At 73.4% G+C, this 56752-nt stretch carries 48 protein-coding genes (1 of these 48 running past the window's edge); 19 read left to right on the top strand and 29 right to left on the bottom strand.

Features of this window, described 5'->3' with window-relative positions; genetic code table 11:
* From AC068A_RS23725 to AC068A_RS23685, 9 genes are all read right to left on the bottom strand, one after another.
* On the bottom strand, positions 1–795 hold the 5' portion of the coding sequence (locus AC068A_RS23725; RefSeq protein ID WP_478587919.1) for an FAD-dependent oxidoreductase. It extends 447 nt beyond the left edge of the window; 795 of the gene's 1242 nt are visible here — the first part of the coding sequence; its start codon is at positions 793–795; its stop codon lies off the left edge, out of view.
* Positions 792–2315 (bottom strand): FAD-dependent oxidoreductase, encoded by a 1524-nt coding sequence (locus tag AC068A_RS23720; protein ID WP_478587918.1) that lies wholly within the window; start codon positions 2313–2315, stop codon positions 792–794. Before AC068A_RS23720 ends, AC068A_RS23725 begins: the two co-directional genes overlap by 4 nt.
* Entirely contained in the window at positions 2312–4459 is a 2148-nt protein-coding gene (locus tag AC068A_RS23715) for a molybdopterin oxidoreductase family protein (RefSeq protein ID WP_478587916.1), read from the bottom strand. The genes AC068A_RS23720 and AC068A_RS23715 overlap by 4 nt, the downstream gene beginning before the upstream one ends.
* A complete protein-coding gene (locus AC068A_RS23710) occupies positions 4452–5897 on the bottom strand; it encodes an MFS transporter (protein ID WP_478587914.1) in 1446 nt (481 codons plus the stop codon). Before AC068A_RS23710 ends, AC068A_RS23715 begins: the two co-directional genes overlap by 8 nt.
* An 84-nt stretch (positions 5898–5981) precedes the next feature.
* Positions 5982–7451: a nitrosuccinate lyase gene (locus AC068A_RS23705; RefSeq protein WP_478587912.1), complete on the bottom strand. Its 1470-nt coding sequence runs from the start codon at positions 7449–7451 to the stop codon at positions 5982–5984.
* Between the two features lie 11 nt (positions 7452–7462).
* Complete coding sequence (locus AC068A_RS23700; protein WP_478587911.1) at positions 7463–9448, bottom strand: FAD/NAD(P)-binding protein; 1986 nt, start codon at positions 9446–9448, stop codon at positions 7463–7465.
* Positions 9448–10710 carry an FAD-dependent oxidoreductase gene (locus tag AC068A_RS23695; RefSeq protein WP_478587909.1) on the bottom strand — a complete coding sequence of 421 codons (1263 nt, stop codon included), beginning with the start codon at positions 10708–10710 and terminating at the stop codon, positions 9448–9450. Before AC068A_RS23695 ends, AC068A_RS23700 begins: the two co-directional genes overlap by 1 nt.
* Positions 10710–12299, bottom strand: a complete 1590-nt coding sequence (locus AC068A_RS23690; RefSeq protein WP_478587907.1) for a class I adenylate-forming enzyme family protein — start codon at positions 12297–12299, stop codon at positions 10710–10712. The genes AC068A_RS23695 and AC068A_RS23690 overlap by 1 nt, the downstream gene beginning before the upstream one ends.
* 105 nt (positions 12300–12404) lie before the next feature.
* Positions 12405–12962, bottom strand: a complete 558-nt coding sequence (locus AC068A_RS23685) for an SRPBCC family protein (RefSeq protein WP_478587905.1) — start codon at positions 12960–12962, stop codon at positions 12405–12407.
* A gap of 171 nt (positions 12963–13133) precedes the next feature.
* Between AC068A_RS23685 and AC068A_RS23680 the strand changes: the two genes are divergently transcribed.
* The 3 genes from AC068A_RS23680 to AC068A_RS23670 all read left to right on the top strand — a co-directional run bounded on the left by AC068A_RS23680 (position 13134) and on the right by AC068A_RS23670 (position 14967).
* Positions 13134–13787: a TetR/AcrR family transcriptional regulator gene (locus AC068A_RS23680; RefSeq protein WP_478587903.1), complete on the top strand. Its 654-nt coding sequence runs from the start codon at positions 13134–13136 to the stop codon at positions 13785–13787.
* A gap of 149 nt (positions 13788–13936) precedes the next feature.
* Complete coding sequence (locus AC068A_RS23675; RefSeq protein WP_478587901.1) at positions 13937–14611, top strand: DUF6232 family protein; 675 nt, start codon at positions 13937–13939, stop codon at positions 14609–14611.
* Positions 14608–14967 (top strand): hypothetical protein, encoded by a 360-nt coding sequence (locus tag AC068A_RS23670; protein ID WP_478587899.1) that lies wholly within the window; start codon positions 14608–14610, stop codon positions 14965–14967. The genes AC068A_RS23675 and AC068A_RS23670 overlap by 4 nt, the downstream gene beginning before the upstream one ends.
* A gap of 409 nt (positions 14968–15376) precedes the next feature.
* Here AC068A_RS23670 and AC068A_RS23665 read toward each other — a convergent pair whose 3' ends face one another.
* Positions 15377–16282 (bottom strand): pirin family protein, encoded by a 906-nt coding sequence (locus AC068A_RS23665; RefSeq protein WP_478587897.1) that lies wholly within the window; start codon positions 16280–16282, stop codon positions 15377–15379.
* 255 nt (positions 16283–16537) lie between these two features.
* Between AC068A_RS23665 and AC068A_RS23660 the strand changes: the two genes are divergently transcribed.
* The 5 genes from AC068A_RS23660 (at position 16538) to AC068A_RS23640 (ending at position 22551) form a co-directional block, all read left to right on the top strand.
* On the top strand, positions 16538–17116 hold the full coding sequence (locus AC068A_RS23660; RefSeq protein WP_478587896.1) for an NADPH-dependent FMN reductase: 579 nt from the start codon (positions 16538–16540) through the stop codon (positions 17114–17116).
* A 273-nt stretch (positions 17117–17389) separates the two neighbouring features.
* Positions 17390–18379, top strand: coding sequence for an NADPH:quinone reductase (locus AC068A_RS23655; protein ID WP_478587894.1), 990 nt, complete (start codon positions 17390–17392; stop codon positions 18377–18379).
* Positions 18380–18607: 228 nt separating this feature from the next.
* Positions 18608–20119 (top strand): MFS transporter, encoded by a 1512-nt coding sequence (locus tag AC068A_RS23650; protein ID WP_478587892.1) that lies wholly within the window; start codon positions 18608–18610, stop codon positions 20117–20119.
* Positions 20120–20284: 165 nt separating this feature from the next.
* The gene (locus AC068A_RS23645) at positions 20285–22201 is read left to right on the top strand and encodes a C1 family peptidase (protein ID WP_478587891.1); all 1917 of its coding nucleotides are present in this window, start codon (positions 20285–20287) and stop codon (positions 22199–22201) included.
* A gap of 29 nt (positions 22202–22230) precedes the next feature.
* Positions 22231–22551, top strand: coding sequence for a protease inhibitor I42 family protein (locus AC068A_RS23640; protein WP_478587889.1), 321 nt, complete (start codon positions 22231–22233; stop codon positions 22549–22551).
* Here the strand turns inward: AC068A_RS23640 and AC068A_RS23635 are convergent.
* Positions 22523–23803: a DUF418 domain-containing protein gene (locus AC068A_RS23635; protein WP_478587887.1), complete on the bottom strand. Its 1281-nt coding sequence runs from the start codon at positions 23801–23803 to the stop codon at positions 22523–22525. The genes AC068A_RS23640 and AC068A_RS23635 overlap by 29 nt on opposite strands.
* A gap of 147 nt (positions 23804–23950) precedes the next feature.
* Between AC068A_RS23635 and AC068A_RS23630 the strand changes: the two genes are divergently transcribed.
* Positions 23951–24106, top strand: a complete 156-nt coding sequence (locus AC068A_RS23630) for a hypothetical protein (protein ID WP_478587885.1) — start codon at positions 23951–23953, stop codon at positions 24104–24106.
* Positions 24103–25500 carry an MFS transporter gene (locus AC068A_RS23625; RefSeq protein WP_478587883.1) on the top strand — a complete coding sequence of 466 codons (1398 nt, stop codon included), beginning with the start codon at positions 24103–24105 and terminating at the stop codon, positions 25498–25500. The genes AC068A_RS23630 and AC068A_RS23625 overlap by 4 nt, the downstream gene beginning before the upstream one ends.
* Before the next feature lie 151 nt (positions 25501–25651).
* Here the strand turns inward: AC068A_RS23625 and AC068A_RS23620 are convergent, their stop codons facing one another.
* Both AC068A_RS23620 and AC068A_RS23615 read right to left on the bottom strand, forming a co-directional pair.
* Positions 25652–26686, bottom strand: coding sequence for a helix-turn-helix domain-containing protein (locus AC068A_RS23620; RefSeq protein WP_478587881.1), 1035 nt, complete (start codon positions 26684–26686; stop codon positions 25652–25654).
* 110 nt (positions 26687–26796) lie between these two features.
* The gene (locus tag AC068A_RS23615) at positions 26797–27627 is read right to left on the bottom strand and encodes a maleylpyruvate isomerase family mycothiol-dependent enzyme (RefSeq protein ID WP_478587879.1); all 831 of its coding nucleotides are present in this window, start codon (positions 27625–27627) and stop codon (positions 26797–26799) included.
* Between the two features lie 148 nt (positions 27628–27775).
* Here AC068A_RS23615 and AC068A_RS23610 point away from each other — a divergent pair, with 148 nt between their 5' ends.
* Together AC068A_RS23610 and AC068A_RS23605 are read left to right on the top strand one after the other, a co-directional pair.
* Positions 27776–28570, top strand: coding sequence for a carbon-nitrogen family hydrolase (locus AC068A_RS23610; protein ID WP_478587877.1), 795 nt, complete (start codon positions 27776–27778; stop codon positions 28568–28570).
* 64 nt (positions 28571–28634) lie between these two features.
* Complete coding sequence (locus AC068A_RS23605) at positions 28635–29156, top strand: DUF4240 domain-containing protein (RefSeq protein ID WP_478587875.1); 522 nt, start codon at positions 28635–28637, stop codon at positions 29154–29156.
* A 19-nt stretch (positions 29157–29175) separates the two neighbouring features.
* Here the strand turns inward: AC068A_RS23605 and AC068A_RS23600 are convergent, their stop codons facing one another.
* Positions 29176–29739 (bottom strand): Uma2 family endonuclease, encoded by a 564-nt coding sequence (locus AC068A_RS23600; RefSeq protein ID WP_478587873.1) that lies wholly within the window; start codon positions 29737–29739, stop codon positions 29176–29178.
* A gap of 132 nt (positions 29740–29871) precedes the next feature.
* On the opposite strand from AC068A_RS23600, the gene AC068A_RS23595 reads away from it, so the two are divergent.
* On the top strand, positions 29872–31716 hold the full coding sequence (locus tag AC068A_RS23595; protein WP_478587871.1) for an NHL domain-containing thioredoxin family protein: 1845 nt from the start codon (positions 29872–29874) through the stop codon (positions 31714–31716).
* Positions 31717–31830: 114 nt separating this feature from the next.
* Here the strand turns inward: AC068A_RS23595 and AC068A_RS23590 are convergent, their stop codons facing one another.
* The 5 genes from AC068A_RS23590 to AC068A_RS23570 all read right to left on the bottom strand — a co-directional run bounded on the left by AC068A_RS23590 (position 31831) and on the right by AC068A_RS23570 (position 36680).
* Complete coding sequence (locus AC068A_RS23590) at positions 31831–33126, bottom strand: M18 family aminopeptidase (RefSeq protein ID WP_478587869.1); 1296 nt, start codon at positions 33124–33126, stop codon at positions 31831–31833.
* A gap of 103 nt (positions 33127–33229) precedes the next feature.
* A complete protein-coding gene (locus tag AC068A_RS23585; RefSeq protein WP_478587867.1) occupies positions 33230–33988 on the bottom strand; it encodes a hypothetical protein in 759 nt (252 codons plus the stop codon).
* 179 nt (positions 33989–34167) lie between these two features.
* Positions 34168–35997 (bottom strand): acyl-CoA dehydrogenase, encoded by a 1830-nt coding sequence (locus tag AC068A_RS23580; RefSeq protein WP_478587866.1) that lies wholly within the window; start codon positions 35995–35997, stop codon positions 34168–34170.
* Positions 35998–36114: 117 nt separating this feature from the next.
* Positions 36115–36471: an ATP-binding protein gene (locus AC068A_RS23575; protein ID WP_478587864.1), complete on the bottom strand. Its 357-nt coding sequence runs from the start codon at positions 36469–36471 to the stop codon at positions 36115–36117.
* Positions 36468–36680 (bottom strand): hypothetical protein, encoded by a 213-nt coding sequence (locus AC068A_RS23570; protein ID WP_478587862.1) that lies wholly within the window; start codon positions 36678–36680, stop codon positions 36468–36470. The genes AC068A_RS23575 and AC068A_RS23570 overlap by 4 nt, the downstream gene beginning before the upstream one ends.
* 111 nt (positions 36681–36791) lie before the next feature.
* Between AC068A_RS23570 and AC068A_RS23565 the strand changes: the two genes are divergently transcribed.
* From AC068A_RS23565 to AC068A_RS23555, 3 genes are read left to right on the top strand one after another with little or no spacing between them, the layout of a single operon-like run.
* Positions 36792–37643 carry a helix-turn-helix domain-containing protein gene (locus AC068A_RS23565; protein WP_478587860.1) on the top strand — a complete coding sequence of 284 codons (852 nt, stop codon included), beginning with the start codon at positions 36792–36794 and terminating at the stop codon, positions 37641–37643.
* Positions 37624–37830, top strand: coding sequence for a DUF397 domain-containing protein (locus AC068A_RS23560; RefSeq protein ID WP_478587859.1), 207 nt, complete (start codon positions 37624–37626; stop codon positions 37828–37830). Before AC068A_RS23565 ends, AC068A_RS23560 begins: the two co-directional genes overlap by 20 nt.
* A gap of 48 nt (positions 37831–37878) precedes the next feature.
* Positions 37879–38343, top strand: coding sequence for an SseB family protein (locus AC068A_RS23555; RefSeq protein WP_478587857.1), 465 nt, complete (start codon positions 37879–37881; stop codon positions 38341–38343).
* A 151-nt stretch (positions 38344–38494) separates the two neighbouring features.
* Here the strand turns inward: AC068A_RS23555 and AC068A_RS23550 are convergent, their stop codons facing one another.
* A complete protein-coding gene (locus AC068A_RS23550) occupies positions 38495–39223 on the bottom strand; it encodes a hypothetical protein (protein ID WP_478587855.1) in 729 nt (242 codons plus the stop codon).
* A 648-nt stretch (positions 39224–39871) separates the two neighbouring features.
* On the opposite strand from AC068A_RS23550, the gene AC068A_RS23545 reads away from it, so the two are divergent.
* Positions 39872–40858, top strand: a complete 987-nt coding sequence (locus AC068A_RS23545; protein ID WP_478587853.1) for a pirin family protein — start codon at positions 39872–39874, stop codon at positions 40856–40858.
* A gap of 54 nt (positions 40859–40912) precedes the next feature.
* On the opposite strand, the gene AC068A_RS23540 is transcribed toward AC068A_RS23545, so the two are convergent.
* From AC068A_RS23540 to AC068A_RS23505, 8 genes are all read right to left on the bottom strand, one after another.
* The gene (locus AC068A_RS23540; protein ID WP_478587851.1) at positions 40913–42184 is read right to left on the bottom strand and encodes an ABC transporter permease; all 1272 of its coding nucleotides are present in this window, start codon (positions 42182–42184) and stop codon (positions 40913–40915) included.
* Complete coding sequence (locus tag AC068A_RS23535; protein ID WP_478587849.1) at positions 42181–42990, bottom strand: ABC transporter ATP-binding protein; 810 nt, start codon at positions 42988–42990, stop codon at positions 42181–42183. Before AC068A_RS23535 ends, AC068A_RS23540 begins: the two co-directional genes overlap by 4 nt.
* Complete coding sequence (locus tag AC068A_RS23530) at positions 42987–44504, bottom strand: efflux RND transporter periplasmic adaptor subunit (RefSeq protein WP_478587847.1); 1518 nt, start codon at positions 44502–44504, stop codon at positions 42987–42989. Before AC068A_RS23530 ends, AC068A_RS23535 begins: the two co-directional genes overlap by 4 nt.
* 19 nt (positions 44505–44523) lie before the next feature.
* Entirely contained in the window at positions 44524–45069 is a 546-nt protein-coding gene (locus AC068A_RS23525; RefSeq protein ID WP_478587845.1) for a hypothetical protein, read from the bottom strand.
* On the bottom strand, positions 45066–46001 hold the full coding sequence (locus AC068A_RS23520; protein WP_478587843.1) for a hypothetical protein: 936 nt from the start codon (positions 45999–46001) through the stop codon (positions 45066–45068). The genes AC068A_RS23525 and AC068A_RS23520 overlap by 4 nt, the downstream gene beginning before the upstream one ends.
* 103 nt (positions 46002–46104) lie before the next feature.
* Positions 46105–46410 carry a hypothetical protein gene (locus AC068A_RS23515; protein WP_478587841.1) on the bottom strand — a complete coding sequence of 102 codons (306 nt, stop codon included), beginning with the start codon at positions 46408–46410 and terminating at the stop codon, positions 46105–46107.
* A 321-nt stretch (positions 46411–46731) separates the two neighbouring features.
* Complete coding sequence (locus AC068A_RS23510; protein ID WP_478587839.1) at positions 46732–47802, bottom strand: AI-2E family transporter; 1071 nt, start codon at positions 47800–47802, stop codon at positions 46732–46734.
* Between the two features lie 90 nt (positions 47803–47892).
* Positions 47893–50091, bottom strand: a complete 2199-nt coding sequence (locus tag AC068A_RS23505; RefSeq protein WP_478587838.1) for a SpoIIE family protein phosphatase — start codon at positions 50089–50091, stop codon at positions 47893–47895.
* A 136-nt stretch (positions 50092–50227) separates the two neighbouring features.
* Between AC068A_RS23505 and aspS the strand changes: the two genes are divergently transcribed.
* Entirely contained in the window at positions 50228–52045 is a 1818-nt protein-coding gene (gene aspS, locus AC068A_RS23500) for an aspartate--tRNA ligase (RefSeq protein ID WP_478587836.1), read from the top strand.
* A gap of 91 nt (positions 52046–52136) precedes the next feature.
* Here aspS and AC068A_RS23495 read toward each other — a convergent pair whose 3' ends face one another.
* Complete coding sequence (locus AC068A_RS23495; protein WP_478587834.1) at positions 52137–54005, bottom strand: VWA domain-containing protein; 1869 nt, start codon at positions 54003–54005, stop codon at positions 52137–52139.
* Positions 54006–54523: 518 nt separating this feature from the next.
* On the opposite strand from AC068A_RS23495, the gene AC068A_RS23490 reads away from it, so the two are divergent.
* On the top strand, positions 54524–56608 hold the full coding sequence (locus AC068A_RS23490; protein ID WP_478587832.1) for a PhoX family protein: 2085 nt from the start codon (positions 54524–54526) through the stop codon (positions 56606–56608).
* Positions 56609–56752 lie beyond the last annotated feature (144 nt).

Genomic DNA, 56752 nt, shown 5'->3' with positions numbered 1-56752 from the left:
CTCCAGGCCGGCCGGGGTGGCCAGTTCGTCGCGGGGGCGCACGCCCGCCGAGAAGATCACCACGGACGCTTCCAGGGCGGTGCCGTCCGCCAGGGCCACCGCCGCGGCCCGGCCGTCCGGGCCGGCCTGCACCGACGCGGTCGCGACCCCGCAGTGGGCGTGCAGTCCGCGCTCCGCCACCCGCTGCCCGAGGACGCCGCCGCCGGCCGCGTCCACCTGCAGCGGCATCAGCCGTGGGGCGAGCTCCACCACGTGCGGCTCCATGCCGAGCAGCCGGAGCGCGTTCGCCGCCTCCAGGCCGAGCAGGCCGCCGCCGATGACCACGCCGGGGCGGCCCGGCACGGCCGCCTCGCGGATCGCGTCGAGGTCGGTGAGGGTGCGGTAGGCGAAGCAGCCGGGCAGGTCATGGCCCGGTACGGGAGGGATGAAGGGCTTGGAGCCGGTGGCCAGGACCAGGGCGTCGTAGCCGATGGTGTCGCCCGCGGTGGTGGTCACCGTACGGGCCGTGCGGTCGATCGAGGCGACGGCCGTGGAGAGCCGCAGCTCCACCCGCGGGTCCGACGCGAGGCCGGGCGCGGGCAGGCTGAGGTCGGCGGCGGTGCGGCCGTCCAGGTAGGAGGAGAGCGCCACCCGGTCGTACGCGGGGTGCGGCTCCTCGGCCAGGACCACCACCCGCCAGGATCCGGCCGGGTCCAGGGCGCGCAGCTCCTCCACGAGGCGGTGGCCGGCCATGCCGTGTCCGGCCAGGACGAGGGTGCGGGGGGTGCGCGGGGTGCGGGCGGCGTGCGTCGTCATGAGGGGGTGCTCCCGGTTCGGACCAGGCCGCACAGCGAGCGCACGGCGCTCGTGCAGCCGCCGCAGCCGGTGGTGGCGCGGGTCGCCGCGGCGACCTCCTCCACACCGTCGGCGCCGGCCCGGCAGGCCTCGGTGATGGCGTGCTTGGTGACGTTGTTGCAGCGGCAGACGACGGCGTCGTCGGGAAGCTCGTCCGCGCCGGGCTCGGCCGGCGGGATGCCGAGCAGGAACTCCAGCCGCCCGGCGGACGGCACGGGCAGGCCGCGCTCGTAGAGCCGGGTCACGGCGGCGATGGCCCGCGGCAGGCCGAGCAGGACCGCCCCGGTGATGCGCCGGTCGTGCAGGGTGAGGCGGGCGTAGCGGCCGCGCGCCGGATCGGCGAGCGTGATCACTTCGGGTCCGCTGCCCGCGGGCACCGCGCCGCCCGTGGCGGGGGCCGGGCCGGCTGCCGGACTCGCGGCGTCGACCACGGGGTCCGCACCGGCTGACGGGGCCGCGCCGTCGGCCCGGTCCGTGCCGGCCGCCGGGGCCGGGGCTCCGCCCAGCCGGACCAGGTCGATGCCGGGCACCCGCAGCCGGGTGACCTGGCGGGTGCCGCGGTGCTCCGGGCCGCTGTCGGCTCCGGTCAGCTGCCGGGCCAGCGACTCCGCCTGCTCCCAGGCGGGTTCGAGGTGTCCCGCGGTGTCCCCCGGGTGTTCCGCGCAGTCCCCGATGGCGTGGATGTGCGGGTCGTCGGTGCGCAGCCGCCCGTCGACGGTGATCCCGGAGCGGACCGCGAGGCCGGCCCGGCGGGCGAGTTCCGTCTCGGGCACGGCCCCGGTGCACAGCAGCAGGGTGTCCGCGGCCAGCACGCTGCCGTCGTCCAGGGTGAGCTTGCCGGAGCAGTACCCGGTGGCGCGGCGGCCGGTGTGGAGCTCCACGCCCAGTTCGGCCAGGCGCCGGCCGAGGAGTGCGCCGGCGGTGGCGTCGACGTGCCGGTGCAGGGGGTGCGGCCCGCGGTGGACGAGGGCCACTTCGTGGCCGGCCCGGCGCAGGGCGGCGGCCGCCTCGACGCCGAGCAGCCCGGCGCCCAGGACGACGGTGCGGCGCGCGTCGGGCGCGGCCCGCAGCACCTGTCCGGCGTCGGCGAGGGTGCGCAGGGCCACGACCCCTTCGGCTCCGCCGGGCCGGGGCAGCCCCGGGATGCGGGGGACGCGGGGGCGGGAGCCGGTGGCCAGGACCAGCGTGTCGTAGCGGTGCACCGAGCCGTCGTCGGCGTACGCGAGGCGCCGGCGGCGGTCGATGCGGGTCACGGTGGTCCCGGTGCGCACCCGGACGCCCTCGGGGAGTTCGGGCAGGGCGAGGGCGGCGGCGGGCAGCGTGCCATCCAGGACGGAGGTCAGCAGCACCCGGTGGTAGGGGGCCCGCGGTTCGGCGCCGAGCACCGTCACCCCGCCGCGGTGGCCGTGGTGGTGCAGCCGTTCCGCGAAGCGGTGGGCGGCGCTGCCGCCGCCGACGACCAGCACCTCGCCCGCGCTCACAGCCCGGCTCCGGCTTCGTCGCCGGCGTCACGGACGTCGTCGGCGGCCTCGGCGGCGGGCCCGACCCGGACCGCGCACACCTTGAACTCGGGCATCCGGCTGCGCGGGTCGAGGGCCGCCGAGGTGATCAGGTTGGCCCGCCCGGCCCCGGCGAAGTGGAACGGCAGGAACACCGTGTCCGTGCGCAGCGAGGGGACGAGCCGGACCCGGGCGGTGGTGCTGCCGCGGGCCGAGGCGACCTCGGCGGCGGCGCCCTCGTCCAGCCCGAGCCGGGCGGCGGTGTCGGGGTGGATCTCGACGAAGGCCTCGGGGGCGGCGGCCGCGAGTTCGGGGACCCGGCGGGTCTGGGCGCCCGACTGGTACTGGGCGAGGACCCGGCCGGTGGTGGCGTACAGCGGGTAGTCGGGGTCGGGGGTCTCTGCGGCGTCGCGGTGCTCGACCTCGGCGAACCGGGCGAGCCCGTCGGGGTGGGCGAAGGAGTCGAGGAACAGCCGCGGTGTCCCGGGGTGCGGGGCGGCGCCGTCGGGGGTCTCGGGGCAGGGCCAGTGCAGGGCCTCGCCGGCGTCGAGCCGCTCGTAGCTGATGCCGGAGTAGTCGGCGCGCCCGCCGCGCGAGGCCCGGCGCAGCTCGTCGAAGACCTCCCGCGGTACGGCGGGGAAGCGGGCGGGGTCCTGGCCGAGCCGGACGGCGAGGCCGCGGAGCACCTCCAGGTCGCTGCGGGCCTCGCCGGGCGGGGTGAGCAGCCGGCGGCGGCGCAGGACGCGGCCTTCGAGGCTGGTCATGGTGCCCTCCTCCTCCGCCCACTGGGTGACGGGGAGGACGACGTCGGCCATCTCGGCGGTCTCGGACGGCACGAAGTCGGCGACGACGAGCAGGTCGAGCGAGGCCAGCCGGTCGGCGATGCGGGCCGCGCGGGGCGCGGAGACCACCGGGTTGGAGCCGAAGACGAGCAGGGCGCGCGGCCCGCCGTCCGTGCCGAGGGCGTCGAGGAGCTCGTAGGCGCTGCGGCCGGGGCCGGGCAGGCTGTCCGGGTCCACGCCCCACACGGCGGCGACGTGGGCGCGGGCGGCGGGGTCGGTGAGCATCCGGTAGCCGGGCAGCTGGTCGGCCTTCTGGCCGTGTTCGCGGCCGCCCTGGCCGTTGCCCTGGCCGGTGAGGCAGCCGTAGCCGCTGCCCTCGCGGCCGGGCAGGCCGAGGGTGAGGGCGAGGTTGATGAACGCGGCGACGGTGTCGGTGCCCTTGCTGTGCTGTTCGGCGCCGCGGCCGGTCAGGACGTACGCCCGCTCGGCGCCGGCCAGCAGGGCGACGGCCTCGCGCATCTCGGCGACGGGGACGCCGGTGACGCGTTCCACCCGCTCGGGCCACCAGGCGGCGGCCCGCCGCCACGCGGCCTCGAAGCCGGTGGTGCGCTTGTCGAGGTACTCCCGGTCGGTGTGGCCCTCGGTGACGGCGAGGTGCAGCAGGCCGAGGGCGAGTGCGAGGTCGGTGCCGGGGGCGGGCTGGAGGTGCAGGGCGGCGGCCTCGGCGGTGGGGGTGCGGCGCGGGTCGATGACGATGAGCTGCGCCGCGTTCAGGTGGCGCATCAGCGGCGGCATCGTCTCGGCCGGGTTGGCGCCGGCGAGGAGGATGACGTCGGCGGAGGCGAGGTCGGTGACGGGGAAGGGCAGGCCGCGGTCGAGGCCGAAGGCGGCCGAGCCGGCGGCGGCCGCGGAGGACATGCAGAAGCGGCCGTTGTAGTCGATCTGGCTGGTGCCGAGGGCGACGCGGGCGAACTTGCCGAGCTGGTAGGCCTTTTCGTTGGTGAGGCCGCCGCCGCCGAACACGCCGACCGCGTCGGGGCCGTGCTCGTCGCGGATGGCCCGCAGCCGGCCGGCGATCAGGTCGAGGGCGGTGTCCCAGTCGGCGGGGGCGAGTGCGCCGTCCGCGCCGCGGACCAGGGGCCGGGTGATGCGGCCGGGGGTGTCGAGGAGGGCGGGGGCGGTCCAGCCCTTCTGGCAGAGGCCGCCCTGGTTGACGGGGAAGGAGGGATCGGGGCGGACGGTGGTGCGGCCGGTGGTGCGGCCGGTGGTGCGGTCGGCGTCGTGGGCGAGCCGGGTGCCGCACTGGAGGGCGCAGTAGGGGCAGTGGGTGGCGGTCTCAGACACGGGTGGCCTCCGCTCGGGCCGGCTCGGCGGCCGCGGGGGCCGCGGCGGCCCGGTCCGCGGCGGTGGCGGGGGTCCGGTCCGCGGCGGCGGTCCCGGCCGCGGGGCCGCGGCGCAGGTAGACCGCCCAGGTGATCAGGACGCAGACCACGTAGAAGCCGAGGAAGGCGAGGAAGGCCGGCTCGCCGGAGGGTTCGGGCCCGCCGTAGGCGCTGCGGAAGACCAGGTTGACGCCGACTCCGCCGAGGGCGCCGACCGCGCCGGCGATGCCGATGACCGCGCCGGAGAGCCGGCGGGCGCGGGCGAAGGCGGCCTCGGCGTCGTGGCCGGAGGTGACCTGGTCCTGGGCCTGCCGGGCGAAGACGGCCGGGATGAGCTTGTAGGTGGAGCCGTTGCCGATGCCGGTCAGGACGAACAGGGCGGTGAAGCCGGCGATGAACAGCCCGTACGAGCCCTGCGCGGAGGCCAGCAGCAGGACGCCGGTGCCGGCGGCCATCGCCAGGAAGGTCACCAGCGTGACCCGGGCTCCGCCCCACCGGTCGGAGAGCAGCCCGCCGACGGGCCGGAAGAGGGAGCCGAGCAGCGGGCCGAGGAAGGTGTAGGAGGCGGACTGGAGCGGGGTGGCGCCGAACTGGCTCTGGAGGACCAGCCCGAAGGCGAAGCCGTAGCCGATGAAGGAGCCGAAGGTGCCGATGTAGAGGAGGGATATCCACCAGGTGTGCGGGTTGCGGGCGGCCTCGCGCTGGGCGCCGGGGGCACTGCGGACGGCCGTGAAGTTGTCCATCTTCCAGGCGGCGAGGAGCGCGGCCAGCACGATCAGCGGGAGGTAGACGGCGATGACGTACGCGGGGTGGGTGCTGCCGGCGGTGGCGATGACGAGGAGGCCGATCAGCTGGATGGCGGCGACGCCGAGGTTGCCGCCGCCCGCGTTGATGCCGAGGGCCCAGCCCTGGTGGCGCTGCGGGAAGAGGGCGGTGATGTTGGTCATCGAGGAGGCGAAGTTGCCGCCGCCGACTCCGCCGGCCGCGCCGATCAGCAGGAACACCCACAGCGGGGTGCCGGGCTGCTGGATAAACCACAGGGCTGCCAGGGCGGGTACGAGCAGGATCCCGGAGGCGAAGACGGTCCAGTTGCGGCCGCCGAAGCGGGTCACCGCGTGGCTGTAGGGCAGCCGCAGGGCGGCGCCCACGAGGGTGGGGACGACGACGAGGAGGAACTTCTCGGCGGGGGTGAAGCCCAGGCCGATCGCGGGCGACATGAAGAGCACGAGGACGGACCACATGCTCCACACCGAGAAGCCGATGTGCTCGGAGAGGACCGAGAGGGCCAGGTTGCGGCGTGCGATCCGCTTTCCGGTCCGCTGCCAGAACTCTTCGTTCTCGGGGTCCCAGTCCTCGATCCAGCGTCCGGTTGCGGGACGTGCGGGCGCGGGCGACGTCATGGCTCCTCGGCTTTCTGTTCGGTGGCTGACACCTTGAACTATACAGTTCAGTTCAGTTCGAACTCAAGCCTCGGCGCCCAAGCGTCAGTTCGGCCGCTTCAGCGCCTTGTCCACCAGCGCACCCGCACCCCCGGTGTACGCCGCCGGGTCGCAGAGCGCGGCCAACTCCGCACCGCTCCACCGGCCTTCGAGCACCGGCTCCCCGGCGAGCAGCTCGTGCAGCGGCCGGCCGCTCTCCTCCGCCGCGGCCGAGACCCGGGTCAGCAGCTGCTTGGCCGCCGCCTTTCCCAGCTCCGGCGCCAGCACCGCCGCGATCCGCTCCGACACCACCTGGCTGCCCGTCAGCATCAGGTTGGCGCGCATCCGTTCGGGCCGTGCGGACAGCCCCTGCGCGAGCTCGACCGCGGTGTGGGCCGCGCCGCCGACCAGCCGCAGGGCCTCGCGCAGCAGCTGCCACTCGGCGTGCCAGGCGCCGGCGGAGCGCTCGTCCTCCGCGACCAGGCACTGCACCAGCCCCGTGGCCAGCACCGGCACCTGGAGGGCGGCGCTGCGCAGCAGCGTGCTCAGCACCGGATTGCGCTTGTGCGGCATGGCCGAGGAGCTGCCCCGGCCGGCCACGGCCGGCTCGGCGACCTCGCCGACCTCCGTACGGGACAGGTTCTGCACGTCGACGGCGATCTTCCCGAGGGCGCCCGCGGTGAAGGCGAGCGCGGCGGCGAGGTCCGCGACCGGGGTCCGCAGCACGTGCCAGGGAAGGGCGGGGCGGGCCAGCCCCGTCTCGGCGGCGTACGCCCCGACGAGCCGGTCCAGGTACGCGCCGGGGTCCTGCCGCCCCGCGCCGTCGATCCCCGCGCCGTCGACCTCGGCGCCGTCGATCCGGGCGTACTCCAGGTATCCGGCGAGGGTTCCGGCGGCCCCGCCCAGGGACACCGGCAGTCCGCCGTCGGCGATCCGGGCCAGGCGCTCGTCCGCGTCCAGGACCAACTGCCGCCAGCCGGCCGCCTTCAGCCCGAAGGTGGTGGGCACGGCCTGGAGGGCCAGGGTGCGGCCCGCCATCGCCGTGTCCCGGTGCTCGCCGGCCAGCCGGGCCAGGGCGGCGGCGGTACGGCCCAGGTCGGCGCGGATCAGGCGCAGGGTCCGGGCGGCCACCAGCATGGCGCCGGTGTCGAGGATGTCCTGGCTGGTGGAGCCGCGGTGCACGTACTCGGCGGCCTGCGCGTCCTCGGCGGCGACCACCCGGGTCAGCGCCTGCACCAGTCCGACCACCGGGTTCGCGGTCTCCCGGGCGGCCAGGGCGAGTTCCCGCAGGTCGAGGTTGCCGGCCCGGGCCGCGCGGGTGATGGTGTCCGCGGCCGCCTCCGGGAGGGTGCCGAGCCCGGCCTGGGCGCGGGCCAGGGCGGCCTCGGCGTCGAGCATGGCCTGGAGCCAGGCGAGGTCGGAGACGGCCTCCTCGGCGGGGGTGCCGGCCCGCACCGGCGACAGCAGCCCCGCGTCGGTGAGCGCGTCCTGCGCCCAGCCGGCGCTCGCCGCGGTGCTCATGGCTGCGGTGCTCATGGCCGTGGTGCTCATACCAGCACGCCGGTCAGGTCGGTCTCGGCGGGCAGGGCGACCCCGGCCGGGACGACGGAGGCGGGCGGCAGGGCCAGGACCGAGCGGGCGATGGAGTCGGAGTCGCCGAGGGTGACCGAGTCGACGCCCGGGCGGATGCCGGCCGCGGTGACCCAGTGCACGGACTCGGTGGGCACCCCGTACGCGAACCGGCGCGGGTGGGCGCGGCCGCGGGCGTCGAGGAGCCGGTACGGGCGCTCGGTGACCGCGAGGCCGCCGGACTCGTAGCCGGTGCCGTCGGGGCCGGAGATCCGGTACGTGGTGCACTGCTCGGTGTCGAGGAGGTGGCGCAGCAGCGGGTCGTCGGTGCGGCGCAGGTCGGGCTCGGGCAGCCGGGCCTCGATCAGCACGGTGGAGCGGACCGCGGGGCCGGGGACGCTGCGGGACCGGGCGATGAAGGTGGCGTCGTCGCCGGCGGCCGTGTCGACGCGGATCTCGGTCCCGGGACCGGTCAGGACGAGCACCCCGGCGTCGATCAGGGCGATCATCTCCTCGATGCGGGAGGCCGGCGGGCCGATGGAGAGGAAGGCGTTGAGCGGGGTGTACCAGCCCTCGAGGTCGTCGCGGTGCGAGTCGCCGGTCAGGCCGCCGTGGTCGACGGCGAGGCGGATCTCGTTGCGCAGGTCGCGCAGGACGTCCAGGGCCGCCTTGAGGGGGCCGCTGAGGTTGCCGGCCCGGGCCTCGCGGACGTCCTCGGCCAGGTAGTCGACGAGCCAGGCCCGGAAGTCCTCGCGGCTGGTGAACTCGCGGTCGCCGTAGGGGCGGGAGAGCTTCTCCCAGCTCCAGCGCTCGTCCGCGCCGATGCCGTACACGTCGAGGAGGGAGGACCGGTCCTCTTCCTCCTCCAGGGACAGGAAGCGGGTGGTGAAGCCCTCGCGCTCGTCCCCGCGGCCGCGGGCCCGGAGCAGGGCGCCGTAGTAGACGCTCTCCGCCTCGCGGGAGATCAGCGGCCACAGGTCGGTGGTGAAGTCGATGCCCTCGCCGTCCTCGGAGCGGCGGTGCAGCTCCTCGATCCGGGCGGGGGTGAGCAGGCGCGGCAGGTAGCGGCCGTAGGCGCCCTTCTCGTTCTCGCCGCGGGCGTGGTACGGGATGCCGCGGCGCGAGCTGGCGTACAGCACCGGCTCGTTGCCGGAGGCCCGGTAGACGAGGCGGCCGTCGTCCTCGCGGACGAACTGCCCGCCGCGGCCGGCGGTGAAGAGGGCCATGTGGTCGAAGAAGTTCAGGCCGAGGCCGCGCAGCAGGACGTTCTGGCCGGGCTTGACGGTGTTCAGGTCGAGGTCGGCGGGGTTGGCGGGGGTGATGTAGGTGAGGTGGTGGATGCGGGCGAGGCTCGCGGTCTTGGCCTCGCGGGGGGTCAGCCGGGCCGGTACGTGGCCCTGGGCCATGACGATGGCGTCGAGGTCGTTGAGCCGGGTGCCGTTCTCGAGGCGGACGCCCTGGAGGCCGCCGGGGGTGCCGTGGGTGTCGGCCATGGCCACGGCCCGGGAGCGGTGGACCTCGATGGTGACGTGGGCGGGGGCGAGGGCGGCGACCCGCTCGAAGGTGGCGCGCAGGTAGCTGCCGTAGAAGGCGCGGGTGGGGTAGGTGTTCGGTCCCAGGCGGCGGGCCTCGGCGACCGTGGCCCCGTCCCCCTCGCCGGACTCGGCGAGGCCTTGCGCCCACTCGTACAGGCTGGGGCCGGGCTCGATGGGGCCCTCGGTGCGGACGCTGTCGTCGGTGTAGATGGTGATCTGGGAGGCGACCGTGTTCATCAGCAGGTGCTGGGACTGGTCGGGCCGCCAGACCTGGCCGGCGCCGGGCGCCGAGGGGTCGACCACGTGGACGGTGACCGTGTCGTGCGAGGGGGTGCTGCGCTCGTTGGCGCACAGGCGCTCCAGGACGGAGAGGCCGCGGGGGCCGGCTCCGATGATGGCCACCTGGAGGTGGTCGCGGTGCGTGCTCATCACTGGTCTCCGTTCGGGGCGGTGCGCTCGGCGGTCGGGGCGGCCGGGGCGGCCAGGGCGTCCGGGGCGGTCGACGCGTTCGGCTCGGGGACGCGGAAGCCGTGCATCCAGGCCACGTAGTCGTGGAGCTCGTCGCGGGAGAAGGAGCGCAGGACGGCGTTGCGGTCGGTGGCGGCGGCGCCGGAGGTGTGCCAGAGCTTGATGCTCTCCCGGGCCAGGAGCTGGATCCGGCCGGTCCGCTCGGTCCGCTCCGCGTTGAACTTCTCGAAGCGCTGCGGGAACTCGTCGGCGTCGCAGTCGAGGAGGTCGCCGAGGGTCACGGCGTCCTCCAAGCCCTGGCAGGCGCCCTGGGCCACGTAGTGGAGCATCGGGTGGGCGGCGTCGCCGAGGAGGGCGACCCGGCCGTCGGTCCAGGTGCCGACCGGGTCGCGGTCGACGAGGACCCAGGACTTCCAGCCCTCGCCGAGGGCGAGCAGGCGCTGCGCGTCCTCGCCGAGCGCGGCGAACTCGCGGCGGATGTCGCCCTGGGTGGCGGGGACGCCGGCCACGGCCTCGGTGGCCTTGTTGTCGCTGCTGGCCGCGAGGTTGAGGTACTTGCCGCCGGCGATCGGGTAGTGCACGAAGTGGCAGCCGGGACCGGTCCACCAGGTGACGGAGGCCAGGTGGCGCCGGCGCAGCTCCTCGGGGACCTGCTCCATCGGGATGATCGCCCGGTAGACGGTGATCCCGGAGTTGCGGGGGGCGCCGTCGCCGACGAGCTGGGCGCGGATCGCGGAGTGGATGCCGTCGGCGCCGATCAGGGCGTCGCCGGTGATGCGCTCGCCGTCCTCGAGGACGACGGTGGCGCTGGTGGCGTCCTGCTCGTAGCCGACCGCGGTGGCGGCGCTGCGCAGCCGTATGGACTCGTCGGCCCGGCAGGCCTCCAGCAGCTTGGTGTGCAGCTCGGCCCGGTGGACGACCGCGTACGGGTTGCCGAACCGCTCCCGGTAGTGCTCGGTCAGGTCGAGGCTGACCACGTGTTCGCCGGTGACGCCGTCCATGAAGGTGAGCGCGTCCATCCGGACGGCGGTGGAGCGGACGGCCTCGCCGAGGCCGAGCCGGTCGAGGGCGTGCAGTCCGTTGGGGGCGAGCTGGATGCCCGCGCCGATCTCGGCGAACTCGGGGGCGCGTTCCAGGACGAGGACCTCGTGGCCCTGCCGGGCGACCGAGAGGGCCGTGGCCAGACCGCCGATTCCGCCGCCGACGATGATGAGCTTCGACATCAGACCTTCTCCTCGGTGAGCTGCGAGCCGGCGCCGGCGGCGATGAGCCGGGCGAGTTCGAGACGCTTGATCTTGGTGGTGGCCGTCTGCGGCAGGTCGGACTGCCGCCACTGGACGGGGTCGGCCATCGGGGGCAGGCCGGCGGTGGCGGCCTGCCAGGCGGCGGGGTCGAGCGGCTTGTCGTCCCGGGTGCAGACCACGGGGACGGCCCGGCCGTTCTCGTCGGGGATGATGATGACCTCGGCGAGCTCCTCCAGCCTGGTGAAGAGGGTGTCCTCGGCGGCGAGGGTGGAGCCGAAGCCCTCGATCAGGTCGACCTCGCGGTCGAGCAGGTGCACGCAGCCCCACTTGGTGCGGTAGCCGACGTCGCCCATGCGCCACCAGCCGTCGTTGACCTGCTTGTCGTAACGTTCCTGCTCGCCGAGGTAGGTGACGATCCGGCCGTCGCTCCTGACCTCGATGAAGCCGGGGTTGGACTCCGAGACCGGCAGTCCGTTGCGGCTGACGACGCGGACGTCGGTCATGCCGGGGAAGGGCATCCCCACGCAGCGGCCGTCGGCGTCGAGCCCGCGGCGCTTGGAGAAGGACCGGGCCACGGCCGGGCCGATCTCGCTCTGCCCGTACAGCTGGCCGAAGACCGGGGCGGTGCGCCGGGTGGCGGCCAGCATCCGCTGCACGGTGCGCGGGTGGATGGCGTCGAAGGTGCTGGAGAACAGCTTGACGTTGGCGAGCGGGCCCCGCGGGTCGTCGGCGAGCTCCTCCCACTCCATGAACGAGTTGGGGTGGGCCTCCAGGATGCCGGGGCGCAGCCGGGCGAACAGGTCGGCGGCCTTCTTGGGGTCGGAGTCGGCGAGGACGACGATCGGGTAGCCGCGGAAGAGGGAGATGGCCAGGGCGGTGATCAGGCGGGAGTGGACGAAGGAGACGTGCATCGCGATGGTCTCGCGGCCCGGGAGGAGCGGCTTGGTGATCGCGGCCTGCGGGCGGTAGCGCGCCTGGAGGGTGGCGCCGGTGTGGACGGCGAGCTTGGGGGTGCCGGTGGTGCCGGAGGTGTGGGTGATCAGGGTCGGGTGCTCGGGCGGCATCGTCACGGCGGGCACCCGGGGGGAGCCGGCCAGCGAGGCGAGCTCGGTGGCCTCCTTGTAGCTGCCGGAGGTGAGCAGGACCTGCTCGGCCTCCTCGAAGACCGAGGCGGGCAGCTCCGTCTCCAGCTTGTTCTGGTCGGTGAGCAGGTAGGGCTGCTCGGTGCGGCGCACCAGCTCGGCCACGGTCTCGCCGTCGAGCTTCGGCGACAGCAGCACCGGCACCGCACCGATGCGGACCGCGGCGCAGGCCAGCAGGGTGATGTCGAAACCGTCGGACTTGTAGATCACGACCCGGCGGCTGGGGCGGACCTGCGCGGCCCAGAGCCGGGAGGCGAGGTCGTCGATCAGGTCGGCCACCTCGGCCACGGTTGCCCGGCGCCCGAGCTCCGGGGCGACGTCGAGGTCGTGGTCGAGGATCACGACGTTCGTCGGGTGCTTCTTGGCGGCCCGCTCGAAGAGGGTTCCGAGTCGTATGCCCTTGTTGCCGATGCGCTGCAGAATCATCGCCTTTGCCCTTCTCAAGTCACGTACGGATGGCTTCGGTTGCCGGTTGCCGGTTGCCGGTGCTCGCTGGTCGTAGGGGTGGAGAGAGGAGGAGAGGAAGGGCGGTCAGGCGCCCTGCGCGGCCGCTGCCTGCTCCTTCTCGATGACGGTCTTGATGCGGCCGAGGGTCTCGGCCAGGTCGCCGGCGACCTTGTCGCCCCACTCGGCGAAGAACTGCTGCTTCCGGTCGTCGTCCATCTCGGCGGTGATGCCGCGGATGCCCTCGGTGGGGCTGCCCATCCGGAAGTGGTGCACCAGGAGGCTGCCCTCGCCGTCGGCCTCGATGGTGAAGCCCCAGACGCTGTCCTGCTTCTCGCCCTTGCTGTTGTGCATGGCCCACTGGAACGTCCGGCCGGCCTCGGCCGCGACGACCTCGGCGTACGTCGTCCACTTGCCGCGCACCACCGGCGCCCAGGCGACGACCTCCTCGCTGCGCTCGTTCTCGCCGCGGAAGACCGAGCCGACCGCGCCGGGCTCGCCGGTGGTCCACTCCCCGCCGAGGCACTCGGGGCTCCACTCGCCGCTGCGGGCGAGGTCGCTCACGACCGCGTACACCTGGGCCGGGGTGGCCGAGACGCGGATCTGGGCCCGGGACCGGAAGAGGGGGGTCTGGGTGCCGCTCATAGCGGGTGTCCTCCTGGTGAGAAGCAACGTCGGAAATCTGAACTTCCGCTTCTGCCGCCTTGCTTGGCTGCTCAGCTAGATGAACCATACAGTTCAGTTCAACTGAACGCAACGGTTCAGTTCAGTTGGGATCTAGACTGGTGCGAGCCGAGGAAGTTGGGGACGAACGACATGACCGCACGGACCAGCACTGCAGAAGCCACCACCGGCCCCTCCGGGGCCCGTGCCGCGCGCAAACGGCAGGCCATCCTGGCCGCGGCCCGCACGGTCTTCCTGCGCGAGGGGTTCGGGGCCGGAGTCGACCAGCTCGCCGCCGAGGCGGGCGTCTCCAAGGTCACCGTCTACAACCACTTCGGCAGCAAGGAGAACCTGTTCAACGCCGTCATCGGGCAGACCCTCGACGAGGCCCTCGAAGTCGCCCAGTCGGTCATCCAGGCCAAGCTCGCCGAGTCCGACGACGTCCGCGCCGACCTGCTCGAGGCCTGCCGGATCTGGGTCGCCGGCCTCACCACCCCCGACGTGCTGGCCCTGCGCAACGTGATCGCGGGGGAGCGCCACCGCTTCCCCGAACTCGGCCGGACCTGGCAGGAGGAGGGCCCCGGCCGCCAGCACGCCGCCCTGGCCTCCGCCCTGGGCCGGCTGGACCAGCGCGGGCTGCTGCGCATCCCGGACATGGAGCTGGCCGTGCTCCAGCTGTCGGGGCTGGTGCTGTCCCCGCACCTGGTCTACGGCGTCTACGGCACGACGCTGGACGAGGACCTCGCCGAGCGGCTGCTCCAGGGCGGCGTGGACATGTTCCTCAACCAGTACGGGGTGAACCCGTAGAACGCCCGGGCTGCGGGTGAATGGCCGTCAATTTCCTGTGTCAAAGCCAAACTTCACAGTGAAAGCCGCTTGCCCCGGCAAGGTGGGGCGTGCCTATGGTCGTCCCCCGTTGACGGATCGTCACCCGAATCCCAGGGGGATCACACCGCATGGAGAACACGCCGCCTTACGGGCAGACGGACAGCGCGTTACCGGCTGCGCCGATCGCACCGCCCAGTAAGCCGCCCGGCGCCCCGCCGAGTGCCCCGCCTCCTCCCCCCTCGCCGCCGCGAGTCGTCGCCGGCGGCGGGATCGAGCTCCGGATCAGCAAGCGGATCCTGTGGGTGGGCGGGGCCGCGTACCCGCTGGACAACATCGCGCGGGTCTACACCTTCACGCTGCACCCGCGGCGCAAGGACGCGACCGTCCACTTCCTGAAGAACCTCGGCATCATCCTCTCCGTGGCCTTCACCCTGACGATCCTCGGCGGTCTGACGTCCCTCGCCAACAGGGAGGCATCGGCAACGATCCTCCAGTTCGTCTGGCTCGGCACCGCTGCCGCGCTGATCTACTGCATCGTCCAGCTGATCAGCGTGCTGGCGGCCTCGTCGTTCTACGTGCTGGCCGTCGAGACCTCCGGGCCGTCCATCGCCGTGGTCACCAGCAAGGACCACAACCACCTGCACCGGCTCGTCGGCCAGATCACGCACGCGATCGACAACCCCGACACCGAGCTCCACGGGGTGCGGGTGGACACCATCTCGATCACCTCGAAGAACTACCACTTCGGGGACAACGTGAACATGTACGGCGGCACCGGCAACGTGGGGATCGGGACTCGATGAGCGGCGACAGCTACCACTTCGGCGACAACGTCACCATGAACGGCGGCACCGGCAACACCGGCATCGTGAAGAACTACGGGGCGGCGGACGGCCCGTCGGACCTGCCCCCGGATCTCCGGGCGGCCATCCAGGACCTCCTCGACCGGGTCGACGCGCTGCGCGGGCAGCTCCCGCCCGCCAGTACGCAGGTACTGGACGCGTCCCTGCCCGATGCCACCGGCGGTGCGGAGGTACCGGCGCAGGTCCGGCAGAGCGCGCTGATGTCCATCGCCGGCATCGCCGCCGTCGTCGGCCCGCTCGGCCAGCCGATCGTGGACGCCGTCACCAAGATCCTCGAACTGCTCGCCGGCGGCTGACGCCGCGGACCGACGGCCGTCCTGAGGGGGCCGTGAATCGGGGGCACTTGCCCGATCTCGGCTTGGCCGCTGGCCGTGAGGGGCGGGTGGCGCCGCCTTCGACCTGGCCGCCTTCCCCGAAGTGGTCCGCGTCGTCGACGCGCTGGCCGACGTCCGTGCCGTCCTGGCCGGTCTCGGTATCGCCGACGAGGACTTCACGAGGGGAGCTGTGCACGGACGCGGTGGCGGCCGTTCGCGGCCCTCGGTCTGACACCCGCCCGAGGTGCGACCTGCCCCTGACGCCGGGTTCGCACCCCGGAGAGGGCGTCTCTCCGTCGCCGACCGTGAACGGGGGAGGCGCCCCGTCGGCCGTCCCCGGGGGCGCGGGGGCGGCCGGCGGGGCGCCTTCGGGGCGCTCCGACCGGTGCCGTCAGTCCTCGTATCGGCCGAGGCGGTCCGCGGCGTAGTCGTCGAAGGCCTGCTCGATCTCCTCGGGGGAGGTCATCACGAACGGGCCGCCGCGGTAGACCGGTTCGCCGATCGGCTCGCCGCTGAGGAAGAGGAAGTCGGCCCCGATCGGCCCGCCTTCGATGCGGACGGTGTCGCCCTCGTTCGCGAGGACGGCCAGCTCGCCGTCGGTGACGTCCGCCTCGGCGACGCGGCCGCTGCCGGACAGGACGTACACGGCCGCGTTGCGGCCCTGCGGCGCGGGCAGTTCCGCGTTCTCGCCCGGGGCGAGGGAGGCGTGCACGACGGTCACCGGGACCTGCGTCTCGAACGGGCCGGTCACGCCGAGGGCCGTGCCCGCGATCACCTTGAACCAGGACCCGTCGAGCCTCCGGACCACCGGGATCTGCTCCGCGGTGCGGTTCTGCGTGCGCGGGCGGAGCCCCTTGAGGGAGGCCGGCAGGTTCACCCAGATCTGCAGGTTGTGCTGGAGGCCGCCGGCCGCGCGGAAGGCGTCGGTCGGCTGCGCGGAGTGCACCACGCCCGCGCCCGCGGTCAGCCACTGCACGCCGCCCGGCGGCACCACGCCGTGGTTTCCGGTGGAGTCGGCGTACTCGATGTCGCCCTCCAGGACGTAGGCGATGGTCTCGAAGCCGCGGTGCGGGTGGTCGGGGGCGCCCTTGGGCTCGCCCGGGCCGAGGTCCACCGGCCCGACCTGGTCGAGCATCAGGAACGGGTCGAGCTGCGGGATCTGCGGCGTCGGGAAGGGCCGGCGGACCGGGAATCCCTCGCCCTCCAGGGTGTGTACGGGCTGCAGGACGTCGGCCACCGAGCGGGTCGCGGCGGTGGTGGCGGCAGCGGTGCCGAGGGCAGAACCCAGCATGGTCATGATGCCTTCTCTCGTCGTTCGGGGGTCGTCGCCTTCCAATGCAGTGAACTATACAGTTCAGTTCAGTTCAGCGCTAGTTCGAGTTCTTCGACCGGGCGCCCCGGCCCTAACTGACAGATACCGCCGGCCGCGATTGTCGGTGCCCCGCGTGCGCGGACAGACTCCTTCCCATCGCACCAACGCACACCTCGTCATCGCAGGGGCATGCCGCCACCGGCATTCGCTGCGCATGCCACCTTTGTGGAAGGACAGTTCATGCCCGAGCTCAAGATCCTCGCCATCTCCGGCAGCCTGCGCAGCGGCTCGTTCAACAGTGCCCTCGTCCGCGCCGCGCAGAAGCACGCCCCCGGCGACCTGAACATCGAGATCTACGAGGGCCTGCGCGACATCCCGCCCTACGACACCGACCAGGACATCGACCCCGCCCCGGCCGCCGTGGCCGACCTGCGCCGCCGCATCATCGAGGCCGACGGCCTCTTCATCGCCACCCCCGAGTACAACTACGGGATCCCCGGCGTCCTGAAGAACGCCCTGGACTGGGCGAGCCGCCCGGCCCTCGCCTCCTCCCTCACCGGCAAGCCGATCGCGATCGCCGGCGCCGCGCCGACCAACTTCGGCACCGTCCGCGCGCAGCTGGCCCTGCGCCAGATGTTCCTGTGGACGGACTCCAAGGTCGTCGGCAAGCCCGAGCTCCAGATCTTCCGTGCCAACGAGCGCTTCGACGAGGCCGGCAACCTGACGGACGAGACCGCCATCGAGATCCTCAAGCAGCTGCTCGACACCCTCGGCACCAAGATCCGCGAGACCCGCGCCCTGGCCAACGGCACGGTCTGACCCGACCTCCACCCGACCCGACACCCCCCCCACACCCCACACCCCACACCCCCCACGCTCCACCCGTCGACCGGAGTCGCCGGCTCCTGCTCGTCTCCCCCTCTCCGAAGGGCCGTCCACCCCCGTGGCGGCCCTTCGGCATGTCCCGTTCCGCCCCCGTTCCGCCCCGGTTCCGGCGCGGTTCCGCCCCGGCTCCGCTCTGGCCCGCGCGAAGTTGACGAAGCCTGTACGGAGCGGTGCGCCGTCCCCGCGCCCCCTTGCGAGGATCGGCCCATGCGTGCAGCCTTCATCGAAGAACTGGGCCCCGCCGAGAACATCCGCTACGGCGACATGGCCCTTCCGGCCCCCGGCCCCACGGACGTCCTCGTCGAGGTCGAGGCCGTGTCCGTCAACCCGGTCGACACCTTCGTGCGGTCCGGGCTCTTCCGCACCCCCGTCGAGTTCCCGTTCGCCGTCAGCCGCGACCTCGTCGGCACCGTCGTCTCCGCCGGCGCCGGCGCCCCCGGGTTCGCCGTCGGCGACCGCGTCTGGTGCAACAGCCTCGGCCACGGCGGCCGCCAGGGCGCCGCCGCCGAGCAGGCCGTCGTCCCCGTCGACCGGCTCTACCACCTGCCGCCCGGCGTGGACGCGGCCGAGGCCGTCGCCGTCGTGCACCCCGCCGGCACCGCCTACCTCGCCCTGTTCACCCACGGCCGGGTCCGCCCCGGCGAGACCGTCCTCGTCGCCGGCGCCGCCGGGAACGTCGGCAGCGCCCTGGTCACCATGGCCGTCGAGGCCGGCGCCCGGGTCATCGCCACCGCCGCCGCCCGCGACGCCGAGTACTGCCGCTCCCTCGGCGCGGCCGAGGTCCTCGACTACAAGGACGCCGTGCCCGCGCTCGCGGCCCGGATCCTCGAGGCCGCCCCGCAGGGCATCGACGTGCACATCGACACCTCCGGCACGAACGACTTCACCACCGCCGTGGAGGTCCTGGCCCACCGCGGCCGGATCGTCCTCCTCGCCGGCGCCCGCTCCCGGCCCGTGCTGCCCGCCGGTCCGCTCTACATGAAGGACGGCGCGGTCGTCGGCTTCGTCATCTCGCACGCCACCACCGCCGAACTCGCCGAGGCGGCCGTCGCGATCAACCGGCTGATGGCGGACGGCCGGCTGCGCGCCCGCGCCATCGAACGGGCCCCGCTGTCCGACGCCGCGCGGACCCACCGGCGCATCGAGGCCGGCGAACTCCACGGCAGCCGCGTCGTCCTGCTGCCCAAGGAATCGTGAGCACCGCCCGCTACGGCCCGTACGGCGCCGGGCGCCGCCCGGAGCACGATCCGCCGGCCTGAACACCCCGCGGCGCAAGACCTCCCGTACTCCGCCCGAAGGCCTCCCGGGCGCCCGGCACCGGGCGGCCGGGGGCGCGCAGCCCGCACGCACCGCGCGCCCCCGCCGACCTGACGGACTGGCAGACACGCCCCGCGGCCGCCTGTCAGCGGCTGCCAGACTCCCCGCATGGACGTTTTCCCGGAGACCTCGGCCGAACCGCGGAACGCCTGGGTCAGCTTCGCCCTCCTCGGCGCCGTACAGCTGCTGCTCAACGCCTCGGTGTCGGTGACCTTCGCCGCCGGTCCGGCCATGCAGCGCGAACTCGGCCTCAGCCGCATCGACCTCATCCTCGACAGCGCCGCGTACGGGATCTCCTTCAGCGGACTCCTGCTGCTCGGCGGCCGCCTCACCGACCGGGTCGGCCGGCGCCGCCTCTTCTCCTGGGGAACCGCCCTCTTCGCCGTGGCCTCGCTGGCCGCGGCCCTGGCCCCCGTCTCCCACGCCGTGCTCGCCGCCCGCTTCCTCCAGGGCTGCGGTGCGGCCCTCGCGGCCCCGGCGGCCATGTCCCTGCTGGGGGTCGTCTTCCCCGAGGGCCGGGCCCGGGGCGTCGCCCTCGCCCGCTGGGGGCTGCTGGCCAGCCTCGGCGCCGCCGTCGGCATCGTGCTCAGCGGGGCGCTGTCGACCTGGGTGAACTGGCGGTGGAGCTTCGGGGCCCTCGCCGCCGTGGCCGTCGCCGCCCTGGCCTGCACCCGCCGCGCCCTGCCGACCGGTCCCGCGCCCGTACGCGTCCCCGTCGACCTGGTGGGCGCCGTGCTCGGCACCCTCGCCCTCTCCACCCTCGGCTACGGCTTCGTGATGGTCGGCCCGCACGGCTGGACCGCCGCCGCCGTCCTCGGCCCGCTGGCCCTCGGCGCCGTACTGCTCGCCGCCTTCGCCGCCGCCCAGCGGCGGGTGCCCGCGCCGCTGCTGCCGCTCGGCTTCCTCGCCTCCCGGTACCGGGCCACCGCCCTGGTGTGCGCGCTGCTCGGTCCCGCGATCGGGGCGGGCACCGCCTTCCTGCTCGCCCTCTGGTTCCAGCAGGTGCGCGGCTACTCGGCGCTGGAGAACGCCCTGGCCTTCGTCCCGTACAGCGCGGTGCTGCTCGGCGTCGGCTTCGTCGCCGGGCGGATCGTCGCCCGCCACGGGGTGCGCGCGGTCGCCGTGGGCGGGCTCGCCGTGATCGCCGCCGGGCTGTTCCTCATCGGCGCCGTGGGGCTGCGCACCGACTCGGCGGTGCCGGTGCTGGCGGGCCTGGTCGTCCTGTCGGCCGGGATCGGCACGCTGATGTCCGCGGCCGTCGTGGGCGCGGTCGCCGGCGTCCCGGAGAGGCAGTCCGCCCTCGCCGGGGCGGTGGTCAACACGGCGATCCTGGCCGGGCCGACCATCAGCCTCGCCCTGATCAGCTCCGCCGCCGACGCCCGTACGGCCACGCTGCTCGCCGCAGGCGATCCGCACGCGGCCACGGGCGGGTACGCCTTCGCCTTCGAGGCAACCTGCGCCGTGTTCGTGCTGGCCATCGCCCTGGCCGGGTACGGGCTCTCCCCCAACCGCCGGGCCCGCACCGCCGGGCCGACCGCCCCGACCGCCGGGCCGGCCCCCGAGCCGACCGCCGGGCGCGCCGTCGACCGGCAGCCGCAGCACTCCTCCACCCCGGCCTGACCAAGGGGGGCAGGCCGGGGTGGGGGGCTCACGGGAGCCCGGCACCCCGTACGCCGGTACGACCCCCGTGCGACCGAGCGACCGCCCGGACCCCCTTGACGCCCCGCCGTGCCAGGTGGACGCTCCCGCGGTCCCGATCCACACGGTTGCAGCTGGGGGGCCGCCATGCCGGAGCAGTCAGTCGAGTCCGTACAGACGGCGGGGGAGCTGCGCGCGCAGCTCGCGGAGCACGGCGCGCGCTGGACGGTCATGGAGCACCTCGCCGACGACGAGGCCGTGCCGCGCCCCGCGCTCGGCCTGGAGCCCGGGGCCAACCTGACCTCCGCCGCGGAGGCCGGGACCGTCGACCTGCGCGCCCTCCTCGGCCGCCCCAGCGGCAATCCGCACCTGACCCGCCGCCGCGCCGCCCACGGCCTGCTGCCCGGCACGCCCGCCGCCGCGGCCGCCGCAGCGGGCCCGGCCGGGGCCCGGCCCGCCGCCATCGACTGGCGCAGCCGCTGGGGCTGGCCCTGGATCACCAAGGTCAAGGACCAGAACCCGTGCGGCTCCTGCTGGGCGTTCGGCGCCGCCGGCCTGGTGGAGTCGATGGCCCGGATCGAGCACGGCGTCTGGGCGGAGCGCTCCGAGGGCGACGTGCACGACGGGCTGCGCTTCACCTGCGGCCAGGGCTCCAACCCGGAGACCGCCCTCGACTGGATCCGGGCGGGCGGCGGACTCGCCGACCCGGACTGCTGGCCGTACTCCCCGCCCCCGCCGTCCGTGCCCGCCGACCGCCGCGACGCCTGGCGCGCCGAGTACACCCCCAGCTGGGACCGGTCCGGCCGCACCGTCCGGATCGGGGACTACGTCCGCCTCGGCGACGTGGAGCAGCAGAAGGTCTGGCTCGACACCGTCGGCCCGCTCACCGCCTGCTTCGACGTGTACGACGACTTCTTCGGCCTCGGCTCCGGCGTCTACCACCGCACCAGCGACCGTTTCGCGGGCGGCCACTGCGTGCTGATCACCGGCTACGACGACGCCGCCGGCTGCTGGCTGTTCAAGAACTCCTGGGGCACCGGCTACCACGTCGGCGGCCACGGCCGGATCGCCTACGGCGAGGCCGACATCGACCACTGGGCCAAGTGCGGGCTGCGCGGCACCAACGTCGACCCGTGGACCAAGCGCCGCCTGCACTCCGGGAACGTCTACGAGAGCGGCAACGGCCGCGCCCACCGCAACTTCGAGATGCTCGCCACGACCACCGGCGGCCGCCTCCAGCACTGGTGGCGCGAGGGCGACGCCCCCTTCCCGTGGGCCCGGGCCGCCGTCTTCGCCGGCGACGCCTCCGGCCAGCCCGCCTTCACCGGCACCACCTACAACCGCAACATGGAATCGGTGCACGTGACCACCGGCGGCCGGCTCCGCCACTGGTACTACGAGCAGTCCGCCGGCACCTGGCGCGACGGCGGCGCCTTCGGCCCGGGCGACGCGGCCGTCGGCTCCACGCCCGCGTTCATCCAGAGCGACTACGGCAAACCGGGCAACTTCGAGGTGGTCGTGCGCACCGCCGACGGCCGGCTGAACCACTGGTGGCGGATCAACGGCGCGCCCTGGACCTGGAACGACGGCGGCCGCTTCGCCTCCGGCATCGCCCACTTCGGGCCCGCCCTGGTCCAGACCCGCAGCCGCCACCTCGACCTCGTCGCCACCCGTACGGACGGCCGGATGCAGCTGTGGTGGCGCGACGATCCGAACGGCTTCGTCTGGCGCCCCGGGGAGGTCTTCGGCAGCGCGGTCACCTCCGCGCCCTGCCTGATCGAGGCGCAGTACGGGGCCGCCGACGAGGACACCGCCGGGAACTACGAGCTGTGCGCGGCCGTTGCCGGCGGGCGCGTGGAGCACTGGTGGCGGGGCAACGCGGCCGGTGCGGCCTGGCGGCGCAGCGCCGTGTTCGGGCACGACGTCCTCGCCGTCACCGGGATGCTCCAGGGCAGCTTCGGGTTCAATCTGGAGGTCGTCGTCCTGCGCACCGACCGGCGGCTCCAGCACTACTGGAGGGACGGCGCGGGCTGGCACGAGGGGCCCGTGATCGGCCCCGCCTGAGCCGGACAGCCGGGAGGGAGGCGGTCGCGGTGGAGGTGCGCAGGCTGGCCCTGGGTGCGGGCGAGTCGTACGAGGTGCGGCTCGCCGGGCGCGGTGCCCGCGGCTACGTGTGGACCTGGCAGGTCACGGGCGATGCGGACGCGGTCGCGGTGGACGCGGCCCCGAGCCCGGCAGCGGCGGTGCCGCCGGGCGCCGCCGTGGAGCGGGTGTACACCGTGCGGGGGACCCGTGCGGGCGGGCGGGCCCGGATCCGCTTCGCGCAGATCCGCCCGCCCTACCCGCAGGAGGCCCCGTACGACGAGCTCGTCCTGGAGGTGGAGGTCACCGCCGGACGGCCCGGCGGGGCCTGAGCGCCCAGTGCTGTACGGACTCCAGCGGGCCGCGTTCGAAGCGGCGCAGCCACAGCCAGGACCCGGCGGCCAGGGCCGACGACACGGCCGCCCACAGGCCCATCACCCACCAGGGGCCGGTCCCGGCGAACCGGTCGGTGAGGCCCAGGCCGATCCCGTAGCAGAGCAGCATGCACAGCAGGTTCTGGCCGACGTAGGCGGACAGGGCGGTGCGTCCGATGTTCCCGAGGGCGGCGGCCCCGGGGAGCAGGCGGCGGTCCAGGGTCCAGCCGATCAGGCCGATGTAGCCGACGGCGACCAGCGGGGCGATCACGTAGCGGCCGAGCACGAAGAATTCGGATCCGCCGAGCGCGGCCGCGGTGCCGAGCGGCAGGCCGAGGCCCAGGCCCCAGCCGGCCATCCGGGCCCGGATGCGGCGCCCGGTGTCGGTCGGGGCGAAGGCGCCGGCCCGGTGGAGGCGTACGCCGAGCAGGAAGAGGAAGACCAGCAGGCCGAAGGAGAAGACGGGCTCGATGCGCAGGGCGAGGGCGTTGTCGAGGCGGAAGCGGATCTGGTCGGGCCAGCTGCCGCCGGCGTAGAGGCGGACGGCGTCCGGGTCCGGGGCCCCGGGCCCGGTGTCGGGCTCGGCCAGGCCGCCGAGGGTCACGAGGCCGACGAGGGCCAGGTGCACGGTGGCGGCCGTCCACAGGGCCGCGCGCCGCACCCGCTCGGAGCGGGCCAGCAGCCAGGCGACGAGCAGGGCGGTGACCGCGTACCCCATCAGCACGTCCCAGGCGAAGACCAGGACGAAGTGGACGGTCCCCTCGAGGAAGAGGAACGCCGCCCGGCGGGGGTAGCGGCCGGGCCAGGGCTGTCCGCGGCGGGCGGCGGAGTCGTACTGGATGGCCAGCCCCACCCCGAACAGGATGGTCAGCAGGGACAGGAACTTGCCGTCGGCGAGGAAGCGGAAGACGAACTCGGCGATCGGGGCCGGGCCCGGGTCGGCGATCGGGTCGGGCAGGTCCAGGCTTCCCCGGAGCACGCTCCACTCGGAGCCGGGCGAGGTGAAGATCCAGACGTTGGTCATGAGCGTGCCGAGGATGGCGGCGCCGCGCAGGACGTCGAGGAGCGGGAGCCGGGCCCCGGCCGCGGACACGGTCCCGGCCGCGGTTGCGGTTGCGGTCGAGAATGCGGTCGCGGTCGCGGTCGGTGCCCCGGTCGGGGGCTCGGTCCTCCGGGGGCCGGGAGCGTCGGGGCGGGTGCTGTGGGCCATGTCTTCAGCGTCCCGGCGCGTGCGGCCCGTCTCGTCCTGCGGGCGGACGAAGCCGGGGTACATCCTTCGATGCAGCGGACGGCGCCGTCGGTCCGCATCCTGGACGGCACAAGCGGGTGCATCCGTCATGTACCTAACCTGTTGCGCATGGCCGCTCCCGCCCCCGTGCCCGCCCCTGCCGCCGCCGTACCGGGCCACGTGGGCCACGTGGGCCACGTGGGCCACGTGGGCCACGTGGGCCACGTGGGCCACGTGGGCCATGTGGGCCGCGTCGGGGCCCTGGGCCGGGGGACGGGCCGGTGACCGGCCCCGCACCGCAGGAGCCGCCGGGCGGGCGGCGGGCGGCGGCCGTCTGGTCCATCGGCGTCGCCGTCTACTTGGTCGCGGTCACCTTCCGCACCAGCCTGGGGGTGGCCGGCCTGGAGGCCGTGGACCGCTTCCACGTGAACGCCTCCGCCCTCTCGACGTTCTCCCTGCTCCAACTGCTCGTCTACGCGGGCATGCAGATACCCGTCGGCCTGATGGTGGACCGGCTCGGCACGAAGCGGGTGCTGACCCTCGGCGCGGTCCTGTTCACCGCCGGCCAGCTCGGCTTCGCGCTGGCCCCCTCGTACGGCACGGCGCTCGCCGCCCGCGCGCTGCTGGGCTGCGGGGACGCGATGACCTTCATCTCCGTCCTGCGGCTGGGCACCCGCTGGTTCCCGGCCCGGCGCGGGCCGCTGATGGCGCAGCTGGCCGGCCTGGTCGGCATGGCCGGCAACCTGGTCTCCACCCTGGTCCTGGCCCCCGTCCTGCACGGCCTGGGCTGGGTCCCGGCGTTCGCGGGCAGTGCGGCCGCGGGCCTGCTGGTGCTCGTCCCGCTGGTGCTGTTCCTGCGGGACCACCCCGAGGGCTGCGAGCCCCCGTCCCCGTCCCCGTCCCCGTCCCCGGCCCGGCCGGCCGCGGGCGGCGGCGGCTTCGTCCGCCGGCAGATCCGGGACTCCTGGCGCGAGCCCGGCACCCGCCTGGGCCTGTGGGTGCACTTCACCACCCAGTTCCCGGCGATGGTGTTCCTGCTGCTGTGGGGCATGCCCTTCCTGGTCGAGGCGCAGGGACTGCCGCGGGCCACCGCAGCCGGGCTGCTGACCCTGGTGGTCGCCTCGCACATGGCCTTCGGCCTGGCCTACGGCCAGGCCATCGGCCGCCGGCAGGGCGCCCGGGTCCCGCTGGCCCTGGGCACCGTCGGGCTGACGGCCGCGCTGTGGGCCGCGGTCCTGGTCTTTCCGGGGGAGCGGGCCCCGATGTGGCTGCTCGTCACGCTGTGCGTGGTGCTGGGCACCTGCGGGCCGGCCTCGATGATCGGGTTCGACTTCGCCCGGCCCGCCAACCCGCCCGAACGGCAGGGCACCGCCTCCGGCATCACCAACATGGGCGGCTTCCTCGCCTCCATGACCACCCTGCTGACGGTCGGCGTGCTGCTGGACGCCACCGGCGGCGACTACCGGATCGCGTTCTCCTCGGTCTTCGCCGTGGAACTCGTCGGCCTCGCCCAGATCCTGCGCCTGCGCGGCCGCACCCTCGCCCGGGAGCGCGAACGCGAAGCCGAGCGCGAGGCCGGACGCGTACGGGGACGGGACGCCGAGCCCGGCGCCGCCCGCCCGGCCGGAGCCCTCCTCCCGGGCCGGGCCCGTACCACCCCGGGCCGCAGCCCCGACTGAGGCGCCGTCCCGGCGTCGTGGGCGCCCGGCTCGCCCGGCTCGCCTGGCTCGCCCGGTGCGTCCGGTCCGTCGGCGCCGGGGCGGGGCAGACCCCCGTCCTTCCCCGCCCCGCCGCCGGCGGACCGGACGCATCCGGCCGGCGGTGCCGAGCCTACGGCCGACCGGCGGGCCCGGCTGTGCGGGCCGCGCAGACATCGTTGACCTCCTGCGCAAGCGCCTTCCGTACCGCCCGGTGCCGGTACTCGCTGGGGCTTTCCCCGTACGCCTCGCGGAACGAGCGGCTGAAAGCCGAAGGGTCGGTGAAACCCCACCGCGCGGCCGTCGCGTGCACGGGCCGGCCGGCCCGCGCGGGGTCGGCCAGTTCGGCCCGGCACCGCTCCAGCCGGCGCCGCCGGATCCCGGCCGCCGGCGTCTCGCCCCGCTCCCGGAAGAGCTGCTGGAGGCGGCGCAGCGAGATGCCGTGCCGGGCCGCGACCGCAGCCGGGGTCAGCTGCGGATCCCCCAGGTTGTGCTCGACGAAGGCGTCGATCCGCTCCAGCAGCGCCCGGGTGCGGGCCTCGGGCGACAGCGTCTCCTCGGCGCCCAGCATCCCGGCCAGGCAGGCGCCCACCAGGTCGAGGGCCACCACCCCGAGCCGGTTCAGCTCCGCCGGACCGCAGTCCGCGCCGTGCTCCGCCAGCGAGCGCATGTACTGGGCGAGGATCGCCCCCGTTCCGTGGCGGCCGGGGATGCGCTGCGCCAGCAGCCGCTCCACCCGGGCGCCGCGCACCGGCAGCGCATCGCGCGGGAACGCCAGGGTGACGGCCCGGACCAGGCCCCCCTCCGGCGGGACGGCGTCCGAGGTCATGGGCAGCGAGGTGTCCCACAGCACGATGTCCCCGTTGAACGGCCCGGATTCGGCGCGGTTCTGGTTGAGCGTCATGGCGCCGTCGGTCACCAGCCCGATCTGGTACTGCTCGGGGTCGCTGCGCCGCACATGGGCGGCCGTACGCCGGGACTGAAGGGCCGCGAACTCGAACGTCGACACCTGTACGGGGCCGAGGTCGAGGACGGAGGCCTCGGCCCAGAAGCTGTCGGACTGCTCGCTCCTGATCGCCGTCGGCACCAGCTCCTGCGCGATGATGTCCGTGAACCAGTCGAGCCGCTCCTTCTCCGGAACGGCCCCGGCCGACAACCTGGCCCACACTTCTGTGCGTCCCCTCTTCTCCCGATCGATCCGCGCCCCGGAGACGGGGACAAGCTAACGGCCCGCGCCGGCGCTCCCCGTGCACGTACGGGGAGCGCCGGCGGCCCGCGCTAAGGGGTGACGGCGAAGTTCGCCAGGATCGCGGCCGCGAGCTCCGCGTCGCCCTCGGCCTTCACCCGGTCGGCCACCGCGTGCGGCCGGACCCGGCCCGCCGCCAGCCGTACGTACGTCTCCCAGTCCATCGCCAGCGTCACCGCGGGCCCGAGGGAGGGCGTCGAGTCGATCGTCCCGCGCCCCGAACCGTCCACGCGGACCGTCCGCAGGAACTCCACGGGCCCGTGCACGTCGATGACCACGGCCGAGTTCGCGGGCGCCCCGGCCAGCTTGGCGACCACCTTCGGCAGCCCGGCGAGCAGGATGTCCCGCGCCACGAACGCCCCCGGCGAGTCCCAGTTCCCCGGCACGCCGAGCGCCGCCCGCAGGTCCTGCTCGTGGATCCACACGTCGAACGCCCGCAGCCGGAGCGCGAACTCCAGGGTCACCTGGGTGCCGAGCGGCCCGCGCACCATCGTCGACGGGTCCCGCTTCTCGTTGCGCAGCTGCCGCGCACGCCGGATGACCGTGTACTCCAGCTCCGAGGTCATCTCCGGCGCGGTGTGGTGCCGGCGGACGTCAACCTGGACCTCCATGTACCGGGTGAACTCGTCCACCACGTGCCGCAGGTCCCTCGGCAGCGTGTGGATCGGCCGCGGATCCCCGAGCATCTCGGTCTCGATGCCGATGACGTGCGACACCACATCGCGGACCGACCAGCCGGGGCACGGGGTCGCCCGGTTCCACTCGCCCTCCGTCAGGGGGAGGACCAGTTCGGATATCGCCTCGATGGAGTGCGTCCACGCTTCGGCATAGGGCTGGAGGCTGGGATGCGGATGGACGGTCAACGGGACCCCTCGCGTGCTGTTCGGCGGTGCCATGTCTGGAAGCGTGTGGACGGTTTCCCAAACTACGCTGCCGGTGAGCACCCCGGCAGTGCTTTCGTGTGACGATCGTAGGCCGAGCTGACGGCTTGAACACCAGGATGGTGGTACTGTGCGCGCCTCGCTGATCCAAATCGCGGTGTCCGATGGGGAGTCGGTGGCCCGCCGACGGGCCCGGGCAGCCGATCTCGTACGGGAACAGGCCGGTTCGGACCTCGTCGTCCTGCCCGAGCTGTGGACCGTGGGCGCCTTCGCCTACGAGCTGTTCGAGACCGAGGCCGAGCCCCTGGACGGCCCCACCTTCGAGGCCATGTCCAAGGCGGCGAGCGACGCCGGGGTCTGGCTGCACGCCGGCTCGGTCGTCGAGCGCGCCGGCGACGGCTCCCTCTACAACACCGCCCTCGTCATTTCCCCGGCGGGCGAGCTCGCCGCCAGCTACCGCAAGATCCACCGCTTCGGCTTCGACCAGGGCGAGGCCGTGATGATGACCCCCGGCGACTCCCTCACCACCGTGGCCCTGCCGGAGCAGACCCTCGGCGTCGCCACCTGCTACGACCTGCGCTTCCCCGAGCTCTTCCGCGGCCTCGTCGACGCCGGAGCCACCACCATGGTCGTCGTCGCGGGCTGGCCCGCCCGCCGCCGCGAGCACTGGACCCTGCTGAACCGGGCGCGCGCCGTCGAGGACCAGTCGTACGTCCTCGCCTGCAGCCTGGCCGGCACCCACGCCGGGGTCGAGCAGGCCGGGCACAGCCTGGCCGTGGACCCGTGGGGGGAGGTCCTGGCCGAGGCCGGCCCCGGCGAGGAGGTCCTCACCGTCGAGCTGGACCCGGCGAAGGTCGCCGACACCCGCGAGCAGTTCCCGGCCCTGAAGGACCGCATGCTGGGCCTGCATCCCCCGACCCGCTGACCGGCCCACCCGCCCGTACCGGGGAGCCGGGTCTGATGTCACAGGGGGATGCGAGGCTGCCTCCATGGACAAGCAGACGTTCTGGACGCTGATCGAGACGGCCCGTGCGGAGGCCGCCCCGGACCATGTGGCCGCGCGTGCCGCCCGGTTGCTGGCCCTGCGCCCGCCGGCCGAGATAGCCGCGGCCCAGCAGGTGCTGTGGGACCTCCTCTCCGAGTCGTACCGCAGCCCGCTGTGGGCGGCCGCGTACGTGATCAACGGCGGCTGCTCGGACGACGGCTTCGACTACTTCCGCGGCTGGCTGCTGACCCAGGGCGAGGCCGTCTTCGCCGCCGCCCTCGCCGACCCGGACTCCCTCGCCGGCCACCCGGCGGTCCGCGAGGCGGCGGCGGAGGGCCTGGAGCTGTGGGACGAGGCGGCCCTCTCCATCGCCTGGACCGCATACGAGCAGGCCACGGGCACCGAGCTGCCCGCGGACTCGTTCACGATCGGCTACCCGCCCCTGGACCCGTCCTGGGACTTCGACTTCGACGACACGGCCGAGACCGCCGCCCGCCTCCCCCGCCTGAGCGCCCTGTTCGACTAGGCGGCCTCCCCGAGGCCGCTTAGAGCCCGCTGGTGTCGAGCTCCAGGCCGAACGGCTCGGGCAGCCGCACCGGCGTCCCGAAGGAGTGCGGACCGTCGACCTCGGTGTACCCGAGCCGCCCGGGCCCGGAAAACACCGTGACGGTCTTCTCCACCCGGTCGACCAGCAGGTACAGCGGCGCCCCGTACTCGGCGTACCGCTTGCGCTTGACCACCCGGTCGGTCTCGGCATTCGAGTCCGAGGTCACCTCGACGATCAGGAGGGTCTGGTCCGGGAGGAGGGCTTTGGCACCCTTGACCAGGTCTTTCGGGGCGACGGCGAGGTCGGGTACATACCAGTTGGTGGAGCCCGGAAGGTCCAGGTTGCCCGAGCCGGTGACGCAGCCCAGTTCCCTGACCCGTGGCTTGATCTGATCGCGGATCTCTTCGGCTGCGTTCTCATGGTCCCAGCTCGGCGCCACGTTCGAGACGACCCCCTCGATCAGCTCGGCGCGGTCTCCGCACAGATGCTGCAGGGCGTACTTCAGCGCACGCTCGGGATCGATGCCCTCGCTGTAGTCGATGGGCCCGTGTGCGGTGGTCATGCCGGACGCCTCCTTCGCTCCCCGCCGCCAGAGTCGCACGCGCACGCCGGTTGCGTCGTCACCCCTGGGAGTGGATATGCCCCGGGCATGCGTGTTGATCCGCCGTTCACACGCGGATGGCAAGCTTGAAGCATGAACGATGCCGCCCCGGCGCCCGCCCCTGCGCCCGCGCCCCGCAGCCGTGCCCGTGTCCGTGCCCCCGAGCTGGTCGGGAAGGGGGGCTGGCTCAACACCGGAGGCAACGAGCTCACCCTCGCCGACCTGCGGGGACGCATCACCATCCTCGACTTCTGGACGTTCTGCTGCATCAACTGCCTCCACGTCCTCGACGAGCTGCGGGAGCTGGAGGAGAAGCACCGCGACACCGTCGTGATCATCGGGGTCCACTCGCCGAAGTTCGTCCACGAGGCCGAGCACGCGGCCGTCGTCGACGCCGTCGAGCGCTACGAGGTGCACCACCCGGTGCTGGACGACCCCGAGCTGGCCACCTGGAAGCAGTACGCCGTACGGGCCTGGCCCACGCTCGTCGTGATCGACCCCGAGGGCTACATCGTCGCCCAGCACGCCGGCGAGGGGCACGCGCACGCCATCCAGCGCCTGGTCGAGGAGCTGGAGGCCGAGCACGAGGCCAGGGGCACCCTGCGCCGCGGGGACGGTCCGTACGTGGCGCCCGAGCCGGTGGCGGGCGAGCTGCGGTTCCCCGGGAAGGCGCTCGTCCTGCCGTCCGGGAACCTGCTGGTGTCCGACTCGACGCGGCACCGGCTCGTGGAGCTGGCCCCGGACGGGGAGACCGTCGTGCGCCGCATCGGCAGCGGCGAGCGCGGCTTCGGGCCGGACGCGTTCAGCGAGCCGCAGGGCCTGGCGCTGCTGCCCGACGGGCGGGTCGTGGTCGCCGACACCGTCAACCACGCGCTGCGCACCTTCGACCCGGCCACCGGGGCCGTGGAGACCGTCGCCGGCACCGGCCGCCAGTGGTGGCAGGGTTCGCCGTCCTCCGGGCCGGCCCTGGAGGTGGACCTGTCCTCGCCGTGGGACGTGGCCTGGTGGCAGGGCCGGGTGTGGATCGCCATGGCGGGCATCCACCAGCTGTGGACGTGGGACCCGGAGACCGGGACCGTGGCCGTCGCCGCGGGCACGACCAACGAGGGCCTGCACGACGGGCCCGCCGCGCAGGCCTGGCTCGCGCAGCCGTCCGGGCTCGCGGCCGCCGGGGACCGGCTGTGGATCGCCGACTCCGAGAACAGCGCCCTGCGCTACGTCGAGCCCGCCGCCGACGGCGACGGGTACGTGCTGCGCACCGCCGTCGGGACCGGCCTGTTCGACTTCGGGCACCGGGACGGCGACGCGGCGCAGGCGCTGCTCCAGCACCCGCTCGGCGTGACGGCCCTGCCCGACGGCTCGGTCGCGGTCTGCGACACGTACAACCACGCCCTGCGCCGCTTCGACCCGGCGACCGGCCGGGTCACCACGCTGGCCACCGACCTGCGCGAGCCCAGCGACGCCGTGCTCGACGGCGAGGACATCGTGGTCGTGGAGTCGGCCCGGCACCGGCTGACCCGGCTGCGGCTGCCGGAGGAGGCGGTACGGGTGGACGCCGTCGCCCACCGCACCCAGCGCGCCGCCACCGAGGTGGCCCCGGGCACGCTCCGCCTCGACGTGGTCTTCCAGGCCCCGAGCGGCCAGAAGCTCGACACCCGCTACGGGCCGTCGACGCGGCTGCTGGTGTCCTCGACCCCGCCGGAGCTGCTGCTGTCCGGGGAGGGCACGGGCACGGACCTGTTCCGGGATCTGGAGCTCAATCCGGACGTCGCCGAGGGCGTCCTGCACGTCTCCGCGATGGCGGCGTCCTGCGACGACGACCCGGCCAACGAGTACCCGGCCTGCCACGTCCACCAGCAGGACTGGGGCGTCCCGCTGGCCCTCGCCCCGACCGGCGCGACCCGCCTCCCCCTGGTCCTCGCCGGCCTCGACGCCTGACGGAGCCACCGGAACGCCCCCGCGCACCGCGCGGGGGCGTTCTGCGTTCCCGGTCGGTCGGTCGGTCGGCCGGTCGGCCGGTTGGCCGGTCGGTCGGTTGATCGGGGTGGGGTGTCAGGACTCCAGGAAGGCGACGAGGGCGTTGGCGAGGAGGTACGGGTCCTCCGCGCCGCACAGTTCGCGCGCGCTGTGCATCGACAGGATCGCGATGCCGATGTCCACGGTCTGGATGCCGTGCCGGGCGGCCGTGATCGGGCCGATCGTCGTACCGCAGGGCATCGAGTTGTTCGATACGAACGTCTGCCACGGCACGCCGGCCCGCTCGCAGGCCGCGGCGAAAACCGCCCGCCCGCTGCCGTCCGTCGCGTACCGCTGGTTGACGTTGACCTTGAGGATGGGGCCGCCGTTGGCGCGCGGGTGGTGCGTGGGGTCGTGCCGCTCCGCGTAGTTGGGGTGCACGGCGTGGCCGGTGTCGGAGGAGATGCAGATGCTGCCCGCGAAGGCCCGCGCCCGGTCCTCGTACGAGCCTCCGCGCGCGAAGACGGAACGTTCCAGCACGTTCCCCAGGAGCGGGCCGTCGGCGCCGGTGTCCGACTGCGAGCCGTTCTCCTCGTGGTCGAACGCGGCCAGCACCGGGATGTGGTCCGGCGTCCCGCCGTCGGCCGAGACGGCGGCCAGGGCGGCGACCCCCGCGTGCACCGAGACCAGGTTGTCCATGCGCGGCCCGGCCACCAGCTCGCGGTCGCGCCCCAGGTAGGCGGCCGGCTCGATCGAGTGGACCATCAGGTCCCAGCCGGCCACCGAGCCCTGCGGCAGGCCCTCTTCCTCCTCCAGGAACGCGATGAGGTCGCCCTCGCGGACCTCGCCGAGCCCCCAGATCGGCTGCATGTGCCGCTGCTTGTCGAGCTTGAGGCCGTCGCTGTTGACGGCCCGGTCCAGGTGGATGGCCAGCTGCGGTACGCGCATCAGCGCCCGGTCCACGTTGACCAGCCGCTCGCTGCCGTCGCGCAGCGACAGCCGCCCGGCCAGGCCCAGGTCGCGGTCGAGCCAGGTGTTGAGCAGGGGCCCGCCGTAGATCTCGACGGCGATCTGCCGCCAGCCCTCCGACCCGGTGTCAGGAAGCGGCTTGACGCGGAGGTTGGGCGAGTCGGTGTGCGCGCCGATGATCCGGAAGGGGGTGTGTGCGGCCGCGCCCTCCGGGACGTACCACGCGATGAGTGCGCCGCCGCGGAGCACGAACCGGCCCCCGCTGCCCGCGTCCCAGGCGTCCGTCTCCGACACCTGCCTGAACCCTGCCTTCTCCAGCCGCTTGGCCGCGTTGGCCACGGCGTGGTACGGCGACGGGCTGGCCGTCAGGAAGGTCATCAGATCGTCGGTGTGGCCGCGGTCGAAGCGGGCGGGAGAGCTCATGGGGTTCACCTTAACGACGGTCGTGTTCGCCTTGGCCGGACTGCGGGGGATCGCTGTCGGACGCCGGGCCGCGGCCCGTGTCGTCCGCGGTTCCGGCGGCTTCTCAGCCCGGCGGCCGTTCGAATCGGCGCTGCAGCTGCCTGCGTTCGCCCCGGCGGATGCGCGGGAGCATCTCCGGGGTCGTCGCGGAGCGCTGCGCGCGTCTCTTGCGTCCGGCGCAGAAGATACAGGCCTCTCCCGGAGGCGCGTCCGGGTCCACGGGTGCGCCGGGGTGCTCGGAGCAGCCGGAGGCGCCGCGCGGCCGGGACAGCTCGCGGGCCACGATGAACGCGCGGTGGAGGTCGTCCGCGATCCGCACGAAGTCGTCGGTGGGGGAGGTGAGGGCCAGGTGGAAGCGGCGGTCCTCGACGGTGCGGACGTGGTCGCGCAGCGCCTGGAGGGTGTACGGCGGGTCGGGCACCGGGTAGCCGAGCCGGCGCTGCTCCCCGGCGGGCGGGGCGGCCAGGCGGGCGGCGGCGGCCCGGCCGGCCGGGCCGCCGCGGTCGCGCAGCCCGAGGCGGCGCCGGTCGTTGCAGATCAGGCAGCGGCCCCAGCCGTCGGGCGCCTCGGGGTCGAGGGCGCCGTTGGGGTGCTCGGGGCAGCCGGTGTAGCTCTTGGCGGGGGCGAGTCCGGCGGCGGTCTGGAAGGCGGTGTAGAGGGCGTCGGCGACGGCCTCGTACTCGGCGGGGTGGGCGCCCTCGTACAGCTCCTTCAGGTGGTCGCCGAGGCTGCCGATGGCGGCCTGGAGCTCCCGGAGGGCGTAGGGCCGCCCGGTCGGGACCGCGTACCCCCTGCTGGTGCCGTGCTGCTCCTGTGGACTCATGTCTACGAGCGTCCCACGAAGCACCGACAAGGCGGGAATCGCCCGGGTCGGGGCATGCCGCGGGAGGGGCCGGGTACGCCCGCGGCCGGATCCCCCGCACGAGGATCCGGCCGCTGTGCGCACACCGTGGGTGCAGACCTGCCGCGCAGGAACTACAGGAACTACAGGAACTACAGGAACTAGAAGACGGCCTCGTCGAGCTCCATCAGGGAGTTGTCGACGGCCTCGGCCAGCGCGCGCTGGACCGAGACGCCCGGCAGGATCTGCGAGGCGAAGAACTTCGCGGCCGCGATCTTGCCCTGGTAGAAGGGGACGTCCTTGCCGGCGGCGCCCGCCGCCAGCTTCTCGGCGGCCACGGCCGCGCCCTTGAGCAGCAGGTATCCGACGACCACGTCACCGGAGGCCATCAGCAGGCGGGTGGTGTTCTGGCCGACCTTGTAGATGTTCTTGACGTCCTCGCCGGTGGCGGTGAGGTCGGTGATCATCTGGCCGACGATGGCCTCCAGGTCGACGGCGGCCTTGGCGAGCGCGTCGCGGGCGCCGGCCAGGTCCTCGCCGCCCTCGCCCTGGGCGAGGAACTTCTTGATCTCCTCGGAGAGGAGGTTCAGGGCCGCGCCCTGGTCGCGGACGATCTTCCGGAAGAAGAAGTCCTGGCCCTGGATCGCGGTGGTGCCCTCGTACAGGGTGTCGATCTTGGCGTCGCGGATGTACTGCTCGATCGGGTACTCCTGCAGGAAGCCGGAGCCGCCGAAGGTCTGGAGCGACTGGGCGAGCTGCTCGTAGCCCTTCTCGGAGCCGTAGCCCTTGACGATCGGGAGCAGCAGGTCGTTCAGGCCGTGCAGGGCCTTGGCGTCCTCGCCGGCCGCCTCCTTGACCGCGATCTCGTCCTGCACGGAGGCCGTGTAGAGGACGAGGGAGCGCATGCCCTCGGCGTACGCCTTCTGCGTCATCAGCGAGCGGCGGACGTCCGGGTGGTGCGTGATGGTGACCTTGGGCGCGGTCTTGTCCATGAAGTTGGCCAGGTCCGGGCCCTGCACGCGCTCCTTGGCGTACTCCAGGGCGTTGAGGTAGCCCGTGGAGAGGGTGGAGATCGCCTTCGTGCCGACCATCATGCGGGCGAACTCGATGATCATGAACATCTGGCGGATGCCGTCGTGCTTGTCGCCGATCAGCCAGCCCTTGGCGGGGTGCTTGTCGCCGAAGGTCATCTCGCACGTGTTGGAGGCCTTCAGGCCCATCTTGTGCTCGACGTTCGTCGCGTAGACGCCGTTGCGCTCGCCCAGCTCGCCGGTCTCCCAGTCGAAGTGGAACTTCGGGACGAGGAAGAGCGACAGGCCCTTGGTGCCCGGGCCGTGGCCCTCGGGGCGGGCGAGGACGTAGTGGAGGATGTTCTCCTCCATGTCGTGCTCACCGGACGTGATGAAGCGCTTGACGCCCTCGATGTGCCAGGAGCCGTCCTCCTGCTGGACCGCCTTGGTGCGGCCGGCGCCGACGTCCGAGCCCGCGTCCGGCTCGGTGAGGACCATGGTGGAGCCCCAGCGCTTCTCGACGGCGATCTGCGCGACGCGCTTCTGCGCCTCGTTGCCCTCGGCATGGAGGACGCCGGCGAAGGCCGGGCCGGAGGAGTACATCCAGACGGCCGGGTTCGAGCCGAGCAGCAGCTCCGCGTAGGCCCAGATCAGGGAGCGGGGCGAGGTGGTGCCGCCGATCTCCTCGGGCAGGCCGAGCCGCCAGTACTCGGACTCCATGAAGGCGTTGTAGCTCTTCTTGAAGGAGGCCGGGACCGGAGCCGTGTTGGTGGCCGGGTCGAAGACCGGCGGGTTGCGGTCGGCGTCCGCGAACGACTCGGCCAGCTCGTTCTCGGCGAGGCGGGCGATCTCGGACAGGATGCTCTTGGCGGTCTCGGTGTCCATCTCGCCGAACGGGCCGGTGCCGTACAGCTTGTCGCGGCCGAGGACCTCGAAGAGGTTGAACTCGATGTCGCGGAGATTCGACTTGTAGTGCCCCATGGCGACGGCTCCGTTAAGGCTCGGGAAGACGGGTTCCTCGTACATACCAATCGGTAACAACATGATGCTACCCGTCGGTAATAAGAAGCAACCCTTGCCCGGCCACTGTGACCAGCGTCAAAGCTCACACCACACGGTCTTGGTGCCGGCCCCGTGGACGACGCCCCACCGCAGCGCCACCGCGTCCAGCAGGGCGAGCCCCCGCCCGGACTCGTCGGTGCCGGCCGCGCGGCGGAGGACGGGCCGGGCCTGCGGATCGGGATCGGTGAGCTCGACCCGCGTGCGGGTTGCCCTTCCGCTGATGCGCAGGGTGACGGGGGTGCCCTCCCCGAGGTGGGTGATCACGTTGGTCAGCAGCTCCGTGACGCAGAGCTGGAGCTCGGGACACGGCCTGCCGAGGTGCTCGCGCACGGCGAGCCGCAGCTCGGGGACCGCCTTCGGTACGGCGAGCAGCCCGAGGGTCAGCGGCCTCACCGGTGGTCGGCCCGGAGGGCGGCGGCGAGGCGGGTGGCGGTGGCGGCGTTGCAGTTGCCGAGGGAGATGAGGGGCGGGGTCTTGTACGTGCCGGCGTAGGAGGGGAGGTGGAGGTCGAGGGAGGGCAGCGTGATCCCGTGCGCGGCGAGTGCGGAGCGGAGCTCGATCAGGGCGTCGATCGCCTGGTGGTCGGCGGCGTGGTCGCTCATGGGGGCCTTCCTGTGCGGACTGTGACGAACTGCTCACAGGCTGGCGTGGCTCGGCGTAGCGTGGGAAGGGTTTCGGGTTCCACGGTGCGAGTTGTGGAAGGGCGGGCGATTGTGGCCGCGCGTAAGGACATCGACGGTTCGGTGAGCGTGCCGGCCTTCTACGGCAAGGAGCTGCGCTGGAAGCGGGAGGCGGCGGGGCGCACGCTCCAGCAGATGGTGGAGGGCGTCTTCTACGGGGTCAGCTACCTGAGCGAGATTGAGCGCGGCGAGCGGCGGATGCCGCTGGATCTGGCGCGGCACGTGGACAGGGTGCTGGCGACCGACGGCTTCTTCGAGCGGTGCTGTGAGGATGTCCGGAAAGCGCGGCGAGGCACGCACGCGGAGCACTTCGCACCGGTCGCGGAGGCAGAGAGGCGGGCGCGAACCATCGAGGAGTGGTGCAGCGCCCTGATCCCCGGTCTACTTCAGACCGAGGCGTATCTGCGGGCCGTGATTCGGTCCACCCACCCCTTGGACCTCCCTGAGGAGGTTGACGCAAAGATCCGCACCAGGGCGCTGCGGGCCAACCTTTTCGGTGACCCCAAGAGACCTGAGTACTGGGTGATCTTGCACGAGTCGCTGGTGCGAAACCCGATCATCCCGTTCCCGGAGATGGCCGAACAGCTGGATCGGATCGCAGTCTTGGCCCGATGCGGACGCATCGTTCCACAGATCCTGCCGTGGAACGGGCCCACCCGTCCGTTCATGGAGATGTCGCTCAGGTTCATGGAGTTCGATGACGAACCCCCACTGCTGTACACCGAGGGGCCGTACCACGGCCAAACCATCGACGATCCGGCCCTCGTGAAGCAGTACCGCAAGGCCTACGATCGGCTAAGGGCCGCCGCGCTGCCGCCAGAGGTGTCCCTCACCATGATCGAGGATGCGGCTGAGGACTACCGAAATGGCAAGCAGGAAAAGTGACTTCAGTGCCGCCCGCTGGCGCAAGAGCACCTATTCCAACGGCGAAAACGGCAACTGCGTCGAGGTGGCGGACGGGGTCACCGGGTTCACGCCCGTTCGGGACTCCAAGCTGGCCGACGGGCCGACGATTCTGATCACCGCGGCGGCGTGGGGGCCGTTCGTCGAGGCGGTCAAGGCCGGGCTCTGACCGGAACCAGGGGACCGGCGGGCTCCCGCCCTCGGTAGGCTGGCCGGCATGTACGGCTACGACCAGAACCCGGGTGCCCAGCAGCAGCAGTATGCCCCGCCCCAGCAGCCGATGCCTGGGGCGGGGTACGAGCAGCCGCTGTACCCCGAGCCCTCGCCGCCGTCGCTCGCCGACGCGGTGCGCGCCTTCACGACCGGGTCGCTGTCCGCCGAGGACTTCCAGCAGATCTTCGCCACCTCGAAGGTCTACTGCCCGCGCGGCGACACCCCCGGCTTCCTGGCGCTGCACAACACGCAGCAGCCGGTCATCCCCATGTTCAGCACGCTCAAGGAGCTCCGCCGGTACGCCGGCAAGGAGTCCAAGTACTTCGTCATCACCGGCGCCGAGGTCATCGACCTGCTGCCCACCGGATACGGATTCGTCCTCGACATGGAGGGCGACCACCGGATGGTATTCGACGCGAAGGCGGTCGAGCAGATGGTCGACTATGCCATGCGCCGAATGTACGGCTGAGCACGCCGATATCCCCGCCTTCGTTGAAGGGCAGGGATATCGGTAGGCAATCAGGAGCCGCTGCACATTACGGCACCATCAGTCGCCGCCATTTCCCCCGTGAGTGGCGGCGCACTTAGGGTCAAGTGTGCCGGCGGGAATTCGGGGCGTTCTACTCCTCCTTCAGGTAGCCGCCGACGAAGCCGCGGTAGTCGCCCCAGACGCGCTCACGCATGGTCCAGGAGCTGCCCCAGCAGTCCGCCGTCCAGGTGGTCTCGCTCTGGGCGTTGTCGGCCGGCGGGGAGGAGATCCACTCCTTCACCGGGCTGTTGCTGAAGTCGCAGCCCGGCACGAAGAGGTAGTGGGCGGCGCTGCCCGGGTACACCTTCCTGGTGTCCTTGCCCTTGACCTGGTAGTTGGTGCGGACCGTGACGCGCGCGACCTTCACGCCGAGGAACTTGTCGGTGACCGAGTACGAGGCCCACATGTCGCGGTAGCCCGACGCCCGCAGTGCCGAGGTGGAGTTGGGGGACGCCAGGTCCTCATCGCCGGCGGCCTCGCGCTCCTGGACGACGTCGCCGGCCGCGAACGTCCTCCGGGTGACGCCCGCAGTCGCGGACTCGCCCGAATCGAGGAGCTGCTTGATCAGGGCGCGGTCCTCGATCAGGTCGAGGAACCGCTTCTTCTCGGCGGCCGAAAGGGCCGCGAACCCCTCGGCGGTCTCCTTGGCCTGCTCGTCCCCCTTGGCCACCTTCGCCTTGAGGTAGGCCTGGTACTTCGCGACGCGGAGAGCCTGCGTGGCCGGGTTGCCGTCGGCCTGGGCCGAACCGGGCAGCAGCGCCAGGGTCACACCCGCGAGAGCGGCCGTGGATACGAGGCTTTTCCTGATTGCGGAACGCATGCTGAATTCTCTCTCTCGACTTTCATGCCACCTGGTTGAATTCGGGCAGAAAGGGAGGAGTGCACGCATGCGCACCCTGCCGTCCCCCCACCCCCCGCATTGCGCGTCCGGCTCTTTGCCCCCCTGTCGGCCGCGCAGCACAAAGACTGCACGGGGCGGCCGCAGGGCGTCAATCAATCCTCAATTATTTGAGCATCATCTGAGTTAAGGGGGGTTCGGGTGGCCGACTTTCGATTCGGAATTGCAGAATCCGCTAATTCGGAACTTGCTATTCCGTGAAACTGGGCAGCCAGATGATCTGGAATAACCGCTTTTTCCGACCAGTCCCCTGCGCCCGCATGTGCTCCACCCGCCCGCCTCACCCGGTGTGCCCCTGTATGCGACTGGGCCGCCCCGGCCGCCGGGGGCGGCCGGCTGCGCTTGACCCGATCTCGGGGCTGTGGTCGGCGAGCGGCAGGAGCGCGAACCAGCCCCGGCGCGCGGCGCCGCAGATATGCCGGTCCCGCGGTGGGGACGGCGACATGCCGCTGCTGCTGTGTTTCGCCGGGCTCGGGTGCCGCTGCGGGAATGGGTGATGAGGGGTCGGTGTTCTGACGGGTGGCAGAAAGTTCGAGTTTCAACTAAACTCGGGGCAGAAGGAGGCCGACCATGCCTGCAGTGACCGTCGAGAACCCGTTGACGCTCCCCCGCGTCGCCGAACCGTCCCAGGAGACCGCCGACCGCAAGGTGCTGGCCGTCGTGACCGCGCCGGGCGGCTTCGAGGGCGAGGGCTTCCCGGTGCGCCGCGCCTTCGCCGGGATCAACTACCGCTACCTCGACCCGTTCATCATGATGGACCAGATGGGCGAGGTGGAGTACGCGCCGGGCGAGCCCAAGGGCACCCCCTGGCACCCGCACCGCGGCTTCGAGACCGTCACGTACCTGATCGACGGAACCTTCGTCCACCAGGACAGCAACGGCGGCGGCGGAGTCATCAACGGCGGTGACACCCAGTGGATGACCGCCGGCTCGGGCCTGCTGCACATCGAGGCGCCGCCGGAGTCCCTCGTCGTCAGCGGCGGGCTCTTCCACGGCCTCCAGCTGTGGGTGAACCTCCCCGCCTCCGACAAGATGATGCCCCCGCGCTACCAGGACATCGGCGGCGGCAAGGTCAAGCTGCTGACCACCCCCGACGGCGGCTCCCTGCTCCGCGTGATCGCCGGCGAGCTCGACGGCCACAGCGGCCCGGGCATCACCCACACCCCGATCACGATGATCCACGCGACGGTCCGGCCCGGCGCGCAGATCACCCTGCCGTGGCGCGAGGACTTCAACGCCCTCGCGTACGTCATGGCCGGGCGCGGCAGCGTCGGCACCGACCGGCGGCCCGTCGAGACCGGCCAGACCGCGGTGTTCGGCGAGGGGGGCTCCCTCACCGTGCGGGCGGAGGCCTCCCAGGACTCCCACACCCCGGACCTGGAGGTCGTCCTCCTCGGCGGCCGGCCGATCAGGGAGCCGATGGCGCACTACGGGCCGTTCGTCATGAACAGCCGCCAGGAGCTCCAGCAGGCGTTCGACGACTTCCAGGCGGGCCGGCTGGGGACCATCCCCACCACCGCCCGGGAGCGTACGAGCACCGTGGAGCAGCACTCCTAGGCAGTACCCGCCTTCCGGGCAGCAGCGCTCCCCGCCCGCACCGGCGGGGAGTCGCTAGCGGCGCAGGGCCTCGGCGGGCTGGGTGCGGGAGGCCCGCCAGGCCGGGTACAGCCCGGCGAGGACCCCGGTGACGAGCCCGATCAGCGGCGCCACGGCAACCGTCAGCGGCGACATCACCGGGGTCCAGTCGCGCAGGGCGGACACCCCGACCACGGTCAGGGTGCCGAGCGTGGTGCCCACCAGGCCGCCGACCGTGCCCTGCGCGGCCGACTCGGCCAGGAACTGGGCGGTGATGTGCCGCCCCCGCGCCCCCAGGGCCCGGCGCAGCCCGATCTCCCCGGTCCGCTCAAGCACGGCGACGAGGGTGGTGTTCGCGATCCCCACCGCCCCGATGACCAGGCAGATCGCGGCCAGCAGCAGGAACAGCTGGTCCAGGTCGGAGGTCACCCCGGCCCGCAGCGTCCGCGGATCCGGCGGCGGCGCCGGGGTCAGCCAGTCGGGATGGTCCGGGCGCAGCGCCAGCGGCAGCTCGGCGGCCACCTGCCGGGCCGCCCCCAGCTCGGTCACCACCAGCATCCGGGCCCGCTGGGCGTTGTCGGGCGGCCCCCACAGCCGTTCCGCGGTGCCCCGGGGCACCATCACCGACAGCAGCAGGTCGGGCCTGCGCTCGGCCCCGCCCGCGATCCCGATCACGGTGAACGGGTGGTCGCCGATGAACACCGCCGGGCGGCTCTCCAGCGTGGTGATGCCCAGCCGGGCCGCCATCGCCGAGCCCACCACCGCGACCTGCTCGGCCCGCCCGTCGTGGAAGGCGTCGTAGGCGCGGCCGTCGCCGAGCGTGAGACCGGCCGCGCGCAGCATGCCGGGGGAGGCGGCGACGACCGGGATCCGCTCCCCCGTGGCCCCGGCGACCGGGGCGGACCGCACGGTCGTCTCGCCGAGCGGCACCGGCCAGAACACCCCGGCGGCGGTGACCCCGTTGAGCGCGCCCGCCCGGGTGTCGGCGTCCCGCGGGAAGGCGTTCGGGACCTGCCGGGCGAGCTGCGGGTCGCCGCCGCCCGCGGTGTCCTGGACGCCGACCTCGGTGGCCGTCAGGGCGTTGAAGCGGCTGTCGATCTGCGAGGACGCGGTGGCCGTCAGGCCGAGGATCGCCACGAACGTGCCGACGCCGAGCACCGTGCCGAGGCCCGTGAGCGCCGAGCGGGCGGGCCGCTGGAGCATCCCGGCGAGCGCCTCGGACAGCAGGTCGCGCGCCGACAGCCGGGACGGGGGGATGGCCGGGGCGGCGCCGTCCCCGCCGCGTCTCCCGCAGCGCCACCGCCTCATCCCGGGACCACCTCGCTCAGGACCCCGTCGCGGATGGACACGGTCCGCCGGCCCCGCTGTGCGACGTGCGGGTCGTGCGTGATGACCAGCAGGGTCAGCCCGTCGGCGTGCAGCTCGTCCAGCAGGGCCAGTACGGCGCCGGCGGTCGCCGTGTCCAGGTTCCCGGTCGGCTCGTCGCACAGCAGCAGCGAGGGCTCGGAGACCAGGGCGCGGGCGATGGCCACGCGCTGGCGTTCGCCGCCGGACATCCGGGTCGGCAGGTGGCCGCTGCGGTGGCCGAGGCCGACGCGCTCCAGCGCCGTACGGGCCCGGCCGGCGCGCTGCCCGCGCGGGACGCCGTTGTAGACCATCGCGAGGAGGACGTTCTCCAGGGCGCTGCGGTGCGGCAGCAGGTGGAAGGACTGGAAGACGAACCCGATGCGCTGCCCGCGCAGGGCGGTGCGGTCGCGGTCGGGCAGGGCGCCGGTGTCGATGCCGTCGAGCAGGTAGCGGCCGGCGGAGGGGGCGTCGATGAGTCCCGCGACGTTCAGGAAGGTCGACTTCCCGGAGCCCGAGGGGCCGACGACGGTGACGTACTCGCCGCGCTCCACCGTCAGGTCGCAGGGCCGCAGCGCCTGGACGGGCGGCGGGCCGGGATAGGTGAGCCCGACGCCCTCGAACCGGACGACCGGCGCAGGGCCCGCGGCGGAAGGGCCGGTGGCGGAGGGGCCCGCGGCGGAAGGGCCCCCGGCGGAAGGGCCCCCGGCGGAGGAGTCGGCGGCGGGGTCCGCGGCGGAGGAGTCGGCGGCGTGCTCGGGCGCGGTCATGGCTTCGCCTGGGCGACGAGGACCCGGTCCCCGTCGGCGAGCGCGCCACCGCCGACCGGCTCGACCTGGACCATCCCGTCGGCGGACATCCCCGCCCGGACCTCGACGCGCCGCCGCTCGCCCGCCGCGGCCGGGTCCTTGCCGAGCACCGTGACGGTGGTCCGCCCGTCGGCGCCCGCCGACACCGCGGACAGGGGCACGACGAGGACCGGCTCACCCGAGGAGGCGGCGGTCACCGTGAGCCGTACGCCCTGACCCGCGAGCCGGGCGTCGAGCGTCTGGTCCGGGGTGACCGTCAGGGCGTACCCGCCGGCGTCCGCGGCCCCGGCCCCGCCCGGGGCGCTCCCGCTCCCGCCGGAGCCGCTGCCGTCCGGGGCGCCCGCCCCGGGCCCGGACCCCCCGGACCCGCCGGCCGCCGGGGTCGGGGCGGTGGCCACCGAGGCGACGGTCCCGGTGGCGGTCAGCCCGGTGGCCTCCGACAGCACCTCCACCTTCATCCCCGTCTTGACCAGGTCTTTTTGGTGGGCCGGGAGGGAGGAGCGGATCACGGGGGCGCCCGCCGACAGGGTCAGCAGCCCGTCCGGGACGGGCTCTCCCACCGCTGCCTTGACCGCGTCCACGCGGGCCGGGAAGCCCTTGACGAAGACGAGCTCGTCCGCCGGGACCATCGGCCCGGAGGCCGCCCGGGCCGCCTCCAGGCGGCTGTTGGCCTTGGCCAGGTCGGCCTGGGCGAAGGCGAGCTGCTGCTGCGCCTCCGCGGTGTCGGTGCCGCCGCCCGCCTTGGCCTTGGCGAGGGCGGTCTTGGCGGTGGTGACCTGCCGCTGCGCGGCGTCGGCGGCGTCCTCGGCCGCCTGGAGTTTCTCGGTGTCGCCGGGATCGGCGGGCCGGGGGGTGTGGCCCAGCGCGGCGTAGAGCGCGGTGACCGCCGCCTTGGTGCCGGCGCCGTAGGTGCCCGCGGGGTCCTTGCCGGTGGGGTGGCCGAGCGCCTTGAGGCCCTCCTGGAGCTGCCCCACGTCCTTGCCGGTGGCGCCGGGCTTCAGGTCCCGGTACACGGGCAGGGCCCCGGCCAGGGCGAACACGGGCCGCCCCGACACCTCCAGCAGTACCTCGCCCGCCTGTACGGCCGACCCGGGCTGTTTGTTGACCCGCGTGACCACGGGCTTGCCGCCCGTGCCGGCGGCCGCGGCGGCCCCGGCGCCCGGGGACACGGTCAGCACCTGCTCGGCGGCGACCGTGCCGCGGACGACGACGGAGGAGGTGAGTACCCGCCGTTCGACCCGGTCGGCGAGGACGGAGGCGGGCGGCGGGGCGGCGTCGGCGGCGACCTGGGCGGGGGAGCGGATGGTGGCGGCGACGGCGATACCGGCTCCGGTCAGGGCGACGGCGCCGGCGACGACCCAGGTCAGGATGCGGCGCCGACGGGCCAGGGAGGCCCTTGCATCGTCCGGCCCGTCGCCGGGCCCGTCGTCGGACCCGTCCGCCGCGACCGGCTCCGGCGGCTCTTGATGTTTCACGTGAAACCCGTTTCGTCGCTCAGCAGTTCTCGCCGATCACCCGGAGGGAGCTCACCCGCCACGGGTCGCCCTCGCTGTCCCGGGTCAGCGTGAAGGCGCCCATCTGCGAGGGCTTGTCCTGCAGTTGGTCGATGGGCTCGCCGGTCCTGGCGTCGTGGATCAGCCAGCGGTCCAGGTCCACGCAGTCGTGCAGGACCAGCGACCGCGGCCCGGGGCTCTCCACCCCGTCGATCCGGTGGCCCACCTCGCCGAGGAGCACCTGCCCGGCGGATCTGGAGTGGGCGAGGTTGTCGCGCAGCTCCTGCAACTGGCCTCCCGTGGCGACCCGTTCGATGGCGGGATCCTGCGGGTCGGGCGTGCGGTTCGCGGCGAGCCAGGCCGCCCAGTAGGCGTCGTACGCCTGCCGCACTTCGGGGCTCGGCGGCTGCAGCGCGGGCGCGGCCTCTGTCGTACCGCCCGCGGGAGCGGAGGGCGCCGGGGCGGTGCTGCACCCGGCGAGCAGGGCCGATGCCAGGGCCGTCGTGACGGCGGCCCTGGCGCGGGCCGTCCGGCCGCGGAGCCTCATGCCGCGCCGTCCTTGAGGACCTTCTCGGCGAACTTCACCTGCTCGCCGAGGTGCTTCTTCTCCTGGTCCAGGTCCTGCTTGTGCTTCTCGACCAGGGTGTTCTGGTAGGCGGCCAGGACGGCGGTCCAGGTGTCGGCGAGCTTCGTCTTCTGCTTGCAGGACACATCCGTCGTCGCGGCGGTGATCTCCTCGCCGGTGACCGGCCCGGTCCACCGGGTGCCCTCCATCTGCTGGAGCTCCCAGGGCGTCTTCACCTGGAATCCCGCGTCGCGCATGCAGGAGCTCCACTGCGCGATGGCCGCGGTGACCCGGCTGTCGCCGCGCGCCCGGTCCCCGGCCTGCTGGGCGAGTTCGTCGACCAGGCCGTTCCCGGCGGGGGCCGCCGAAGAGCCCTTGGCGCTCCTCGGGTAGAGCTTGCGGCCGGCCTCGCCCGCGCAGCCGCCTTCCGGGGCGCCCGGGTGGGCGGCGGCGCCGTCCTGCGGGCCGAACAGGGCGGCCGTCTCACTCGGGTCGCGTTTGGCCGGGGCCCCCGCGTCGCGGTTCGGCAGTTCGCCTGAGCGGTAGCCGTACTTCTTCGCGGATTCGGCGTCCACGAGACCGATTCCGCTGGTGGTCCGCCGGGTGTCGGGCTGGGAGACGTACGTGCTCGAATTCTTGAAGGAGGCGAATCCGATGCGGCGCATGCACGCCTCGGTGAGGATGTCCTGCGCCTGCTGGAGGACCTTCTGCTGGCTCTTGTCGAAACCGTAGGCGTCCAGCGGGAGGGCCGCGTTCGCAGGGTCGGGCTGCGCGGTGACCTTCACCGGAGGCTCGCCCGTGCCCGCGGCCGCGCCGCCCGGTTTCTCCGTCGACGGGCCGCTGCAGGCACCGAGCGCCGCGACCGCGACGGCGGCGGCCAGGAGCAGGGGCAGCCGTTGGCGTGCGTGGTGCACGATCAGCCTTTCGATGGTGGGACTGGTGGTCGTACACTGCCCGGCACACCCGGGGCCGGGACCGATTCCAGCGGTCCCGGCCCCGGGTGGATCCGAGCACCGATCAGCAGGGGTTCGCAGCCCACTTGGTGAGCAGGGTCATCGAGCTGTAGCCGGTGACGCTCGTGTTGTTGTTGCGGTGCTTGTCCCACCACTTGTTGCCGTTGATCACGGTGCCCGACTTGTAGCAGATGGGCGTGATCGTGTGGCTGCGGTAGCCGAGCCCCAGGACGCTGGAGGTGGTGGTGGAGTTGGAGCGGATCCGGACCCCGTCCTCGGTGTAGTCGCCGGCGTGGGCGACGGTGGCGGACCCCAGGGCGATCGCAGCGGTGGAGAGTGCCACCGCGGTGAACCTTGCTGCCTTGCGCACGCTGTCTCCTCTTCTGAGCGGACACGTCGTGGTGCAGCCGAGAGGAAGAGCCAGTACCGCCGTCAGCGGCAAGCGCTGAGCTGGTCCCCCCGGTCCGGTGAAAGACGATGGCACGAACGGCAATCCCGTACCAGGGGGTTTCGGCCGTGTGGGGGAGAGCGGCTTGAATGCACCGTGCCGGAACGCCCGGCCGCTTCCACGGAGTCTTCAGATCCTTTTCGGGGTTTGCGCTGGAAAACAGGTACAGCCCGAAATCGGCCGCCTCGGGTCCTCCGTTAATGGATGATCGGGAACCGCTTCGCGGTTGTCCGGAAACACCCGCTACTCGTCTTGCTCCCGCCGCTCGGTGCCCCGGCTCCCCCCGTGGCGCGCCCGCAGCTCCGACACCATGCCGAACGCGGCCGCGGCCAGGGGCACCGAGAGCAGCATCCCGAGGATCCCGGCGACAGCGGCGCCGGCCGTGATGGCCAGCATGACCACCGCCGGGTGCATCTGGACGGTCCGGCTCTGGATCACCGGCTGGAGGAAGTGGCCCTCCACCAGCTGTACGGCGACCACCAGGGCGACGACCCACAGGCCGATGACCCAGCCCCGGTCGGCGAAGGCGACGAGGACGGCCAGCGCGCCGGAGAGGAACGCGCCCAGGTACGGGATGTACGCGCCGAGGAAGACCAGGGCGCCGAGCCCGACGGCGCCGGGCACCCGGAGCACCAGCAGGCCCACGGTGATGAGGACGGCGTCGATCAGGGCGATGAAGGTGGTGCCGCGCATGAAGCCCTCGACCGCGTCGAACGCGCGGCGGGCCATGGCCTCGACGGTGTCGCCCCTGCCGCGGGGGCCGAGCCCGCGCAGGGCCGCGGCGGCGCGGTGGGAGTCGCGCAGGAAGAAGAACATCAGCAGGAGGGCGAGGGCGGCCATGGCCATCACCTCGGCGACGACGCTGAGCCCGGCGATGACGCCGGAGGCGGCCGTACCGCCGAACTTGGCCAGCAGCCCCTTGGCGTTGGCGGCCAGGTCCTCCAGGGAGGTCCCGGCGGCGCCGAAGTGCCCGGCGAGGTCCTGGCCGGCCCGCCGCAGGGCGCTGATGATCTGGTCGCCGGTGTTGAGGAGGGCCGAGACGACGATGTACGTGGCCCCGCCGGCCACCGCGAGCACGGCCAGGCAGGTGAGCGCGGCGGCGAGCGAGGGGTTGACCTTCATCCGGACGAGCCGCCGGTGCAGCGGCCCCAGCAGGGCCGTGCCGAGGAGGGCGAGCAGGACCGGGGTGACGGCGGCCTTGAAGACGATGCACAGCCAGATCCCGACAGCGGCCACACCGGTGACGAGGAGTATGACCACGCACCAGGCGGCGAGACGGCGTACGGGCTCGGGCAGCAGGGAGGAGCTGGTCACACGGTCATCCAACCACGCGTCAGCCGCCCTCCCGCCCCGGCCTCCCGCCCCGGCCGCCCGCCCAGCCGGGCCCCCGTCCCGGCCGCTTGCTCAGCCGGACTCCGGCTTCGGCTGCTCGTGCAGCTCGAACCAGATCGACTTGCCCTCGCCGCGCGGGTCGACGCCCCACGCGTCCGCCAGCATCTCCATCAGCAGCACCCCGCGGCCGCTCGACGCCATCTCGCCCGGATGCCGCATGTGCGGCAGCTCGTCGCTGGAGTCCGCCACCTCGATCCGCAGCCTGCGCGTGCCCGGCCGGCCCACCGCCTCCGCGACCAGCAGCGCGTCGCCGTCGGTGTGCATGAGCACGTTCGTCACCATCTCGGAGACCATCAGCACCGCCGAGTCCACCTGTTCGGGGTCCGCCCAGTCATGCAGCAGTTCCCGGATCTGCCGGCGGGCGCCCGCGATCCGGGCCGGCTCCGCCTGCGCCACCGTCAGCATCGTGCGGCGCGTGGGGCGGGCCGGATGCCGCAGCGGGGCGCCGCAGCCGCAGCCCGGGCCCTCCCGGCACAGCAGGACGAGGGCTATGTCGTCCTCGCGCCGGTCGGCGAGCGGGCCGGTGGTGTGGTGCGAGGACGGCCCGTGCACCGTCTGGACCAGCAGGTCGGCCAGCTTCTCCAGGTTCTCCGTCTCGTGCGTTTCGGACTCCAGGGCCGCCCGCAGCCGCGCCCAGCCCGTGTCCAGGTCGTGCCCGCCGGTCTCGATGAGCCCGTCGGTGCACAGCAGCATCGTCTCTCCCGGCTCCAGCGTGAACCGGGTCGTCGGGTAGTCGGTGTCGGGGATGATGCCCAGCGGCAGGCCCCCGGCGACGGGCCGCATCAGCACGGTCCCGTCGGTCATCCGGATCGCCGGCTCGGGGTGCCCCGCGCGGGCCGCCTCCAGCACCCCGGTCTCCGGATCGCACTCCACGTACAGGCAGGTCGCGAAGCGCGGGCTCCGGAAGTCGAAGCCCGCGTCGGCGTCGCCGTCCGGATCGGGATCGGCGCCGGAGTCCGGGCCGCCGTACGAGCCGGTGCCCTGCGCCGCGGAGCCCAGCCCGGCCAGGAACCGGGAGGCGCGGGAGAGCACCGCGTCCGGGCGGTGGCCCTCGGAGGCGTACGCGCGCACCGCGATCCGCAGCTGGCCCATCAGCCCGGCGGCCCGTACGTCGTGCCCCTGTACGTCCCCGATGACCAGCGCGAACCGGCCCGACGGCAACGGGATCACGTCGTACCAGTCGCCGCCGACCTGGAGCCCGCCGCCGGTCGGGACGTACCGTGCGGCGATCCGCATGCCGGGGATGTCCGGGCCCAGCGTCGGCATCATCGACCGCTGGAGCCCGGTGGTGAGCTCCCGCTCGGACTCGGCCACCCCGGCCCGCTGGAGCGCCTGGGCCAGCATCCGGGCCACGGTGGTCAGCACGGACCGCTCGTCCGGCGAGAACGACACCGGGTGTTTGAACGCGGCGAGCCAGGCGCCCATGGTGCGCCCGGCCACGATCAGCGGCAGGAAGGCCCAGGAGGCCCGGCCGAAGCGCCGGGCGAGCGGCCAGGTGGCCGGGAACCGCCGCTTGTAGTCCTCGGGGGTGGGCAGGTAGATCGCCCGCCCGGTGCGGGCGACTTCCGCCGCCGGGTAGTCCGTGTCCAGCCGCATGTCCGCGAAGGGGCCCTCGTCCCCCGGTCCGTGCCCGTGGTGGCCGATGACCGACAGCCGGTCCCCGGCCACCCCGAAGACGGCCAGCCCGTCGGGGTTGAAGCCGGGCATGGACAGCGAGGCGGCGACCCGCAGCACCTCGGCCGTCGACCGGGCCTCGGCCAGCGCCCGTCCCGCGTCCAGCAGGAACGCCTCGCGGGAGCGCCGCCAGTCGCCGGTGACGGTGGTGTGGGCGGCGGTGGTGCCGGGCTGGGGCTCGGCGATCTCCTGGATGGTGCCGATCAGCTCGTAGCCGAGGCGGCCGTCGACGGACCGGCTCTGCACCGGCTTCGAGCGGCTGCGGACGGTCCGCAGCACCCGCCCGTCCCCGTCCATGATCCGCAGCCGGGCCTCGGCGAGCGTGCCCTCGGCCACCGCCAGGTTGACGATCCCGTTGACCTCGTTCCAGTCCACCGGGTGGAACCGGGACCGTACGGCCGCCTCCGGCAGCACGGCCGGCTCGGCGGGCAGACCGAGCAGCCGGGCGGCCTCGCCGTCGAGGCTGACCTTCCCGGACGCGTTGTCCCATCGCCACAGGCCCGTCGCGACGGCAGCCAGGACATCCTCGGTGCGCACCCGGTCATCTTTACAGGTCATCGCCCCGACGTGCCTGTTCGCGGAGCCCGCCGGGCGCACCAGCGCGGCCCGCGTCCCGGACGGTAACCTTGGGAGGGTTGAATCCACCCTGGTATCGCGAAGAACTGGATGACTGATGCATCGGTACAGGTCCCACACCTGCGGCGAGCTCCGCGCCTCTGACGTCAACACCGACGTCCGGCTGAGCGGCTGGCTGCACAATCGTCGAGACCTGGGCGGCATCCTCTTCATCGATCTGCGCGACCACTACGGCATCACGCAGCTCGTCGCCCGTCCCGGCACCCCCGCCGCGGACGCCCTGGACAAGCTCTCCAAGGAGACCGTCGTCCGCGTCGACGGCAAGGTCGTCTCCCGCGGCGCCGAGAACGTCAACCCCGACCTGCCCACCGGCGAGATCGAGATCGAGGCCGCCGAGGTCGAGGTGCTGGGCGCGGCCGCCCCGCTGCCCTTCACCATCAACACCGACGACGGTGTGAACGAGGAGCGGCGCCTGGAGTACCGCTTCCTCGACCTGCGCCGCGAGCGCATGCACCGCAACATCATGCTGCGCTCCGCCGTGATCGGCTCGATCCGCCAGAAGATGACCGCCCTCGGCTTCAACGAGATGGCGACCCCGATCCTCACCGCGACCTCCCCCGAGGGCGCGCGCGACTTCGTCGTCCCGTCCCGCCTGAACCCCGGCAAGTTCTACGCGCTGCCGCAGGCCCCGCAGCAGTTCAAGCAGCTGCTGATGATCTCCGGCTTCGACCGGTACTTCCAGATCGCGCCCTGCTTCCGCGACGAGGACGCCCGCGCCGACCGCTCGCCGGGCGAGTTCTACCAGCTCGACGTCGAGATGTCCTTCGTCGAGCAGGAGGACGTCTTCCAGCCGATCGAGAAGCTGATGACCGAGCTCTTCACCGAGTTCGGCGGCGGCCGCGAGGTCACCTCCCCGTTCCCGCGGATCCCGTTCCGCGAGTCGATGCTGAAGTACGGCAACGACAAGCCCGACCTGCGCGCCAAGCTGGAGCTCGTCGACATCACCGACGTCTTCGAGGGCTCCGAGTTCAAGGCGTTCGCCGGCAAGCACGTCCGCGCCCTGCCGGTCCCGGACACCGCCGCCCAGCCGCGCAAGTTCTTCGACGGCCTCGGCGACTACGCCGTCTCGCTCGGCGCCAAGGGCCTCGCCTGGGTGCGCGTCGGCGAGGACGGCACGCTGACCGGCCCGATCGCGAAGTTCCTCACCGAGGAGAACGTCAAGGTCCTCACCGAGCGCCTGGGCCTGGTCGCCGGCCACGCCGTGTTCTTCGGCGCCGGCGAGTTCGACGAGGTCTCCAAGATCATGGGCCCGGTCCGGGTCGAGGCCGCCAAGCGCGCCGGCCACTTCGAGGAGAACGTCTTCCGCTTCTGCTGGATCGTCGACTTCCCGATGTACGAGAAGGACGAGGAGACCGGCCGGATCGACTTCTCCCACAACCCGTTCTCCATGCCGCAGGGCGGCATGAAGGACCTGGAGGAGAAGGACCCGCTGGACATCCTGGCGTGGCAGTACGACATCGTCTGCAACGGCATCGAGCTGTCCTCCGGCGCGATCCGCAACCACGAGCCCGAGGTCATGCTGAAGGCCTTCGAGATCGCCGGTTACGAGGCGGAGACCGTCGAGCGCGAGTTCGCCGGCATGCTGCGCGCGTTCCGCCTCGGCGCCCCGCCGCACGGCGGCATCGCCCCGGGCGTGGACCGCATCGTGATGCTGCTCGCCGACGAGCCGAACATCCGCGAGACCATCGCGTTCCCGCTGAACGGCAACGCGCAGGACCTGATGATGGGCGCGCCCACGATCCTGGAGGAGTCCCGCCTGCGCGAGCTGAACATCGCGCTGCGCAAGCCGGTGGAGGCGAAGCCGGTGGACGCCAAGCCGATCGCGGAGGCCGTCCACCCCGACGCCTCGCGGTAACGCCGCTGCGGCCGCCTGACGTGCGGAAGGGCCCGGGATCCTCGCGGATCCCGGGCCCTTCGGCGTATGAGACGTTGTGCTGGAAGCGGTCCTAGAAGCGGTCGAGGATCCCCTTGAGCAGGGCCGCCGAGGTCAGCTCGCAGGGAGTCGGGCCGGCGTGGAAGAACCCGGCGTTCTCGGCGTCCAGCTTGCGCAGGAAGTCGAAGGCCTTGTTGTCGTGGTCGCCGAAGGCGACGAACTGCCAGTGCACCTGCGGTGCCGACGCGGCCGCGTCCGCCAGGGCCTGCTTCGCGGGCTGCCGGTTGTCGGGGGCGCCGTCGGTCTGGAAGACGACGAGGGCCGGGCCCGAGTCGCCGTCCTTGCGGTAGCGCTCCAGGACCTGCTCCACGGCGACGTGGTAGCTGGTGCGGCCCATGCGGCCGAGCTCGGCGTGGCGGCCCTCGACCCAGGAGGCGTAGTGGGTGTCGAGGGTCAGGTCGGCGGTGCCGTCCACCTCCGTGGAGAAGAACACGGTGTGCACGGTCGCCTCGTCGTCGAGGTGCGCGGCGAGGGCGAGGGCGTGGTCGGCGAGGTACTGGGCGCTGCCGTCCTTGTAGAACGGCCGCATGGACCCGGACCGGTCGAGGACCAGGTACACCTTGGCCCGGGCCCCGGCCCTGCCCTTGGCGCGGAGCACCTGGCCGGCCGCCTTGTAGGACGCGGCCACCTCGGGCGCCCGCTTCCGCACCACGGCCGCACCGTGCGCCGGCCCTCCGACGGCCTCGGCCTCTGCGGATGCGTCATCCGCCTCGGCCTGCACGGCAACGGCCTCCGGCTCCGCCTCGTCCTGCGCGGCGAGGGCCTCGGCGGCCGCTTCGGCGTCGGCCTGGGCCGCGACGGGCTCGGCTTCCCGCTCCACCTCCGCCGACTCGGCCTGGGGCTCCGCCTCGGCCGCCTCCGGCAGGGCCGCGACCGGTTCGGCCTCGGCGGGAGCCGCTGCCTCGTCGGCCACGGCTTCCTGCGGTGCGGGCTCCTCGGCGGGCTCTTCCTGCGTCTCGGCGGCGGCGGGCTCCACCTCGTCCTGGGCAGTGATGGGCTCGGCCTGCGCGGCTTCCGGCTCCGCCTCGGCGAGGACAGCCTCTGCCTCGGCAGCGGTCGGCTCCACGTCGTCCTGCGCGGCAACGGCCTCATCCTGCGGGGCGACAGGTTCGACTTCCGGCTCCGCCTCGGCGAGAGCGGCCGCCGGCTTGGCGTCGACCGGCTCCGCCTCGGCGGCGGGATCCGCCTCGGCCCGTACGGCGTCGGGCTCGGCCTGGGGCTCCGCCTCGGCCGCCTCCGGCAGGGCGGCGGCCGGTTCGGCCTCGGCGGGAGCCGCTGCCTCGTCGGCCACGGCTTCCTGCGGTGCGGGCTCCTCGGCGGGCTGCTCCTGCGTCTCGGCGGCGGCGGGCTCCACCTCGTCCTGAGCAGCGACGGATTCAGCCTGCGCGGCTTCGGGCTGCGCTTCGGCGGCGGGCTCCACGTCGTCCTGCGCGGCAACGGGCTCGGCTGCGGGCTCCGCCTCGGCGGCCTCGGCTTCCTGCGCCTCGGCGGCGGCGGGCTTCGCCTCGTCCTGGGGGTTGATGGGCTCGGCCTGCGCGGCTTCCGGCTCTGCCTCCGGCTGCGCCTCGGTGACGGCTGCCTCCGGCTCGGCGGCGGCCGATTCCGCCTCGGTGGGGGCGGCCTGGGGCTCGGTGGCGGGGGCCGCAGCCTCAGCGGGCTCGGCTTCGGGGCCTGTGGCGGCGGAGGCGGGGGCCGCTGCCTCGGTCGGGTGCAGGGGGCGACGGGCCTCCGGGACCGTGGGGTCCGTGGCCGGAGCGGTGACGAGCACGCCCGGTTCGCGGTCGCGCGGCGCGGACTGCGGCGGGACCGTCGGGTTGTCGAACGACGCCGCGACCAGCTCCGCCGCCGCGTCGAGCGGCGTCCGTTCCGCCTGGCTCGGCACAGCCGCTGATGACGTCGAAGGGGTGGTGGCCTCAGTCGACTCCGGAACCGGCTCGGCGGACCGTCCGAATACCTTGCGCAACAAGCTCCGAATACCCATGGGCCAGGCCTTTCGCATGAGTGCGTGCGTCTTTTGTCCGTGCTGCGCGGTTGATCCCTGCCCAGAGTGGACACGTAAGGTTATCGACCCCCCGGCTGGAACGTCGGGAGGGGCACCCCTCGTGGCGCCAGGCCCTTTTCGGCCTTTTCTTGCGGATCTCGGCCGATCCGCCCGCCACGTACGAGGGCTCCTCCGGACCGCCAGCCGTGCGGGGCCCGCACAGAGCCTTACCACACCACGGCGGCCCTACCGAACGGCACCCCCACCTTCCCCGAACTCCCTTCCCGAACTCCTGCCCCGACGTGCCCGGTTCACCGGACGTTCATCCCGCGGCCGCCGGTTCGGCGTACCCCGCCCCTAGCGTCACCGCTGGATTCGGCCGATTCCCGTCGGCAACCGCGCAGTTACGGAGGACACTCGTGCGCAAGCTTCTGCCGCTCATAGGCAACCCGCATGGGGGCGGCCGTTCCGCCCTCACCTGTCGCTACCGCTGTGGTGACGCCTGCTTCCACGAAGTGCCGAACACCAGCGACAACGAGTACGCCGGCGACATCATCGCCCGCACCTGGTCCCGCCGCTCGATGCTGCGCTCCGCCGCCGTCGTCACGGTCGCCACGGCCGCCGGTACGGCCGTCGCCGTCGGCGGCAGCGGCTCGCAGGCCACCGCCGTCCCCGCGGCCGACGCCCAGGCAGCCGCCGAGGGCGCCGGCCAGGCCGCCCGCGGCCTGCGCTTCCAGCCGGTCGCGCCGAACACCGACGACCGCGTCACCATCCCCGAGGGCTACGAGCAGCACGTGGTCATCAAGTGGGGCGACCCGATCGTCAAGGGCGCCCCGGGCTTCAACGCCGACAAGCAGTCCGCCGCCGCCCAGGCGGGCCAGTTCGGCTACAACAACGACTTCCTCAGCCTGCTCCCGCTCGGCAGCGACTACGAGCGCCAGCAGCTCCTCGTCGCCAACCACGAGTACACGGACGAAGTCCTGATGTTCAAGGGCTACGACCCGGCCAACCCGACCAAGGAGCAGGTCGAGATCGCCTGGGCCGCGCACGGCCTGTCCGTGGTCGTCGTCCAGGAAGACCACCGCAGCGGCAAGCTGACCGCGGTCAACCGCCACCAGCTGAACCGCCGCCTCACCGCGACCAGCGAGTTCCGCATGACCGGCCCGGCCGCCGGCAGCGCCCTGCTGAAGACCTCCGCCGACCCGTCCGGCACCAAGGTGCTCGGCACCCTCAACAACTGCGCCGGCGGCACCACCCCGTGGGGCACCACCCTCCACGGCGAGGAGAACTTCAACCAGTACTTCGCCAACGGCGGCTCCGTCACCGAGCCCGTCCAGGCCGCCCGCCTGAAGCGCTACGGCGTCACCGGTGCCGCCTCCGAGCGCAAGTGGGAGCGCTTCGACAAGCGCTTCGACGTCGCCCAGGAGCCCAACGAGTCCCACCGCTTCGGCTGGGTCGTCGAGCTCGACCCGTACGACCCGAACTCCGTGCCGCGCAAGCGCACCGCGCTGGGCCGCTTCAAGCACGAGGCTGCGCAGCCCCGCCTCACCGAGGACGGCCGCCCGGTCGTCTACATGGGCGACGACGAGCGCTTCGACTACTTCTACAAGTTCGTCTCCAGCAAGCGGATGATGAAGGGCACCAGCCGCGCCGCGAAGGAGCACAACCTCACGCTGCTCGACGAGGGCACCCTCTACGTCGCCAAGCTGACCGGCGACTCCCCGGCCGACCAGATCGACGGCAGCGGCAAGTACCCGTCGGACGGCCAGTTCGACGGCACCGGCGTGTGGATCCCGCTGGCCACCGGCAACGTCTCGCACGTCCCGGGCTTCACCGCCGAGGAGGTGTACGTCTTCACGCGCCAGGCCGCCGACAAGGTGGGCGCCACCAAGATGGACCGCCCCGAGGACGTCGAGCCCTCGCCGCGCACCGGCCGCGTCTACGTCGCGCTGACCAACAACAGCAACCGGGGCAAGGCGGGCCAGCCCGCCGCCGACGAGGCCAACCCGCGCAACGCCAACAAGCACGGCCAGATCCTGGAGCTCGCCGAGAGCTTCGACGACCCGGCCGGCGACGCCTTCGCCTGGCGCCTGTTCCTGGTCGCCGGTGACCCGAACGACCCGGCCACCTACTTCGCGGGCTTCCCGAAGGACAAGGTCAGCCCGATCTCCTGCCCGGACAACGTGGCCTTCGACCCGCACGGCAACCTGTGGATCTCCACGGACGGCAACCAGCTCGGCTCCCACGACGGACTGTTCGGCGTCGCCACCGCCGGCGACCGCCGGGGTGAGCTCAAGCAGTTCCTGACCGTGCCGCGCGGCGCCGAGACCTGCGGGCCGCTGGTCCAGGACAAGCGCGTCCTGGTCGCCGTGCAGCACCCGGGCGAGGTCGACGGCGCATCCGTCGAGAAGCCCGCGTCGGTGTGGCCCGACGGCCCCGGCAAGATCGTCCGCCCGTCCGTGGTGTCGGTCTGGCGCAAGGACGGCAAGAACATCGGCGTCTGACGCCGGTGTCCGGTCCGCTGCCCGCGGGCCGTCGCCCCGCGGGCAGTTGACCCGTAGGCCACAGGGGAGGGGGGGGGGGGGGGGGGGGGGGGGGGGGGGAAGGGAGGGGAGGGGGGGGGGGGGGGGCCACGACGAAAAGAAAAA

The sequence above is a fragment of the Streptomyces sp. NPDC043854 genome (assembly GCF_056436005.1).
The sequence above is the reverse complement of the archived record's forward strand: the minus strand, read 5'-3'. Positions and strand labels throughout refer to the sequence as shown.

Excerpts from the sequence above, each read along its gene's own strand:
- AC068A_RS23710 (WP_478587914.1), bottom strand. The coding sequence starts at position 5,897 with ATGACGTCGCCCGCGCCCGCACGTCCCGCAACCGGACGCTGGATCGAG.
- AC068A_RS23705 (WP_478587912.1), bottom strand. The coding sequence starts at position 7,451 with ATGAGCACCGCAGCCATGAGCACCGCGGCGAGCGCCGGCTGGGCGCAG.
- AC068A_RS23700 (WP_478587911.1), bottom strand. The coding sequence starts at position 9,448 with ATGAGCACGCACCGCGACCACCTCCAGGTGGCCATCATCGGAGCCGGC.
- AC068A_RS23695 (WP_478587909.1), bottom strand. The coding sequence starts at position 10,710 with ATGTCGAAGCTCATCATCGTCGGCGGCGGAATCGGCGGTCTGGCCACG.
- AC068A_RS23690 (WP_478587907.1), bottom strand. The coding sequence starts at position 12,299 with ATGATTCTGCAGCGCATCGGCAACAAGGGCATACGACTCGGAACCCTC.
- AC068A_RS23685 (WP_478587905.1), bottom strand. The coding sequence starts at position 12,962 with ATGAGCGGCACCCAGACCCCCCTCTTCCGGTCCCGGGCCCAGATCCGC.
- AC068A_RS23680 (WP_478587903.1), top strand. The coding sequence starts at position 13,134 with ATGACCGCACGGACCAGCACTGCAGAAGCCACCACCGGCCCCTCCGGG.
- AC068A_RS23675 (WP_478587901.1), top strand. The coding sequence starts at position 13,937 with ATGGAGAACACGCCGCCTTACGGGCAGACGGACAGCGCGTTACCGGCT.
- AC068A_RS23670 (WP_478587899.1), top strand. The coding sequence starts at position 14,608 with ATGAGCGGCGACAGCTACCACTTCGGCGACAACGTCACCATGAACGGC.
- AC068A_RS23665 (WP_478587897.1), bottom strand. The coding sequence starts at position 16,282 with ATGACCATGCTGGGTTCTGCCCTCGGCACCGCTGCCGCCACCACCGCC.
- AC068A_RS23660 (WP_478587896.1), top strand. The coding sequence starts at position 16,538 with ATGCCCGAGCTCAAGATCCTCGCCATCTCCGGCAGCCTGCGCAGCGGC.
- AC068A_RS23655 (WP_478587894.1), top strand. The coding sequence starts at position 17,390 with ATGCGTGCAGCCTTCATCGAAGAACTGGGCCCCGCCGAGAACATCCGC.
- AC068A_RS23650 (WP_478587892.1), top strand. The coding sequence starts at position 18,608 with ATGGACGTTTTCCCGGAGACCTCGGCCGAACCGCGGAACGCCTGGGTC.
- AC068A_RS23645 (WP_478587891.1), top strand. The coding sequence starts at position 20,285 with ATGCCGGAGCAGTCAGTCGAGTCCGTACAGACGGCGGGGGAGCTGCGC.
- AC068A_RS23635 (WP_478587887.1), bottom strand. The coding sequence starts at position 23,803 with ATGGCCCACAGCACCCGCCCCGACGCTCCCGGCCCCCGGAGGACCGAG.
- AC068A_RS23630 (WP_478587885.1), top strand. The coding sequence starts at position 23,951 with ATGGCCGCTCCCGCCCCCGTGCCCGCCCCTGCCGCCGCCGTACCGGGC.
- AC068A_RS23605 (WP_478587875.1), top strand. The coding sequence starts at position 28,635 with ATGGACAAGCAGACGTTCTGGACGCTGATCGAGACGGCCCGTGCGGAG.
- AC068A_RS23600 (WP_478587873.1), bottom strand. The coding sequence starts at position 29,739 with ATGACCACCGCACACGGGCCCATCGACTACAGCGAGGGCATCGATCCC.
- AC068A_RS23595 (WP_478587871.1), top strand. The coding sequence starts at position 29,872 with ATGAACGATGCCGCCCCGGCGCCCGCCCCTGCGCCCGCGCCCCGCAGC.
- AC068A_RS23590 (WP_478587869.1), bottom strand. The coding sequence starts at position 33,126 with ATGAGCTCTCCCGCCCGCTTCGACCGCGGCCACACCGACGATCTGATG.
- AC068A_RS23585 (WP_478587867.1), bottom strand. The coding sequence starts at position 33,988 with ATGAGTCCACAGGAGCAGCACGGCACCAGCAGGGGGTACGCGGTCCCG.
- AC068A_RS23580 (WP_478587866.1), bottom strand. The coding sequence starts at position 35,997 with ATGGGGCACTACAAGTCGAATCTCCGCGACATCGAGTTCAACCTCTTC.
- AC068A_RS23570 (WP_478587862.1), bottom strand. The coding sequence starts at position 36,680 with ATGAGCGACCACGCCGCCGACCACCAGGCGATCGACGCCCTGATCGAG.
- AC068A_RS23560 (WP_478587859.1), top strand. The coding sequence starts at position 37,624 with ATGGCAAGCAGGAAAAGTGACTTCAGTGCCGCCCGCTGGCGCAAGAGC.
- AC068A_RS23555 (WP_478587857.1), top strand. The coding sequence starts at position 37,879 with ATGTACGGCTACGACCAGAACCCGGGTGCCCAGCAGCAGCAGTATGCC.
- AC068A_RS23550 (WP_478587855.1), bottom strand. The coding sequence starts at position 39,223 with ATGCGTTCCGCAATCAGGAAAAGCCTCGTATCCACGGCCGCTCTCGCG.
- AC068A_RS23545 (WP_478587853.1), top strand. The coding sequence starts at position 39,872 with ATGCCTGCAGTGACCGTCGAGAACCCGTTGACGCTCCCCCGCGTCGCC.
- AC068A_RS23540 (WP_478587851.1), bottom strand. The coding sequence starts at position 42,184 with ATGAGGCGGTGGCGCTGCGGGAGACGCGGCGGGGACGGCGCCGCCCCG.
- AC068A_RS23535 (WP_478587849.1), bottom strand. The coding sequence starts at position 42,990 with ATGACCGCGCCCGAGCACGCCGCCGACTCCTCCGCCGCGGACCCCGCC.
- AC068A_RS23525 (WP_478587845.1), bottom strand. The coding sequence starts at position 45,069 with ATGAGGCTCCGCGGCCGGACGGCCCGCGCCAGGGCCGCCGTCACGACG.
- aspS (WP_478587836.1), top strand. The coding sequence starts at position 50,228 with ATGCATCGGTACAGGTCCCACACCTGCGGCGAGCTCCGCGCCTCTGAC.